The organism is Arthrobacter sp. B1I2, from assembly GCF_030816485.1.
Taxonomy (GTDB): domain Bacteria; phylum Actinomycetota; class Actinomycetes; order Actinomycetales; family Micrococcaceae; genus Arthrobacter.
Genome location: NZ_JAUSYC010000002.1, coordinates 171,854 through 229,524, shown reverse-complemented (window position 1 = coordinate 229,524; position 57,671 = coordinate 171,854). Strand labels below are relative to the sequence as shown.

The 57,671-nt window shown below is 61.0% G+C and carries 42 protein-coding genes and 3 pseudogenes (2 of these 45 running past the window's edge); 24 read left to right on the top strand and 21 right to left on the bottom strand.

What is annotated here, in order from left to right:
• On the top strand, positions 1–2,429 hold the 3' portion of the coding sequence (locus QFZ57_RS20950) for a hypothetical protein (protein ID WP_306901834.1). The gene continues 1,525 nt to the left of window position 1, outside the view; only the last 2,429 of its 3,954 coding nucleotides appear in the window; its start codon lies beyond the left edge, outside the window; its stop codon occupies positions 2,427–2,429.
• A gap of 148 nt (positions 2,430–2,577) precedes the next feature.
• Here QFZ57_RS20950 and QFZ57_RS20945 read toward each other — a convergent pair whose 3' ends face one another.
• From QFZ57_RS20945 to QFZ57_RS20935, 3 genes are all read right to left on the bottom strand, one after another.
• Complete coding sequence (locus tag QFZ57_RS20945) at positions 2,578–5,829, bottom strand: heparinase II/III domain-containing protein (protein WP_306901832.1); 3,252 nt, start codon at positions 5,827–5,829, stop codon at positions 2,578–2,580.
• A gap of 1,975 nt (positions 5,830–7,804) precedes the next feature.
• Positions 7,805–9,184, bottom strand: a complete 1,380-nt coding sequence (locus QFZ57_RS20940) for an MFS transporter (RefSeq protein WP_306901831.1) — start codon at positions 9,182–9,184, stop codon at positions 7,805–7,807.
• A 638-nt stretch (positions 9,185–9,822) separates the two neighbouring features.
• Positions 9,823–10,368 (bottom strand): hypothetical protein, encoded by a 546-nt coding sequence (locus tag QFZ57_RS20935; RefSeq protein WP_306901830.1) that lies wholly within the window; start codon positions 10,366–10,368, stop codon positions 9,823–9,825.
• Between the two features lie 332 nt (positions 10,369–10,700).
• Here QFZ57_RS20935 and QFZ57_RS20930 point away from each other — a divergent pair, with 332 nt between their 5' ends.
• Both QFZ57_RS20930 and QFZ57_RS20925 read left to right on the top strand, forming a co-directional pair.
• The gene (locus QFZ57_RS20930) at positions 10,701–11,909 is read left to right on the top strand and encodes an aspartate transaminase (protein WP_306901829.1); all 1,209 of its coding nucleotides are present in this window, start codon (positions 10,701–10,703) and stop codon (positions 11,907–11,909) included.
• A gap of 42 nt (positions 11,910–11,951) precedes the next feature.
• Positions 11,952–12,647 (top strand): 4-carboxy-4-hydroxy-2-oxoadipate aldolase/oxaloacetate decarboxylase, encoded by a 696-nt coding sequence (locus tag QFZ57_RS20925; protein ID WP_306901828.1) that lies wholly within the window; start codon positions 11,952–11,954, stop codon positions 12,645–12,647.
• A 154-nt stretch (positions 12,648–12,801) separates the two neighbouring features.
• Here QFZ57_RS20925 and QFZ57_RS20920 read toward each other — a convergent pair whose 3' ends face one another.
• Together QFZ57_RS20920 and nac are read right to left on the bottom strand one after the other, a co-directional pair.
• On the bottom strand, positions 12,802–13,044 hold the full coding sequence (locus tag QFZ57_RS20920; protein ID WP_306901827.1) for a hypothetical protein: 243 nt from the start codon (positions 13,042–13,044) through the stop codon (positions 12,802–12,804).
• A 123-nt stretch (positions 13,045–13,167) separates the two neighbouring features.
• Positions 13,168–14,118 (bottom strand): nitrogen assimilation transcriptional regulator NAC, encoded by a 951-nt coding sequence (nac, locus tag QFZ57_RS20915; protein ID WP_306901826.1) that lies wholly within the window; start codon positions 14,116–14,118, stop codon positions 13,168–13,170.
• A 367-nt stretch (positions 14,119–14,485) separates the two neighbouring features.
• Here nac and QFZ57_RS20910 point away from each other — a divergent pair, with 367 nt between their 5' ends.
• From QFZ57_RS20910 to QFZ57_RS21680, 9 genes and pseudogenes are all read left to right on the top strand, one after another.
• Positions 14,486–15,277 carry a LamB/YcsF family protein gene (locus QFZ57_RS20910; protein ID WP_306901825.1) on the top strand — a complete coding sequence of 264 codons (792 nt, stop codon included), beginning with the start codon at positions 14,486–14,488 and terminating at the stop codon, positions 15,275–15,277.
• Positions 15,274–15,999: a 5-oxoprolinase subunit B family protein gene (locus QFZ57_RS20905; RefSeq protein WP_306901824.1), complete on the top strand. Its 726-nt coding sequence runs from the start codon at positions 15,274–15,276 to the stop codon at positions 15,997–15,999. Before QFZ57_RS20910 ends, QFZ57_RS20905 begins: the two co-directional genes overlap by 4 nt.
• Complete coding sequence (locus tag QFZ57_RS20900; protein WP_306901823.1) at positions 15,996–17,009, top strand: biotin-dependent carboxyltransferase family protein; 1,014 nt, start codon at positions 15,996–15,998, stop codon at positions 17,007–17,009. Before QFZ57_RS20905 ends, QFZ57_RS20900 begins: the two co-directional genes overlap by 4 nt.
• A 143-nt stretch (positions 17,010–17,152) precedes the next feature.
• Positions 17,153–17,914 carry an SDR family oxidoreductase gene (locus QFZ57_RS20895; protein ID WP_306901822.1) on the top strand — a complete coding sequence of 254 codons (762 nt, stop codon included), beginning with the start codon at positions 17,153–17,155 and terminating at the stop codon, positions 17,912–17,914.
• A 65-nt stretch (positions 17,915–17,979) separates the two neighbouring features.
• Positions 17,980–18,918, top strand: coding sequence for a 2-hydroxyacid dehydrogenase (locus QFZ57_RS20890; protein WP_306901821.1), 939 nt, complete (start codon positions 17,980–17,982; stop codon positions 18,916–18,918).
• Between the two features lie 63 nt (positions 18,919–18,981).
• Entirely contained in the window at positions 18,982–19,752 is a 771-nt protein-coding gene (locus QFZ57_RS20885; protein ID WP_306901820.1) for an SDR family oxidoreductase, read from the top strand.
• Entirely contained in the window at positions 19,752–20,843 is a 1,092-nt protein-coding gene (locus QFZ57_RS20880; protein ID WP_306901819.1) for an L-idonate 5-dehydrogenase, read from the top strand. Before QFZ57_RS20885 ends, QFZ57_RS20880 begins: the two co-directional genes overlap by 1 nt.
• A complete protein-coding gene (locus tag QFZ57_RS20875) occupies positions 20,840–21,412 on the top strand; it encodes a gluconokinase (protein ID WP_306901818.1) in 573 nt (190 codons plus the stop codon). The genes QFZ57_RS20880 and QFZ57_RS20875 overlap by 4 nt, the downstream gene beginning before the upstream one ends.
• A gap of 423 nt (positions 21,413–21,835) precedes the next feature.
• Positions 21,836–21,949: pseudogene (locus QFZ57_RS21680) on the top strand (IS110 family transposase); the annotation flags it as partial.
• Between the two features lie 1,106 nt (positions 21,950–23,055).
• Here QFZ57_RS21680 and QFZ57_RS20865 read toward each other — a convergent pair.
• The 4 genes from QFZ57_RS20865 to QFZ57_RS20850 all read right to left on the bottom strand — a co-directional run bounded on the left by QFZ57_RS20865 (position 23,056) and on the right by QFZ57_RS20850 (position 27,964).
• The gene (locus QFZ57_RS20865) at positions 23,056–23,475 is read right to left on the bottom strand and encodes a hypothetical protein (RefSeq protein WP_306901816.1); all 420 of its coding nucleotides are present in this window, start codon (positions 23,473–23,475) and stop codon (positions 23,056–23,058) included.
• Positions 23,472–25,328 (bottom strand): flavin-containing monooxygenase, encoded by a 1,857-nt coding sequence (locus QFZ57_RS20860; RefSeq protein WP_306901814.1) that lies wholly within the window; start codon positions 25,326–25,328, stop codon positions 23,472–23,474. Before QFZ57_RS20860 ends, QFZ57_RS20865 begins: the two co-directional genes overlap by 4 nt.
• A 66-nt stretch (positions 25,329–25,394) precedes the next feature.
• A complete protein-coding gene (locus tag QFZ57_RS20855) occupies positions 25,395–26,399 on the bottom strand; it encodes an SDR family NAD(P)-dependent oxidoreductase (protein WP_306901813.1) in 1,005 nt (334 codons plus the stop codon).
• Positions 26,400–26,506: 107 nt separating this feature from the next.
• The gene (locus QFZ57_RS20850; protein WP_306901812.1) at positions 26,507–27,964 is read right to left on the bottom strand and encodes an MFS transporter; all 1,458 of its coding nucleotides are present in this window, start codon (positions 27,962–27,964) and stop codon (positions 26,507–26,509) included.
• A gap of 84 nt (positions 27,965–28,048) precedes the next feature.
• Between QFZ57_RS20850 and QFZ57_RS20845 the strand changes: the two genes are divergently transcribed.
• Entirely contained in the window at positions 28,049–28,636 is a 588-nt protein-coding gene (locus QFZ57_RS20845; protein WP_306901912.1) for a TetR family transcriptional regulator, read from the top strand.
• Positions 28,637–28,690: 54 nt separating this feature from the next.
• Positions 28,691–28,981, top strand: a complete 291-nt coding sequence (locus QFZ57_RS20840; RefSeq protein ID WP_306901811.1) for a hypothetical protein — start codon at positions 28,691–28,693, stop codon at positions 28,979–28,981.
• A 300-nt stretch (positions 28,982–29,281) separates the two neighbouring features.
• Here QFZ57_RS20840 and QFZ57_RS20835 read toward each other — a convergent pair whose 3' ends face one another.
• Positions 29,282–30,124 (bottom strand): LacI family DNA-binding transcriptional regulator, encoded by an 843-nt coding sequence (locus QFZ57_RS20835; RefSeq protein ID WP_306901810.1) that lies wholly within the window; start codon positions 30,122–30,124, stop codon positions 29,282–29,284.
• 21 nt (positions 30,125–30,145) lie between these two features.
• Positions 30,146–30,316 (bottom strand): annotated as a pseudogene (locus QFZ57_RS21665) (LacI family DNA-binding transcriptional regulator); the annotation flags it as partial.
• A 354-nt stretch (positions 30,317–30,670) separates the two neighbouring features.
• Here QFZ57_RS21665 and QFZ57_RS20830 point away from each other — a divergent pair.
• On the top strand, positions 30,671–31,648 hold the full coding sequence (locus QFZ57_RS20830; protein WP_306901809.1) for a LacI family DNA-binding transcriptional regulator: 978 nt from the start codon (positions 30,671–30,673) through the stop codon (positions 31,646–31,648).
• A gap of 246 nt (positions 31,649–31,894) precedes the next feature.
• Here QFZ57_RS20830 and QFZ57_RS20825 read toward each other — a convergent pair whose 3' ends face one another.
• The 8 genes from QFZ57_RS20825 to QFZ57_RS20790 all read right to left on the bottom strand — a co-directional run bounded on the left by QFZ57_RS20825 (position 31,895) and on the right by QFZ57_RS20790 (position 43,801).
• A complete protein-coding gene (locus QFZ57_RS20825; protein ID WP_306901808.1) occupies positions 31,895–32,338 on the bottom strand; it encodes a GlcG/HbpS family heme-binding protein in 444 nt (147 codons plus the stop codon).
• Between the two features lies 1 nt (position 32,339).
• Positions 32,340–34,547: a malate synthase G gene (locus tag QFZ57_RS20820; protein WP_306901807.1), complete on the bottom strand. Its 2,208-nt coding sequence runs from the start codon at positions 34,545–34,547 to the stop codon at positions 32,340–32,342.
• Positions 34,544–36,025 (bottom strand): FAD-binding oxidoreductase, encoded by a 1,482-nt coding sequence (locus QFZ57_RS20815; RefSeq protein WP_306901806.1) that lies wholly within the window; start codon positions 36,023–36,025, stop codon positions 34,544–34,546. Before QFZ57_RS20815 ends, QFZ57_RS20820 begins: the two co-directional genes overlap by 4 nt.
• A gap of 80 nt (positions 36,026–36,105) precedes the next feature.
• On the bottom strand, positions 36,106–38,181 hold the full coding sequence (locus QFZ57_RS20810) for an alpha-amylase family protein (RefSeq protein WP_306901805.1): 2,076 nt from the start codon (positions 38,179–38,181) through the stop codon (positions 36,106–36,108).
• Between the two features lie 36 nt (positions 38,182–38,217).
• Positions 38,218–39,078 (bottom strand): ATP-binding cassette domain-containing protein, encoded by an 861-nt coding sequence (locus QFZ57_RS20805; protein WP_306901803.1) that lies wholly within the window; start codon positions 39,076–39,078, stop codon positions 38,218–38,220.
• Positions 39,075–40,787: a dipeptide/oligopeptide/nickel ABC transporter permease/ATP-binding protein gene (locus QFZ57_RS20800; protein WP_306901801.1), complete on the bottom strand. Its 1,713-nt coding sequence runs from the start codon at positions 40,785–40,787 to the stop codon at positions 39,075–39,077. The genes QFZ57_RS20805 and QFZ57_RS20800 overlap by 4 nt, the downstream gene beginning before the upstream one ends.
• Positions 40,788–40,858: 71 nt before the next feature.
• Positions 40,859–41,800, bottom strand: a complete 942-nt coding sequence (locus QFZ57_RS20795; RefSeq protein ID WP_306637129.1) for an ABC transporter permease — start codon at positions 41,798–41,800, stop codon at positions 40,859–40,861.
• Positions 41,801–42,709: 909 nt separating this feature from the next.
• Positions 42,710–43,801, bottom strand: a complete 1,092-nt coding sequence (locus tag QFZ57_RS20790; RefSeq protein WP_306637131.1) for a mandelate racemase/muconate lactonizing enzyme family protein — start codon at positions 43,799–43,801, stop codon at positions 42,710–42,712.
• 244 nt (positions 43,802–44,045) lie between these two features.
• Here QFZ57_RS20790 and QFZ57_RS20785 point away from each other — a divergent pair, with 244 nt between their 5' ends.
• Positions 44,046–45,611, top strand: a complete 1,566-nt coding sequence (locus QFZ57_RS20785) for an ABC transporter substrate-binding protein (RefSeq protein WP_306901800.1) — start codon at positions 44,046–44,048, stop codon at positions 45,609–45,611.
• A gap of 1,109 nt (positions 45,612–46,720) precedes the next feature.
• Here the strand turns inward: QFZ57_RS20785 and QFZ57_RS20780 are convergent.
• A complete protein-coding gene (locus tag QFZ57_RS20780) occupies positions 46,721–49,354 on the bottom strand; it encodes a hypothetical protein (RefSeq protein WP_306901799.1) in 2,634 nt (877 codons plus the stop codon).
• Between the two features lie 300 nt (positions 49,355–49,654).
• On the opposite strand from QFZ57_RS20780, the gene QFZ57_RS20775 reads away from it, so the two are divergent.
• The 5 genes from QFZ57_RS20775 to QFZ57_RS20755 all read left to right on the top strand — a co-directional run bounded on the left by QFZ57_RS20775 (position 49,655) and on the right by QFZ57_RS20755 (position 55,096).
• On the top strand, positions 49,655–51,034 hold the full coding sequence (locus tag QFZ57_RS20775) for an MFS transporter (RefSeq protein WP_306901798.1): 1,380 nt from the start codon (positions 49,655–49,657) through the stop codon (positions 51,032–51,034).
• Positions 51,035–51,304: 270 nt separating this feature from the next.
• On the top strand, positions 51,305–52,330 hold the full coding sequence (locus tag QFZ57_RS20770; protein ID WP_306637144.1) for a D-2-hydroxyacid dehydrogenase: 1,026 nt from the start codon (positions 51,305–51,307) through the stop codon (positions 52,328–52,330).
• Between the two features lie 39 nt (positions 52,331–52,369).
• Positions 52,370–53,902, top strand: coding sequence for an ABC transporter substrate-binding protein (locus tag QFZ57_RS20765; RefSeq protein ID WP_306901797.1), 1,533 nt, complete (start codon positions 52,370–52,372; stop codon positions 53,900–53,902).
• A 158-nt stretch (positions 53,903–54,060) separates the two neighbouring features.
• Entirely contained in the window at positions 54,061–54,840 is a 780-nt protein-coding gene (locus tag QFZ57_RS20760) for an alpha/beta fold hydrolase (protein WP_306901796.1), read from the top strand.
• Positions 54,841–54,853: 13 nt separating this feature from the next.
• Complete coding sequence (locus tag QFZ57_RS20755; protein ID WP_306901795.1) at positions 54,854–55,096, top strand: hypothetical protein; 243 nt, start codon at positions 54,854–54,856, stop codon at positions 55,094–55,096.
• Here QFZ57_RS20755 and QFZ57_RS20750 read toward each other — a convergent pair.
• Positions 55,081–55,524: a transposase gene (locus QFZ57_RS20750; protein WP_306637160.1), complete on the bottom strand. Its 444-nt coding sequence runs from the start codon at positions 55,522–55,524 to the stop codon at positions 55,081–55,083. The two genes, QFZ57_RS20755 and QFZ57_RS20750, sit on opposite strands and share 16 nt — an antisense overlap.
• A gap of 169 nt (positions 55,525–55,693) precedes the next feature.
• Between QFZ57_RS20750 and QFZ57_RS20745 the strand changes: the two genes are divergently transcribed.
• The 3 genes and pseudogenes from QFZ57_RS20745 to istB form a co-directional block, all read left to right on the top strand.
• Positions 55,694–55,822, top strand: a complete 129-nt coding sequence (locus tag QFZ57_RS20745) for a hypothetical protein (protein ID WP_306637164.1) — start codon at positions 55,694–55,696, stop codon at positions 55,820–55,822.
• Positions 55,823–56,109: 287 nt separating this feature from the next.
• Positions 56,110–57,327: pseudogene (gene istA / locus QFZ57_RS20740) on the top strand (IS21 family transposase).
• Positions 57,327–57,671 carry the start of an IS21-like element helper ATPase IstB gene (gene istB / locus QFZ57_RS20735; protein WP_306901794.1) on the top strand. It continues 444 nt past the right edge of the window, so the window shows 345 of its 789 coding nt (coding positions 1–345); the start codon lies at positions 57,327–57,329; the stop codon falls past the right edge of the window. Before istA ends, istB begins: the two are co-directional and overlap by 1 nt.

Genomic DNA, 57,671 nt, shown 5'->3' with positions numbered 1-57,671 from the left:
GCAATCAGGTCCGCAGGATGCCGTACGGGCCGCACTACTACGGACTGACCCTGGCCGGGCTTACCCGTGAAAACGGCTACGTCGGAGTGTACGGCGAATCAACAAACTACTTCCCCTGCTGGTTCTTTCGGACTCTCGGACACGCAGGCGACGAAGAACTGAACGACGACATCCTGAAAGTGGCCTTGAAGAACCTGCACGCGCGGGGATTCACCCGGTATCAGGGACAAACAGCGGCCGGACAGCGGGCCATGTTCATGCAGCAGGTGGTCGATGACCGGAACAGCGACTACCCGGGCCGCCCGGCCTACGGCACCGACGAGGAATCCGGCGCCGCCCTGCGCTACGCGGCGCTGGAAGAATTCATGGCACGGAACCCGGACCGGTACTCCGCGCCGGAATGGGAAGAGTACCGCGAGTATGCAAGGGAAGCGACCGGTTACGCCCAACAGCAGTTGCTGGACGCGCAATTCTTTGACTCATTCCAGCGGCGCTGGCTCGACCGTAAGCTCAAATACGATCTCCGGGTCCAGGAAACCTTCCACTACCTCACCGGAGGCAGGGAAGCCGTTATCGGGTCTGCCGGTGCCGGCCGCATCCTGCCCCACGCGCATCTGGACGCCTTCTCGGCGCAGGAGTTGAAGGAACTCGGCGTCGAAGCGGGCTGGGACAACACATCCTTCGCGTGGGTCGACATCGACAATTTGCTGGTTTCTGTGCGTGACGGCGACACCCATCTCTTTGCAAACCTGCTGGAGCGAAACACTGGAGTGTCGGGCGCAAGCAGGGCCCACCTGCAGTACGGAAGTACCGAACAGCTCCTCCATTTCCAGGCCGACGTCGACATGACCAACAGCTACGTGGCGATCCGGGGCACAACCCGTGAGGAATACCGGCAAAAGGCCCTGGACGAAGTTATAGAAGGCCGGCCTTTCGCCCTTACGGGGGAACTCCTTCCCGTGGCCGCGCAGCCCGGTGTCGGGGAGATCAGGCGTGACAACTTCGTCGAGGACAACCCCTATTCGGCCTATCCTGAGCTTGCCACCGCCTGTCTGGGTGAGTACTTCATTGCGATCAACACCACCCGGACCAGCTATGGAAACAGGCGCTCCGTTGCTGTCACGTTGCCCTTTGACCACGACCACGCTGGCATTCAGGATCTGGTCAGCGGGGCGTGGCTTCCCGTGGCGGATGGGCAACTGACGCTGGAGCCGTTGTCCGCTGTCGTCTTCAAAACAGGAATGTCGCCATGCGGCACGCTGATCGCGCCTGCCCGCGTCCCGGCGGTCATCGCCACGCCCGGGCACGGGAAAGTCGGCTTGAGCTGGAAGCCAGTTGCAGGAGCGACAAGCTACACCGTTGCAAAGACGGAGGCACACTCCGAACCGGAAATTGTGGCCGAAGGAATCCGGGGTACGTCGGCAGTTCTTGACGCCGACGACCAGACCCCGGCCGACTATACCGTCACCGCAAACGGCACCGCTGGAACTGGGCTGCCTTCCCGGCCGGTGCGGTGTTCGGCCCTGCCGAGCACCGGGGGCTCAGGCCTTCAGCCGGCCCTGATAGGGCGGGGGACTGCTGCCTTGATCGGAGCCTCGACAGACAGGTATGAGTTCAGGGGAGTGCAGGCGGCCGGTTTTGCCGGTGGCGATGACGCGAACCTTTATCTGCGCGAAGGAGCCGACGCTGTGGCGGCCGCAACGGCTCTGGCAGAAGGATCGTTCCAGGTCACGGCCCGTCTAACCGATGGTGCACCCGCGGCAGGGGTGTGGCTGCGGGAGAACCTGACAGGGCGTGCCCGCTACGTGTTCTTCGGACTCGATCACGGCTCCCTGGTGCTGCGCACACGCACCCTGGATAGCCGCGAAGACTTCGGCGCGGGAAACCCTGGCGATGACGCAGGCGGGGGGCAGACGCGAAGCCCCTACACCTGGCAGGTCCGCGGCCTGCCGGTTCCGGCCCGGCCATGGCTCCGGCTGCAGCGCGACGCTGAGGGCCACCAAATCACCGCACTTATTTCTGCTGATGGCAGTTTGTGGCAGCGGGTCGCTCGGGACACCGTGCCGATGGCGGAAGTCGTGCACGCCGGCGTGTGTGTAGCCGGTGAGGCCGTGTTTGAGGCCGTGGGCATCTCGACCCTTCCGCGTGGCATCCCGGTGCTGACAGCTGCGTATGGGGAATCGACCGTTCAGTTGGCCTGGAACAAGCCCAAGGCGGTTACCGTCTTCGATATTTATCGTGTTGATGAGGATGGCCTGTCACTGGCTGGCGAGAATTTGTGGCAGACCTCCGTTGTCTTGCCCGCACCCTCAAGGCCTTGCAGGTACAAGGTTGTGGGTAAAGGGCCCGGTGGCCGGACGGTCGGTAGCCGTGAGCTCCTGCTGGGAATCCCGGACGGCTCAGACTTAGGCGAACGCCAAGGGACGTGATCTTCTCGGAATGCCGGAAGGCCGGTGGAGATGGCTGATAATGCCATTTCCACCGGCCTTTTGTGCGCCGTGCCAGCTTTCAGCTTCGAAGGTTAGCTGAGGCGGAACCTTCTCGCGCCGCCTCAGCTAACCTTGAGCCTTCGTGGCCCTACGAGGCCTTCATGAGGACCAGAGCCTGATGAGCGCTGACGCTCACGCTGGTGCCGTTGATGGAGCCGTTTGCCTCGGGGGTAGCGCTCGTCCAGCCTCCCGTCAGTCCGAGCTCGGTGGTAGCGGTGGTGTCCCCGCTGTTGAGGACAACCAGGGCGCGCTCTCCGTTTGCAGCGACAAGCTCGAACGCTTTGAGGGTCCCGGAGCCGGTTGGGCGTTCGATGGTTTCGATTGGCTTTGCATCCTTCGCCCGTGGCTGGAGCAAGACCGTGTGGTCTGTTCCGGCAGGCTGGCCAAGCTGCAGCCACTGCTGGTTCTCTTGCGGCCAGTCACCGGAGACTTTGCCCTTGTCGAGGCCGACCGAGGGCTGCGCCGATCCGAGGAGGTGGACATCCAGATCCACTCCCTGATAACCGTGGGCCGTAAGCAACCCGGGGGCCTGGTCTATTGACGTGGTCAGCGTGTGCAGGTTGAACCGGCTCGGTGAGGAGGACTTGATGCGGTCCCAGACGAGGAAGGCGCCGAATCCGCCCTTGAGCTGGATCATGTTCCGTTGGTAGTCGGTTGCACCCGGCGTGGCACCGCCGGTTTGGACCAGGTCGAGCTTGTCCGAGTAGTAGCGGACAGGTGTTTCCACAGACGGGGCCGTACCCTGCCAGGCGCCGGCGGCTTGGAACTGGACAACGTTGTGGGCCGCTGCACTGTTGAACCAGACGTTGTCGCCGTTGAAGTAGCCTCCAACGCCCGAGTCCAGGGCAAGCGGTACGGACTTGCCCCAGAGGGAGAAGCCGGTGCGGTCATCGTGGTTGTGGCCCAGGGGCCGGGGGGTGTTGGACATGATCAGGTAGCTCTCGTCGGCTGTTCCTACCTTGTCGCGCAGGATGTCGTACCCGACGCTCTTGATCGCGGACGAGGACAGGGCCGGGTCTTTGGAGGGCAGGGCGGGGTCGGTGTTGAGCAGTGGCGGCAGTGCCCAGGGGTTGGCGCCGGTGTCGGCCATCGGTGACCCTGCCCGGTTCCAGGTCCACTGCATGGCGGCGGAAAGCTCCGGGTCGGAATCCTTGTACAGGGCAGCGTTCCAGCCGAGGATCCGGTAGGGCTTTTCGTTGTAGTCAGCGTCGCCGATCGCGGGCATCAGGACGGTTCCCGGGGCCTTGGTGTTGGTCGAATCGATGGGAGTCTGGATGTTCACGAGGAAGGAGAACATCTTTTTCAGCTTGTCGTTGTTGACCAGGTCTACTCCGCCGGCCCGTTTGAGGGCCTGCGCAAACGGCACGAGCCTCACCAGCGGGGCGGCGTGGTAGCGGATGGTTTCGGGGAAGGCCCCGTCCTCCCCGACGACTGTCTCCAGGGTCCATTCAACTTCGCCCTGGGCGTGGGCCCGGTACGTGGCCGATGAGGTCAGGTTCGGGAGGGCCATGCTGACAAGACCGACGCCGATGGCCCGGTCAAGATTCCAGTTCGAGATCCTGCCTGCTTCGGTGGAGCGGTCATAGTAGGTCAGGTTCATCTGGGTGTCCTGCATCCAGCCGAGCCGGTCAGTTAGCCAGGCGCGGTCGGTGGCGCTCATGGATTTGGAGTTGATGACGAGGTCCAGGGCCTGGGCAAAACCTCCCATGGCGCGGCCGAAGTGTACGGCCCCGTAGCCATCCTCACCGTTGGGCTTGCCCCCGGTGGTGAGGGCGTAGTTCATACCCCAAATGGATTCACCAATGAGGTACTTGAGTCCAAGGATCGCCTTTTGGGCAGCTTCTTCGTCCCCGGTTACGAGGTACACGTTGGCGCTTGCCTGCGTTGCCTCAAACAGTGGTGAATCCCACCGGGTGTGCGTGTCCCAGTTGTAGGCAGGTGCCTTGTAGGCTGGCCCGACTGGTGCCCCGGCGTCATTCGTGTATGAGACGCTCCACGTGAGCCCGGCACCTTCAATGAGTCCACGCTGGCTGATCGTGGCACCAAGGGAGTAGCGCGCCCCTGCTGTTGCCGGAAGGTCCTGGTTCAAGGACACAGTGGCCTTGTCCGCGGGGGAAGCCCCGGTGTATTTGAGGGATGCGGCTCCGGCTGCGGCCCAATCGCTGGTCTTGCTGACCTCAGCACCCGCCGTTGTCGCAGTCCAGGGGCTGACGCCTGAGCCGAATTCCTCGAAACTGTTGTCCGGAATTGTCACGGGCTGACCGTTGGCCAAGGACGTGAGGGTGATGGCATCGACCATGGTCGATCCTTTACCCTCAACGTTGAAGGACAAGCGCATCTTGGTGGCGCCGGCCGGGACCGTGTAGATGTTGCTTTGACCCCTGTGTGGGTTGGCCAAGTACGCCGGGTCCTTCAGCTGTTCAACAGTCCATTTTTGGGACAACGCGAGCTGGCGCTGGTACTCCTCGCCAACGACGCCTGTTTTGACGCGGTCCTGCAGAGCCTTGACCCCAGACTTGTCCAGCAGCAGTGACGGTCGGGCAATTGTCTGGGCGTCCTGGTTGACGACGGTGCTACGGATAAGAGAGATGTCATCGAACCAGGCCTGGCCTTTGCCCGTGAGCCGAACGAATGCGCGCGCCTCGGTTGCTGCCGCGGGAGGAAAGCCCTGCAGGCCGCTGGCATGCCATCCCGTAGCGCCACTCACGGGTTGTGTCAGCTGTTCGCTGAGCGTGACGCCGTTGGCGTCCAGGTACTTCAGCCCGGCGGTGGCCGTGCCGTTGGCCAAGTCCGTCTTCACTCCGGCGGAGAAGTCATAACCGGCAAGCCGCTCGATCGGGATGGGCGAGGACTCCAGAACCGACTGGTCGCCTTCCGACTTATTGATGAGAGTCAGGGAATTTTGCCCGGTCTGGGCAGTTCCCGAATCCGTACCGGCTGTATTTCCCTCGGCAACGCCAGATACCGTCGTTTGCTTCGCGATGGTGATGTCATCAAACCACGCGGTCCCGCCGTTGTAGAGCCGGTAGTCGATGCGGACCGAGGCGGCACCGGCCGGTGCTGCCAATACTGACTCAACATAGGTCCAGTCCGAGGAGGACACAGTGTTCTGGATGATCCGGTCGCCACCGACCGTTTGGCCGTTGGCGTTACGGAAAATCACCAAGGGCCGGATGTCACCAGGGGCCGCGTCCTGTCCTTTGATCCAGAATCCGAACTTGTAAGTGCCTGGAGAGATCGGGACATAGTTGACCTGCTGCCAGTCACCGATGCCCCCTGGGACGCCATCAATGCGCAGTGATTTTGTGCCAGTGTGGGCTACCGCTTTGTCCCAAACCATCGTGGCTTTGGCTGCGGAGTAATTAAACGTCTTCCAGTTTTCCGGGCTAGTTGTCCCTGATTCTGCTGACGGGTTCGGGACTGATACAGGGGTCCATTGAACTGATGCCGGGGACCAACCGGCCGGCGCCGTCTGGCCACTATCGGTAGCAGTTTCTGCCCCTCCATCAGGCACCAGTTCCCGCTGCTGACGGACGTCGGGGGAAATGTCATCGACATCCACGGCGGCGGCTCCCAAGACGTGAATCGAGACCTGCACGTCCTTCGCGTCAGCTGGGGTGGCGGCTGTCAGGGATATCTCGGACCAGGCTCCTGGCTTCATCGCCGTAGGGGCGGAAACCTGCTGGCCTACTTCATCACCATTCGCCGCTGTGAACCGGACCCGAAGTTCAACCCTCGGTGACCCTTCCCCTGGCCGCACCAGCGCACGGTAGTAAACAACGTCAGAAGTCTTCTTCAGCTTCACGGCGGGGGAGGTGAGCACCGTCGCGTCAGTTTCAGAGACAGAGTTGATTCTGGCACCTGATTTTCCCGTGCGTGCCGAAGTCGTGCCAGTAGAGGCCGTCCCCGGTCCGCTCTGGCTCCAGCCCCCGGGCAGAGACGGCGACGTTCCTTCCTCAAAGGTTGCTCCTGGGAACGTAAACCCTTGCGAGGTGTCGGTTGAAGGTGCCTGAGGAAATGCTGCGGCTGCGCCCCCGGCAGTCGCAGTCGCGACAAGCAGGGAAAGTGCGAGGGCAGCCCCGACCGGGCGGCAAATTGCTGGGTCTTTCAAAGGTGAACCCCTTCGTTCGTCATATTCGAAGCAGTAATAGGGCAGGGGAAAGGCAGCAGCCAATACGAGACCTGCATCACTGATATCGATATCAGAGTAAGGTAACCTGGCCCTTCCCGCAATAGATGCTCAGCAGCGAGGTACGAGTATTGGGCAGGGACGAACTTCTAGCGTTGGAATTGGATAACGAACCAACGCCAAGAGAAGACGTTCGCTAGGGGAGTCTTCGCCAAAAGGCCAAGTAGGTATGCACTCTTGGTTCTAAGCCGGCGCGGCCATGCTTGGCTTGGTTTCGGGCGGCCGGTTCATGCAGGCGACAGGGCGCATTGAAAAGGGGCCGTACACTGTGGTGAAATCGATATCAAAAGTCGGGCACCAGCACTTTGCCGAAAACCAATAGACACAGCCGGCCAAGTGAGGCCGGGCAGGAGGCAGACATGACCCAGGCATTTCAAAACATCCGACGCGTATCTGCCACCGACGTGACGTCGCGTGACAATCTGCTGGGCTCAGCAGTTGAAAGTCTCATCCCGGGTGCACTCGAACTCAAGCACGGCATCAAGGTAACCAGGATTCAACCAGGCGACTACATCGTAGAAACCACCCCTGAAGTCCCGTGTGGTTACACAGTCTGTGCGCCCGACGCTAGCAGAGCATGACGCTACCCTTCAGATGCGCGTTTCCCGGGGAATAGGAGCGATAGCGGCCCTCATGCCTTGGCGTCAGAATAGTGCGCAACACAGTTTTACTGACAGTGGCTCATGATGTTCTTAGATCCCACCCTGACAGTCGGGGGAAGGAAACAGGGCTGCGGAAGCTTGGAATGGTCGATATAGCCCAATGAATTTGGACCTGTTGACGGCGGTTAGGACGCAACGGGTGGCTATGTCAGGTGTTGTGACTGGGTCGCGGCATAGGAGAACAAGGAGAAGCCACGTCTGCAGAACAAGGACGCCCACGTCAGCCGGTTCTGGCGTCAGGTTTGGGTGTACCTCTGGCTTACGCACTTCCACCCCCCGGACGTGGAGGCCCCTATGCCAAGCGGGCATTATGGGCGGGACGGGAAGACCTCTTAGTCGTTGGCTGTGTGGTAGCCACCAAACTAAGAGGTCTTCACTTATTCACTATGAAACGAACGTCCTGACCCGTACAGCTAGTGCGCGATCAGCTCAGGGGTGATTACCCCTCACTTCTGCATTCCAGGCTAACCAGCGAGACCGTGCGCAGCCGTGCTTGGGGACACGGTCGCGGCCGTGAGGACGGCCGTCTCCCGCTCACTCTGCTGCACCTCGTCGAGTTCCTTGAGCGTGTACTTTTTGGTTTCCTTGGCGGTGAGGGCTGAGATTCCTGCCAGGACCATGAACCCGAGCGCAACCATGGACGGCCCAACCCAATCCTTCAGATCGGGCCCAGCGAGTGCTGTTGAGAGAACGGGGCCGATGACGCCCGAGATGGCGAAGCCGATCTGGGTCCCAAGGGCGAGTCCGGAGACGCGCAGCCGGCCGGGGAACATCTCGGCGAAGAACGCGGGCCAGGACGCGTTGACCATTGAGTAGAAGAGGGAGTAGTTGATGATGCCGAACAGGAAGATCAGCGACCAGTTGCCGGTCGTGATTGACCACAGGTAGGGCACCATCGTGAGACCTGCGCCGCCCGTTGCGATGAGGAACATCGTTTTGCGGCCGATCTTGTCCACAAGGAATCCTGCCAGGGGCGTGATTCCGAGGGCGATCACTGCCGAGACGGTGGTCGTCAGGAGCATGGTCGGCTTATCCAGCTTGTACCCGGCGGTCCCGAAGGCTACCGAGAAGGTTTGCATCATGTAGCTCGTGCCCGCGATGAGCGCACAGAATACGATCCGCAGCACCGCGCGCCAGTGGAAGCGCAGAAGGTGCCTGAGGGGGGCGACGTTCACCCTGGCGGCCTGGACCTTTACGAACTCGGGTGGCTCCTGGATGTGGCGGCGGATCAGGTATGCAGCGACGACTACGACGGCTGAGGCCCAGAACGGAAGCCGCCAACCCCAGCTCAGCAACTGCTCCGAGGGCATAGCGGCGATCGGGATGAAGACCAGCAGGGTGAGCAGCGTGCCGGAGGAGGAGCCCAACGTGGTGAAGCTCGCGAGGAACCCGCGTCGGCCCTCGGAAGCATGCTCCAGGCTCATGGTGATGGCACTGGGCTGCTCGCCGGAAAGGCACAGTCCTTGGATGACGCGGATCAGCACGAGCAGGATCGGAGCAAGAGGACCGATTTGGGCGTACGTGGGCAGGCAGCCGATCAGGAAGGTGCAGCCGCCGATGCCGAACAGTGTGATCATCATGACGAATTTGCGGCCGTGGCGGTCACCCATCGGCCCCAGGATAAGAGAGCCGAGGGGGCGTACCGCGTAGCCGACCGCAAAGGTGATCATGGCGAGCAGCACGCTGATGCCCTGGGGTAGCTCGGGCGAGAAGAAGAGGACATTAAGAACCAGCGCCGACGAGGTGCCATACACCGCGAAGTCGTAATACTCCAACGTCGTGCCGATCCAGGCCGCGATTGCGGCCCTGACCGGGGTCTTCCTGGGAAGTGTGGTTTCTGTCATTTCGTCTCCATTGGCGATGGGTGAACGGTGCCTAGCGGTACACGTGGGCTGGGATGGAGATCTCGAGTGAGAGCATCCTATTGGTCCTGTTGCGGGCTCTCAGGTGCGAAATCGTGTCTTTGTACGGCTTTGCGGATTGGCCCCAGACATCACGTTAACGTTTGCGGCGCGGGTCACACAAAGACAGCTTTTCTGTCCCTACATAGCGATTTCCTATGGAGGATTTCGAAAGTTGGGAGACGTTGGACAACCGGAAGCTCGACGCGGAACGGGGACGCGGCGGACGTGTCCCTCTAACCCGGGGGGTAAGTGGCCTGCACACCCGGGTGCGGTGGCGGGCGAGCACCTCAGTGCTCGGGCCCCATGAGGGCCAAGACTCTACTGGCATTCAGCGGCCATTTGGGCAGCCCTCCCGTGAGGACTGCGTTGGCCTTGGATTGGCTCGCGCCCTCGGTCACGTACTCGCCTGACGCGAAGGGCAACCGGCTGTGCCAGGAGTTCCGCTGTGATCCGGTTGATGGCGGGGAATTGTTCGTCAGCGCCGATGAGGACGATGCCTAGGCTGGCCGAGGCACACAGTCCTCTATCCCAGGGTGGAAGGCGACTGGCAGCGGATCGGCCGTGATGGATCATCCTGGCTAGGCCACACGCAATCCCACGCCCCTGGTCATCTTGCGGATCTCGTCGGACTTCAGACCGCTTGCCCCGGCAAGTTGGTAGTCGTCCAGCAGCCGGGATTTCCTGGCCATGGCCAGTACCTGCGTACGTTCCACTTCCGCGGCGCTCCGGGCGCCTTCGGCCACCGCCAGCTCCGAGGCTAATCCTGCAATGAGGTGAAGATGACTGCTCCGGCTTTGGTCTGACGGATACAGGTCCCCGCGGGCAACTGCGATCGACCGGATATTGGCGGCAGGCAGGCCGGCGGCCTGTGCGAGGGCGGCAACCTTCACGCCGTCACACATTGCCTGGGCAACGCAGTCACCCAGCTCGGCGGTGAGGGCACGCACCCGGCTGGACCGGAGCGCGATGGTCGTCCGCAGCTGGGCCAGCGTGGCCAGGGCTTGTTGGGCGCGGGCAGTGGCGGGGTCTGCCTTTGGCGCGCCCCGGTACCGGTAGGCGGTCCTGCCCGTCCCGGTGTCGGCTGTACGCGGAAGTATCCGTTCCTGAATCTCTCTACCGGGCACCTCTGCTCCTTGTCTCCGTGGTGTATCAATGTCAGCGGGCTTACGGACGGTAGGGCACCTTTCCCGCGGTTCGCCCCGCAGGCCTGAAACGAACGTCGCGGGGGCTGGCGCTGTGCAGGCTTTGGGTCCGGTGTCCACCCTGCAGGTTACGCCGCCGGCAAGCCGGGAAGGCCATACCGAAAGTGCGTGGAGCAATACGCGGAAGCTCTGCCTGCTCCTGTCATAAGGGCTGCTTATCCGTCCACGCACTTTAGGTCTTATCCAAGAGGGCCGCTCCTTCCCTAGGCTCGAATGAACCACCCCTCGTACGCTCCGGAACCCTGGAAGAGACCATGCCTGAATTCGTGCCAGCATCACGCGTAACCCGTATCAAGTCCTCACCCAGCGTTGCCGCGGCGGCCCGTGTCCGGGAGCTCAAGACCGAGGGCCGCCGGATCCTGGACCTGACGGTCGGAGAGCCGGATTTTGATACACCTCAGCACATCAAGGACGCTGCCATCGCAGCCATCGCCCGGGGTGAAACCAAGTACACGTCGGTGACCGGGACGCCCGAATTGCAAAAGGCCATCCTGCATACGCTGCAGCGCAAAACCGGCCAGCAGTACAAGCCGGGTGAGATCACCATCGGCGGAGGCGGCAAGCAGGTCATCTTCACCGCATTCATGGCAACCCTGAACCAGGGCGACGAGGTTGTCATCCCCGCCCCTTACTGGGTCTCCTACCCGGATATGGTGCTCGCCAACGAAGGAACCCCCGTCATTGTCTCCTGCGGCGAGGATACTGGCTTCAAACTCACCCCTGGTGCCCTAGCTGGGGCACTGACGGAGCGCACCAAGTGGGTCATCCTCAACACGCCCTCCAACCCCACAGGAGCTGTGTACTCCCGTGAGGAACTGGCCGGCCTGGCCGCCGTCCTCAAGGACCACCCTGCCGTCTACGTCCTCACTGATGAGATCTACGACGAGATCCACTTCGGCGAAGAGCACATCACCAGCCTGGTGGCCGTTGCCCCTGAGCTCAAGGAGCGTGTGCTGGTCACCAATGGCGTTTCGAAGGCCTACGCCATGACCGGATGGCGGCTGGGCTATGCCGGTGGGCCACGGCCCCTGGTGGCTGCCATCAACAAGCTGCAGTCCCAGATGTCCTCCTGCCCGTCCTCCATCAGTCAGGCTGCCGCTGCCGCGGCTCTCACCGGAGACCAGGGATTTGTCCGAGACAGCGTGGAGGTTTACCGGGAGCGACGCGACGCTGCAGTTGCTGGCTTGAACGCAATCGAAGGTCTGCGGTGCGCGACGCCGGAAGGCGCCTTTTACGCGTACGTCAACTGCGCCGGGGTCATCGGCAAAACGGCGCCCGGAGGCCAGCAGATCACCAACGACGAAGACTTCACCCTCTACTTGCTGGAAGCCGCCTCGGTGGCCGTCATCCAGGGCTCTGCCTACGGCGTGGGCCCCTACTTCCGGATCTCCTACGCCACCGGCCTGCCGGTGATCGAGGAATCCATCACTGCCATCGAAAAGGCCGTCCAGGCATTGTCCTGATTCCCGACCAAGCCCACCCCTTCTTAACATCAGGAGCACCCCATGATCCATGTCAAAACGAAATTCGACCGGCCCTCAGCGGACGCCATCCAGCGCCTCTCCAAGTTCTCCTCGGCCACAGTGCACGAAGCACAGGGGCGCAAAGGTGCCCTGAGCTCGAAGATCAAGCCTATCGACCGCAGCATGTCCTTCTGCGGCCCCGCCGTCACCGTGGTCTGTGCGCCACGGGACAACCTGATGCTCCAGGTGGCCATCCATTACGCCCAGAAGGGGGACGTTGTCCTGGTAGCAGCCGGCGAGTACGAGGAAGCCGGGACGTTCGGTGACGTGCTCGGCAACGCCATGAAGGCGAAAGGCCTGGCCGGTATGGTCACGGATTCCGGTGTCCGCGACACCAAGGACCTGATCGAACTCGGCCTGCCCGTGTTCTCCGGCAACGTCTGCATCAAGGGAACCGTGAAGGAAACCATTGGCCCCATCAACCATCCCCTGGTGTTCGGTGATGAGATTGTCTACCCCGGCGATGTCCTGCTGGGTGACGCCGACGGGGTGGTTGTCGTCCGCAAGGACGAGATCGAGGAAGTCATCCAACTGTCCCAAGCCCGCGTGGACGCGGAGGACGACCTCATCCGCCGCTACAAGGACGGTGGCACCACCATCGAGTTGTGCAAACTGACGGACGTGCTCAAGGCCAAGGGCCTGCTGGTGGAGGACGCCGAACTGGAGCCAGCCCTGTAGTCACCCCTCGCATTGATTGCTTGGTACTTGTCGTTTTGACCCCTTCCTTATAACGGTGCAAGCACTCAGCATTCGACACGGTTAAGCCAAGAGGCCCGGCGTTCCTTTCGGAACTCCGGGCCTTGCCTCTTGCCGCTTAAAGTCGATGAGCCGATCAGTTCATGCCGGGGAGCAGGTGCGCGGGCGGTCCCACCTGCGCGTCGTCCAAGTACCACATGGTGGAGCCGCGCCTGCCCGGGGGCATCATGCTTCCCTCGAACACGAAGACGGGCTCGGTGGCCGGCCCGTCCTCGGGACGCCAAAAACCGTTGGTGGGGCAGTGTGATCCGGTGCTGGCTTTCAGCTGGATTCTTCTTTCAGCTGTCTTCCGGTACTGCGGGCTGGTGATCTTCTTCATGGCTGGGCTCCAGGGGAATGTGTTGCCGCGGTATCGCCTTCGGCGAAACCTTTATGGCTTTTATCCTAGAACTTACGCAATTCCCTGAATAAGACTAAAGCGGCGTGACCTGATAAGCCCTGCTTATGATGCCTCGAGCGGTTCCGTGGAGAGCGGGGAATATTTACTCCGGAGCATTTCCCGCAGCATTTCCTTGAGTACCAGCAGGACGGCGGACGCGGCTTCCGACAAAGGCTCGTGGTCGGGCGTGCACAACGCAATCCTGCACTGCAGTGCAGGCTCGATGATCCTCAGGACCCGGAAGTCCTCCTCGTGGAACAGGGCATCCGCCGCTGACTTGGGCAGGATGGTCGCACCGAGATCCGTGCGCAGCAGCCGGGTGAGGGAGGGGACCGATTCCACCTCGCCCACCAGCTTCAGCTTCAGGCCCCTGCTGTCAATGCCCGCCTGAACCACCTGCCGAAGGGTGTGGATCTGTTCCGGCAGGAAGAGTCCTACAGCTGCCACCCCGTCCAGGGTGATGGTGTCCGCGTCCGCTGCTACCGGGAGCTCCCGCCGGGAGTTCACAATCAGGTACAGGTCCTCGACGATGAGGGTGGTGAACTGCACCCCCCGGATGGGCCCTGGTTCATAGATAAGTGCCATGTCCAACCGGCCGTTCTTAATGGCCTCACTGAGCACGCCGCCGTAAATCTCGGTCAAATGCAGCACGATGTCCGGGTAGCGCCGTCCCACTTCACGGATAATCCGCGGAGCGAGGCTTGAGGCCATGCTGTAGGGGGCGATCGCTATGGACACGCGGCCCGAAGGCGCCGCTCCTGAAGCTGCCACATCGATCCTGGCCTGCTCCACGAGCCGCAGGATGGTCTGCGCGTGCCGGTACAGGGTATGACCGGCCGCTGTGGGCTCCACCCCTTGCTTGCTCCGGATCAGGAGCCGCTGTTTCAGCTCCGTCTCCAGGGCGGACACCTGCTGGCTCAGCGCGGGCTGGGCCACGTGGAGGGCGGCTGCCGCCTTGGTGATGCTTCCTGAGTCGACGATCTTGACGAAGTACGCCAGCTTCCGGGTGTCCATAGAGCTCCTCTTTCAGCGGGGACGGCACAGCAGGCGGGTCATACGTTGGCGCTATGGCGGGACAGGCATTACGTCTTTGTGTGATCCGAGTCTCGGGCATAGGTTAGTTGCAGATGACTTTCCAATGACCAGAACATTCTATCCCCGCCTGGCCATCGCCAATTTTGATGGCGGTATATGTTTTTTGCATAAGCAGGGAAAGAGTTTATTGGGTTTTACAATTACGAAATTCTTTGGGCCAGCGTCAATAGCGCCGGCGAAGGTCATAACTGTTCCCTATAGGGAGATACCGCATTCGTCTTTGTGTGGCTCAAATTCCGATGCCACACTGATTTAACCCCGCAGTACCAGCAGAGGAAGGCCCGTAATGCCCACAGTCGATCTCGTAGCGGATCTTGGTGAAGGTTTTGGCGCCTACTCGATCGGTGACGACAATGCCCTGCTGGAGATCGTGTCCAGCGCCAACATCGCCTGCGGCTTCCACGCAGGGGACCCTGACATCATGGACGCCACGGTGGCTGAATGTGTCAGGACGGGAGTCAGTATCGGCGCCCATCCGAGCTTCCCGGATCTCCGCGGCTTCGGCCGCCGGGCCATGGACCTCACAGCTGACGAAGTCCGCACCGACGTCATCTACCAGCTGGGAGCCCTGTCAGCGTTTGCCGCCTACCATGGCGGTTCCGTCTCCCACCTTGCCCCGCATGGCCGCTTGGGCAACCTGGTGGCAACGCGGGCCGATTATGCGGGAGCCGTAGCGGATGCCGCCGCCCGGGTGGATCCCGCCCTGATCATCCTGGCCCAGGATGGTGAACTCGCCATCGCTGCGGCAGAGCGCGGCCTGCGGGTGGCGATCGTCGGCATCGCGGACCGCGCCTACCAGGATGACGGCACACTGGTGCCGCGCAGCCAGCCCGGCGCCGTGATCCATGACCCCGCCGTCATCATCGAGCGCACTGTGCGGATGGTCTGTGAAGGACTCATCGAAGCAGTCTCTGGCAGGGACATCGCCATCCAGGCAGACACGGTGCTGCTGCATGGTGACAACCCTGGCGCCGTCGACCTGGCCCGCCTGATTCGCAGCGAACTCATTGCCGTGGGCGTCACCATCGCCCCGTTGGCAGAGGTGCTCGACGCAAAGCAGAAGGTGTCCAAACAATGACAGCGACGACAACGCCAACAGCGCTGGATATTTTCGAATCCGGAGACGCCGCCCTGCGGGTGGTGGCACGGTCCGGTGATGCGGAAGCGAACTGGGCCACGGTCCACTCTCTGGCTGGCTGGCTGGCCACGGCCGGCGTCGACGGCATTTACGGCGCCGTTCCCACCTACGACTCGGTCCTGGTGGAATTCGACCCCTACGTCACCTCAGCGCGGCAGGTCCGGGCATTCGTCCTCCTGGGAATGCGCCAGCTGGACTTCACCGGCCCCGCTACGCGGGAACCGCGCCGCTTCGAAGTTCCCGTGGTTTACGGCGGGGAATACGGGCCCGACCTGGAACGCGTGGCGGACCACCAGGGCCTGGATGTTGAGGACGTGATTGCCAGGCACACCGCAAAGACCTACGTCATCCGTTGCCTCGGGGCGCCGGCAGGTTCTCCGATGATGGATGGGCCGGACTTCCCGGTCCCGGTGCCGCGTCTCAAGGACCCGCGGCTGTCCGTTCCCGCGGGCGCGGTGTCAGTTGCCGGCCGCCAGGCAGTGATCGCGCCCGCAGTGGCTCCGGGTGGCTGGTGCGTCATCGGGCAGACCCCTTTAACAGTCCTGGACGCGGCACGCGAACCTCTGGTGCCCTATGTTCCGGGTGACGAACTGCGCTTCTATAGGATCCCTGCAGGGGACTTCGAAAACTTCACGGGGAAGTTCCTGGAGGCCCGGCCATGACCGGTTCACTGATCATCCTGCAGCCTGGCCACTCCGTGGTCACCGACCTCGGCCGGACGAAGGGCCCCGCCTACGGCCTCCCGGTCAACGGCGCCCTGGACCAATTCTCGGCCAAGGCCGCGAACATCCTTGCCGGCAACGAAGACAACGACCCCCTGCTGGAACTCACTGCCCTGGACTTCCGGATGCGCGCCACCACCGACCTGCTGATCGCCGTCACCGGGGCGCCCATGGACCTCACGGTGGGTGGACGCGACTGCCCCCAGTGGGAACCGGTATCCGTCCGGGCCGGCGAAGTCGTGGCCGTACGGGGAATCCGGACCGGACTGCGCACCTACATCGCCGTCCACGGATCCTTCACAGTCCCCAGCTTGCTGGGCAGCTGCGCCCCTGACACCGTGGTGGCCTTCGGGTTGAAGCTCGTGGAGGGCTTCCGCCTGGAAACACGGAAGACCACCGCGCCCATCACCCAGCCACACTTTGGCCTGCCGCTGTTCCGGCTCGGCCTCACCAAACCCGCCTTCACCACCAACCCGGTCATCGATGTCACCGACGGGCCTGACGTGGCGGAATTCGGGGACACGGCCGACCTGCTGTTCACCACGCAGTACACAGTGAGCCCCCGCAGCAACCACATCGGGCTCCGGCTCGGTGGTGCTCTGCCCGAGCGCCAGCTCACCTCCGAAGTGCTCTCCCGGGGCGTTCCGGTCGGGGCCATCGAGGTCCCGTCCCGGGAGGAGCTGCTGGTGCTGCACCGGGGACGAGGCGTGACGGCCGGTTATCCGGTCCTGGCGGTAGTCACGAGCCGCTCCCTGGACGTCCTGGCGCAAGCCAGGCCCGGACACACCGTCACCTTCAGAAAGACAACCGTGGCTGAAGCAACAGCCATGCACCGGAGGGCCTGCCTGGAACTGGACAGGCTCCGGAGCACCATCCAAACGGTCTTTGGTCTGCTCGGGATTGGCGCCGGCCAGCGCTGGTACGAACTCAGCCCAGCGTCAGGAGCCTGAACATCATGAATGCTTTTCCCGCCGCCAAGGACCGCGCGCACGAACCGCTGCGCGATCCCTAACCCCTGCCAACCCAGGGCTCCTACGTCCAGCCCATTGCCGGACGCAAGAGTCCGCCCGAATTCCACCACTTTGGAGTACCAATGCCTTTTTCCGACTACACCACCGCCCTCGTCACCGGTGCATCCACCGGCATGGGCGCCGCCATCGCCGAGCGGCTGGCCAAGCGCGGCCTCACCGTCCACGCGGTGGCCCGCAATGAGGAACGCCTCGCTGAACTGGCGGACCGTACGGGAGTAGTCCCGCACGTGGTGGACCTGACCGATACCGCCGCCCTGGCCGCCGTCGTCAATGACCTGAAAGTGGACGTCCTGGTCAATTGCGCGGGCGTCTCCCGGCCCGGCAACATCCTGGATTCCTCCGAGCAGGACATCGACGAACTTATTGACGTGAACCTCCGCGGGCTGCTGCAGCTCACCCGGCTGGTCCTGCCCGGCATGGTGGAACGGGACCTCGGCCACGTGGTCAACATCAGCTCCATCGCCGGTATCTACAACTTCTACGGCCACACCGTCTACCACGCCACTAAGGCCGCGGTGCACCAGATCTCCCGGCAGCTCCGAAACGACACCGTGGGCAAGCGCATCCGCGTTACCGAAATCTGCCCGGGCCGGGTGGAAACCGAGATCTTCGGCCGCAACATGGGCGGCAGCCCCGAGGCCATGAAAGAAGCCTGGCAAACGTACTACGAAGGCTACGAGTCGCTCACCACCGACGACATCGTCAACGCCCTGGACTACGCCATCGAAACCCCGCGCCACGTCAACGTGGGCATGCTGGAACTCATGCCCACCTTCCAGGTCCCCGGCGGCCTCACCTTCGACCGCCGCGGGGACTCCGACTAAAGCCGCCCCGCGACGCCCAAACCCGAGCAACTACCTTCCCACCGCCCAACCGATAGGCAGTCCAGATGCAATTAGTACGAACCGTTAGTTTCCCCGAACCCCAGCTCCTGGTTGACCTCTCGCCACTCCCCGAAGGACTACGGGGCGTGGTGTGGGACATGAAGGACGAACCGGGGGAGGAGCTGGGTGGCATCGACGGCGTCATCCTGCCGTACATCGACGCCGGAGCAGTGCTGGGTTCGCTGGGCAAGGTCCCGGACCTTAAATTCGTGCAGACGCAGTCAACAGGGTACGACGGCGTCTGCGAGGCCGCCGGTCCGGCCGCCGCAGTGGCAAACGCCTCGGGCGTCCATGCAGCTGCCACCGCTGAGCTGGCCGTGGGCCTCATCCTTGCCAAGCTGCGGGGCATCGACCAGGCCGTCAAGGACCAGCAGATTGAAAGCTGGAAACCGCAGCGCCGCCAGTCCCTGGCCGACCGCAAGGTCCTGCTGCTGGGCATCGGCGGGATCGGCAAGGAACTCGCCCGCCGGCTCGAGCCTTTCGAAGTTACGCTGACCCGGGTGGGAAGCGCGGCCCGCACGGACGCGGATGGTCAGGTCCACGGCCCGGAGGATCTGGTGGCCCTCGCCGCGGACCACGACATCCTGGTCTCCGTCCTGCCCCTGAACGAGAACACTCACCACCTGGTGGGCCGGGAAGTCCTGGCCGCCCTGCCCGACGGAGCCCTGGTGGTGAATGTGGGCCGCGGTGCTGTCATCAGCACCGAGGCCCTGACCCGGGAAGTGGTGTCTGGCCGCCTCCAGTGCGCCATCGACGTGGTCGATCCTGAGCCGCTGCCCGCCGGCCACCCGCTGTGGTCCGCGGAGAACGCCCTCATCACCCCGCACGTGGGCGGCAACGCCTCGGCCTTTGAGCCCCGGATCCTGAAACTCCTGAAGCAGCAGCTCGAGGCGCTGGCCGCCGGCCAAACCCCGGCCAACCTTGTCCAGCAGGGCCCGTTCTAAGGGCGGCCGCTACCTGATGCAGGCCGCCACACGAAACGACAAGATAGAGGAAGTAACCAGGACATGACAGGGCTTTTTGATCTCACGGGGCGCGTAGCCTTGGTCACCGGTTCGAGCAGGGGCATCGGTTCTGCGCTTGCCAAGGCACTGGCCGACGCCGGAGCAACCGTAGTGCTCAACGGCGTCAACGAGGAACGGCTCAAGGACGCAGCCGCTGCCATGGCGGCGGATTTCCCGCCTGGCCGGATCCACAGCATTGCCTTCGACGTGACCGACGACGGCGCTGCCGCCCGCAGCATCCGCTGGATTGAAGAGAACGTCGGCCCGCTGGAGATCCTGGTCAACAACGCCGGGATCCAGCACCGCGTCCCGATGCTGGACCTGGACGTGGCGGACTGGGAACGCGTCCTCTCCACGGACCTGACCAGCGCCTTCCTGGTGGGCCGCGAAGCTGCCCGGCACATGATCGAACGGGGCAGGGGCAAGATCATCAACATCTGCTCTGTCCAGACCGACCTGGCTCGGCCCACTATCGCCCCCTACATCGCGGCAAAGGGAGGCCTGCGGAACCTTACCCGCGCCATGACCGCCGAATGGGCGGCCTCAGGGCTGCAGATCAACGCCGTTGCGCCGGGCTACATCCACACCGAAATGACCCAGAACCTGGTCGATGATGAGGAATTCAACGCCTGGATCCTCGGCAGGACCCCTGCCCACCGCTGGGGCACCGTGGAGGACCTGGCCGGACCGGTGGTGTGGCTGGCCTCGGACGGCTCCAACTTCGTGAACGGACAGACCATTTTCATCGATGGCGGAATGACGGTGGTGGTCTGATGGCCCTGATTACAGACCTGGCAACCGATCCGGACACGCTGCCGGCCACGGGTCCGGCGCTGGTCGCCCACGGCGCCGGTGACCTGCGGATCGACGAGGTCCCGCTGCCCCGACCCGCATCCGATGAAGCTGTAGTGGAGGTGGTGTACGGGGGGATCTGCGGGTCGGACCTTCATAATTGGCTGCATGGCGCGGCGGGGGAGTCCATTCTGAAGGCGCCGCTGGTCCTGGGCCACGAAATTTCCGGGACCGTGGTCCGGGCCGCAGTCAATGGTGCGGGCCCGCCGGTGGGGACCGCCGTCGCGGTGCATCCGGCCACTCCGGGTCCGGGCTCGGCCCGGTATCCGGCGGACCGGCCCAACCTCTCACCAGGCTGCACGTACCTGGGCAGTGCTGCCCGTTATCCGCACACGGACGGGGCGTTCAGCAGGTACGTGAACCTGCCGGTGCGGATGCTGCGGCGCCTGCCGGAGGGCATGGACCTGCGCACCGCGGCCCTGATCGAGCCGGCCTCCGTGGCCTGGCATGCTGTCTCCCGGGCCGGCGATGTCCGTGGGAAGACCGCGCTGGTGGTCGGTTCCGGACCCATCGGCGCCCTCGCCGTCGCCGTCCTGAAACGCGCAGGCGCCGCCCGGATCACGGCCGTGGACCTGCATGCCAAGCCCCTGGACATCGCCACTGCCGTCGGCGCGGACCAGGTAATCAACGCCGCGGACACCGCAGCGATCGCCGCCGTGGAGGCCGACGTCGTGATTGAGTCCTCCGGGAACCACCATGGTCTCGCTTCCGCCATCAACGGCGCGGTACGCGGCGGAACAGTGGTGATGGTCGGGCTGCTGCCGACCGGCATGCAGCCGGTGCCCATCTCACTGGCCATCACCCGCGAACTGGACCTCAAAGGCTCATTCCGGTTCAACGACGAAATAGACCAGGTGATCTCCGCCCTCGCCGACGGCTCCCTCCACATCGACCCCGTCATCACCCACCAATTCCCACTCACCGAAGCCCTGCACGCCTTCGAGGTCGCCAAAGACTCCACAACCTCCGGCAAAGTCCTCCTCAGCTTCGGCAGACCGCGGGATGCCCAGTGAGCGGGCATCTGCCTCCCCTGGTAGTGATGGGAGTGTCCGGCTGCGGAAAGTCCACCGTCGGCGCCCTCCTGGGCCAGCGACTGGGCATGCCGTTCTTTGACGGGGATGATTTCCACCCTGCAGCCAACAAGCAAAAGATGGCCGCCGGGGTTCCGCTGACGGACACGGACCGGGAGCCGTGGCTTGCCCGGCTAGGGCAGTTGCTTGCAGGGAAGGACGACGGCGGCACCGGAGTCCCGCCGATTGTTGCCTGCTCCGCGCTGAAGCGCCGGTACAGAGATCTGTTGCGCGGCTATGCACCGGATGTTGTCTTCGTCCACCTCGCGGGCACTGCGGCAACAATCGGCGCACGGATGGACGCCCGTTCCCACGAGTTCATGCCGCGCGCACTGCTGGACTCCCAATTCGCCGCACTGGAGGACTTGGAGGCAGACGAGGCCCATGTGCTGGGCGATATCACCCAGCCCCTGGACGTCCTGGCCGAGATGCTCGAGCTGAACCTGAAGCCCGCGGATGCAGTCACGACTGGGGCCGAAGGTGACGCTTCCGGAAGTCCTCTAACTGCGTGAAGTAGGAGAGGGTTCCTCCCGGGCTCAAGCCGCGGAACCCGCGCCACAGGAGGGCTCTTCTAAAGCAGCCAGGGGTTCTGGGGTCTGAAGGACTCCAGTTGAGGTCCGCCAAGCCGCTGTCCGACCTCTAGACGATATGTAGCAGGAGGTGCCGGGGCCCCGGGCGAGCCCTCTCGGGTGCCTGGTCCTTCTGATGGCCATTGTCGCCGGACCATTTCCGGAGCGTCCAGCTTTTGTGCGTCCGTCCCGAGGGTGGTGGATGGTGGGACGCTCCGGAGCCTGTCCCGGCGTTGATGGCCTCTGTCTGAAGGCCCAGGAAGTGTGGCTTCGTGGGCTGAAAACTCCTTTTCAAAGCAAGGCGTAGGTTGCCTGCCGCACTTGGCGGACAGGTAGAGCCACATTTGAAATTTGGAGGTTCCAGCTATGTTCGAGCGTACAAGTGTCGGCTTGGATGAGCATGCCCGCACCGTTGTCTCATGCGCGTTGGACGCCCAGACCGGCGAAATCATTCCGCACCGAATGACACCGGATTATGGCCTTGCCCGGACCGGGGTAGTAGGCGAGGTGGTCAAGTGTCAGGTCGCCGTCCGCGTCGAGTGCCTCGCCGTGTGTGAGCACGATGCGAGTGCCGTCGGGACCGAGCCTCCGCAGTCGGACGGCCGTTGAGGATTTTCCCGAAATCCACGACCTGTCGTCCCGAGGGAAGTCAGCGCACGGAGACGGGCCGGTATTCCTCCTTTGCCCGAACCGGTGGGGCAGGTGACCAGCTCAAGCGTGCGACGTCCGTAGTGAGCGGGTCGTTCGAGGCGGCCACCGCCAGCCAAACCTCTTGCCCGATCCGACGCGGGTCGGTGTGCTGTCCGTCCATGAGGTCAGCGGTGACGATACATCCGGTTGCGACCTCCCACTGCAAGTCAGTTGTGATGCGTTCGCGTCCCGCTTGTCCATCGAGCTCCAGGGAGGCCACGAGTGCGATCTGCGTGCTGAAGTTGTCCGGGACGCGGCTCGTGCGTGGAACTGGCTGGGCCGCTTCATTCTCTTCATTGGAATCTCATTCACCACGTCGTGCACGTCCTTCTTCTACGCCCAGCGCCTGGGCCTTCCGGTCGCCCAGGTAGTGACAGTGGTGGCGACCGTTTCAGGTCTCAGCGTGCTCGGTGCAATGGGCGGTTCCCTGACCGGCGGATGGCCTTCGGACCGGTTCCGGCGCCGGCGCCCGTTCATTTTCCTTGGCGGCCGTGTATGCCGCAGCCGCTGTAGTGCTCGCCCTGTCGTGAAGCATGCCAATGCTCCTCGTTGGCGGCTTTCTCAACACGTGCGGGATCGCAATGTTCTCAGCAGTGAACGAGGCAATGGTTCTGGACATATTGCCGGACCGTGAGAATCAAGCGGGACGGTTCATGGCGATCAACACCTTTTCCCAGAAAATCCCCAGCGCCCTGGGACCGGTCGGCGCGCCACTGATCCTGGCCGCAGACCAACAGGCTAACTACGCAGCACTGTATCCATCAGCCGCAGGACTGCACTGGCAGGAGGGTTGCTTATCGCGACAAAGGTCAGAGGAGTGCGGTAAACCTCGCGGAACTGTCGCGCCACCAGGCCGTGGGCGCGGGAATACCGTGCCGGGGATTCCGCGCAGGCGGTCAAAATTGGGAGATCAACTCGTCGAGCCTCGGCTTGGCCTCCATGCTGCGTTGACCACTCAAGCGGCGGAAGGCTTCCGAAACCTCATTAACGAGGTTGAAGGACGGGTCCACGAGCCACTGCCCCTGCAAGCCGCTCCATACCGCGAGCAATTGGCGCCCTACGGACCGTGGATGGACGTCGGGGCGGGCCAGCCCCGCTTCCTGCCAGCGCTGAACCAGGCGTGAGAATCCAGAGATCGCCCTCTCGTTGTGCTTCAACACCTGCATAACGCGTTCGGCTTCCTGAACTAAGGTCTTGTCCTTGCTTGACGCCGCTTCCGTTGGTGGGTGAGTTGTGCCGCAGCCGGCGAGCGTAACGCTCAGGAGAAAGGCAGCCGCCAGGGCCAAAACGCGTGGTTTAGGCGAGAAACGGCTCATCGCGATGCACCAGCCGTTTTGCTGAGCAGCAGGTCCTCATCCAGTCCTAGGGTCAGGAGGTCAGCCATGTCGCCTTGACGCCATTCCTTGAGGAGGCGGTGGAAGGCGACGGGGCCGGGACTGTAGGAGGCGCCGGCGATGGAGCGGGTTCCTTCGCCGTTGTAGTAGCCGGGGGTGCATTCGGCCTGGAAGGCCCGGTTGTCGATGGCGGTTTCGTGGACGGTACGCACCCAGGTTTCCTCGGCTTCGGCGGTAGCTTCGATGAAGCGTGCCCCGACGGCCCGGCCGCGTCCGATCACGGCTGCGATGTGTTCTGCCTGTTCGAGGAGGATGTGCGCAAAGTTGACCGAGTTTGCGTTCTGGATGCCGCTGAGGTGGAACAGGTTGGGGAAGCCGTGGGAGGAGAAACCGTGCAGTGTGCGCGGGCCACGGGACCAGGCTTCGCGCAAAGTTCGTCCGTCTCGGCCGGTGACCGGCAGGGTGCCGGACATGACCCCGGAGATGCCGACCTCGAATCCGGTGGCGAAGATGACGCAGTCCACCTCGTATTCGGTGTCGCCAACGACGATAGACGTCTCGGTCATCCGGGTGATGCCGCCGGTGTCCGCGGTGTCGACGAGCGTGACTTTGGGTCGGTTGAAGGTTTGCAGGTAGGTGTCGCTGAAACCGGGGCGTTTGCACATGTAGCGGTACCAGGGCTTGAGCGCTTCCGCCGTTGCGGAATCCTCAACGATCTCGTCAACCCGGGCGCGTAGGCGGTTCATCGTTAGGAAGTCGTCGATCTCGTCAAGCCGTTCCCGTTCCTCGGGCGGGAGCGTGGTGTCCACGGCGCCGGAGAGTATTTTCCGCTGCAGGTTGGTGGTGGCGGTCCAGCCGTCTTGGACCAGGCTTTCAGTGACAGGTTCGCCGGCGAGGACGGCGAGGAAGTTCTCCATCCGTTCACGCTGCCACCCGGGCTTCAGGCTCGCGGCCCATTCCGGATCGGTGGGAAGGTTGTCCCGAACGTCGACGGTGGAGGGTGTGCGCTGGAAGACGATGAGTTCCTGTGCGTCGGCGCCCACGTGGGGGACTACCTGCAGGCCTGTGGCCCCGGTCCCGACGACGGCGACTCGTTTGTCGGCGAGTCCGGTGAGGTCGCCGTCGGGGGTTCCGCCGGTGTAGTTGTAGTCCCAGCGGCTGGTGTGGAAGGTGTGGCCCCGGAAGGTTTCGATGCCGGGGATGCCGGGAAGTTTCGCTTGGGTCAGCGTCCCGGAGGAGGTCACCACGAACCGGGCTCGGAAGCGGTCCGCACGGTCGGTTTCCACAACCCACTCGTTCGCTTCCTCATCCCAGTCCAGCCGCGTGGCGCGGGTCTGGAAGAGTGCGTCCTGGTAGAGGTCGAAACGCTTGGCAATGGCGATGGCGTGCTGGCGGATTTCCTCGCCGGGTGCGTAACGCCACTTCGGGACGTAACCGACCTCTTCAAGCAGCGGCAAGTAGACGTAGGATTCGATGTCGCAGTGAATACCGGGGTAGCGGTTCCAGTACCAGGTCCCCCCGACGTCACCCGCTTCGTCCATCAACCGGACCGAGTCCAGGCCTTGTTCGCGGAGGCGGGATGCGGTCAGCAGGCCGCCGAAGCCGGCGCCGATGACCAAGACTTCGACCCGGTCGGCTTTGGGCTCCCGCTCGGTCCGCGGCGTGTAGGGGTCCTTGGCGTAGTAGCCGAACTCGCCTGCGGTACGCCGGTACTGTCGTGTGCCATCCGGACGGATGCGGCGGTCGCGCTCGTGGCGGTACTTTGCGCGCAGGGCTTCGATGTCCAGGTCCTTCTCAGAGCGCCTGGATGAGGTTGGCTGGCTATGTGAGGTCATAGTGGTCTGTTCCTGTGCAGGTAAGGGGTCGGAAGGTGGGTGCCGTGGTGCGGAACGGATGGTCGGCTACTGGACGGACCAACCGCCGTCGGAGGCGAGGACGATGCCGTTGACGTTCGTGGAGTCGTCACTGAGCAGCCAGGTGATCGAGGCGGCCATCTGGTCGGCGTCGACGACGGGCGGGATGAGGGCCATGAAGGGGCTGAGGCGGTCGCGGGCGAAGGGCGAGGACATCGTGCCCTCGATCCCGGTGGCGGTGGGGCCGGGGGCGACGGCGTTCGTGCGGATGCCGGAAGGCCCGTAAAGGAAGGCGGAGCTCTTGGTGATGCCGACGACGGCGTGCTTTGACGCGGTGTATGCGGTGCCTGCGGCGTTGCCCCGGAGGGACGCTTCAGAGGCGACGTTGACGATGGAGCCGCGGCCTTGGGCGAGCATGGCAGGGAGCACTGCGCGGCTGAGGGCGAAGGTGCCGTCAACATTGACAGAGAAGACCCGCCGCCAGAGTTCATCCTCTGTTTCGTGCAGCGGCATCATGCCGTCCATGATTCCGGCGACATTGGCCAGGCCGTGTACGGTCCCGTCCACGGCGGCGAGGATGGCCTCCCGTCCTTCAGCGGAGGTAATGTCTGCTGGGACGGCGACAACTGTCCCGTCTACAGAACTGGTGGTGAGGTCGTCGAGCCGGTCGGCAGCGAGGTCCACGGCGATGACGCGGCCGCCTTCACTGAGGATTCGACGGGCCGTTGCGCGGCCGATGCCGGAGCCGGCACCGGTGACGATCACGGTTTTCCCCGTAAAGCGGGCGTTCGCTGCCGGCGCGACGGACTCATCGGTTTCCTCGGCGGGTATCACACCGCCATTGGCCTGCTTCACGAGGGTGTCCACCAGCTTCTGGGGAAACCGTCCCTGCCCGAGCTCGACCAGGGCGCGGAGACTGAGTTGGCGGGCAGGGCGCAGGTCTTCTTCAGTCTGTCCTCCATGGGCGAGAACGCCGCGGAGGATGGGCCCGCCGACGATGTCATCCAGCCATTCCTGAACGGTGTTTTTGGAAGTGAGGGGTGTTGTGCCCATGGTGCGTAACTCCTTTGTTGGTTGGTGGCTTATATTCAGCTTTGCCGTTTCCGTGCTGCCGGTCGTCCGGCAGGGGTTGGAGATTTCGTCTACTTCATTTGCCGTAGTTACGAAGGCGGGAGGACGCCTTCTGGAAGTGCGGGTTCCTCGGCGACAGCGGGTTTTGGTTTGGGGATGAGGCCGGCCAAGATGGCACACAGGAGGGCCGCCCCAAGTCCAAAGAGCAAGGCAAGTTCGAAACCCGATTCGGAGGGAACCGAACCCGTTGCCGTTTTGTTTGCGGAGTTCGCCAGGACGGCAGCGATTACTGCTGCCGCGATACTGGTCCCGAGCGCGCGCATCAGGGTGTTAAGGCCGTTCGCAGCGCCTGTCTCATTAAGTGGAACCGCCTGAATGATGAGGGTGGGCATCGCCGCGTAGCCAAGCCCGATGCCGACACCGATGACCGCGTTGATAACGAGGACCAGCCACATGTTCAGGTCAAGCAGGACGGCCGCGAGATAAGCGGCCGAGATGATGACGGCCCCGGCGACCAGCAGCGGTTTTGGTCCGACCTGACGCTCAATCCGCCCGGCAACGGGCGACATCGCGAGCATGGCAAGGCCGGACGGCATGAGGATCAAACTAGCGTTAAGCAGAGTAAGACCAAGTCCGCCGGCCCCTTCCGGCATCTGGAGAAGTTGCGGAAAGACAATGCTGGAGGAGAAAAGGGCGAAGCCCATGGCGATCGAGGCGAGATTGGTCATCAAGACTGCCCCTCGGGCACTAACCCGCAAATCAACAAGGGGGTTGCTTTGGTGCAGCTCGTACCAGCCCCACGCGATAAGCCCGATAACGCCTACACCGAGCCACGTGAGGGTCGGTATGCTGGTCCACCCCCATTCGTTGCCTTGTGACACGGCCAGCAGCAACCCGGCCAGGCCAATGGCGAGTCCGATCGCGCCGAAGAAATCAAAACGGCCATGAAGGCTACCGTTGCCTGCAGGAACGACAAGCAGGTAGGCGGTCAGGGCAACAGCTCCCAGGCCCGCTGCGACCCAGAAGAGGACGTGCCAGTCAAAGTTTTCGGTGACCAGGGCACTGATCGGTAGTCCAAGCGCTCCGCCAACCCCGAGAGTTGCGCTCACCAGGGCGATCGCCGAACCAAGGCGCTCCCTGGGCAGGGTGTCCCGGAGGATCGCGATGCCAAGCGGGACCACACCCATCCCAGTGCCCTGCAGGCCGCGGCCGATAATCAGCGGTACGACCGTGGGGGAGAGCGCGGAGATGACGGATCCCGTGATGAGCAGGGAGAGCAGCACGACGGCGACAAGCCGTTTGCCGTACATGTCGCCGAGTTTTCCGGACACAGGGGTGCAGATCGCGGACACCAGAAGCGTGACCGTGATGACCCAGGCAGTGTCATCCCGGCCGGCATTCAGCAGTTCGGGAAGCTTCGCCTGGATAGGAATAAGGATGGTCTGCATGAACGAAGCACTCATGCCCGCGAACGCCAGCACAGCAATGACAAGGTTCGGACGGGCAGATGTACGGGCGGCAGGCGGTTCGATAGTAGCTGTGGCCATGGGGATCCCTAAGGTGACGAAAGAAACTGAGATGTAGACTCTTTAGTGATACTGCGTCTCGCACTTTATACTAGGACCGTGAAGATGGGAATACGGGAGAGAACCCGCGAGCTGGTCAAGGCGGAACTGGCGACGGCCATACTCGCGGTGTTCATCGAACGCGGGTATGCGGCAGTGACGGTCGATGATGCCGCCCGGGCGGTAGGGATCTCGCGTGCTACGTTCTTCCGTTACTTCGGCAGCAAGGAAGATGTGGTTGTCGCATCGGTCGAAAGCGCCAAGATTGACTATCTGGCAGGCATCGAGGCGATGCCGGCGGGGCAGCGTTCCAGCGGTTGGGGACTCCTACGCGCCGCGATCGAACCTGTCGTGCAGGCTGCCACTCAAGAGCCTGAAAGCCTACGCGCTAGGCTCCGGCTGATTGCCAGTGAACCCGCTCTGAAATCGCGGCTTCGGGAGCGACGGGCAGCGAATACGGACGCCCTTTCCGCCGCCCTTTCTAAACACATGGACGATGACCTTTCGGCCCGCGTGCTGGCCACTGCCGGCCTCGCCGCCGTCGATATCGCCTGGGAGGAATGGACGCCCCGGGAAGACGCTGACTTCCGCACGATCGTCAACGACATCTTCGAGCGGCTTGAAACGGCCTGCCAGGACCATGAAAAGCGCTAAACGGGCTGGAGCAAGCTGTCACTGATCAGGCCGTCGTTCGCTTCCTTCACAAGGGTGTCGACGAGTTCCGGGGAAACTTACAAGAACGACGGGGCCCACGTGGAGCAGAAGAACTGGCACATCGTCCGCCAGACCGTCGGCTACCACCGTTATGACACCGCTGGCGAGTTGGAGCTGCTGAACCGGAGCTGGGCACTACAGTGGCTGCTGACGAACCACTTCGGGGCGCAGCAGAAACTCGTTGCGAAAGTCCGGACCGGGGCGAAGATCAGCAAGACTTACGACCGGCCCGCGACCCCGTTCCAACGCGTGCTGGCCGACACCGGCACCGTAGCCCGGGAGTAAAGGCCCCGGCTGAAACAGGAAAACTAACCCCTGAATCCGGCCGCCATCCAGCGCCAGGTTCAGGCCCTGTGTGCGGAGCTCCTGGCCGTGACGACAGCCAAACAAGGTCCGAAAGCCCAGCCAACTATCCGGGCAAAATCAAATGATTCCACGAGTCAGCCCAGGCGGGCATCTTGACATGATTCCCCGGGGCCCATGTCGGCGAAGACCCGTCCAGTTCTTGGCCTTCAAGTTGGCGCTTTTACGTTCTGGTCCAGCATGGTGCACGACTGAGACATGAATAGGGGAGTTTTGGTGCCTTCAGCTCTGGGCTGCTTGAGGAGATGGACCGCTAGATTTGCGAAGTACGAACTCGGTTTGGAGCATTCCGCTGGGGAGCGTGATCTCTTCAGAATTTTCCGCGGTCAATCGCCGAACTGCTTCTTCACCCATCAGGGCGAGGGGTGTGCGTATCGTGGTGAGAGGTGGCGATGTGAAGCGTGAACCAAAAACGTCATCGAAGCCTATGATGCTTAGCTTGCCGGGGACGGGAATCTTCTCGTCTTTGCAGGCAAGTAGGAGACCGATCGCCATGAGGTCGGTGTAGGCGATGACTGCAGTTGCGCCCGTATCCAGGACTTCAGCGAGTGCTTTGCGGCCGCCTTCCATGGTTGGTTCTGCAGGGCTTGTGGCCACGAGGGACATTCCGACCCGGGCTACTTCCTCCTGTAGCAGTTTTAACCGCTGGCGACTCATCCAAATGGCGGTGGGTCCCGGGAGAAAGGCCAAGGATGTATGACCGAGTCCGGCGAGGTGATTCACAGCTTCGCGAATTCCGGGCTGCAGTTGTGGTAGGACACAGGGTACGGCGTCCACATTTCGATTTACGAGGACTATGTTCTTCTGTTCACTCAGGTTACGAATTTGATCCTTATCCAACCTGGAGGACGCGAGGATGATGCCATCGACTGTGGGCAGTAATCTGTCAACTGTTTCCTGCTCAATAACGCTTGATCCTTGCGTCTCAGCCACGACCAGCGTTTGCCCTTCTAGGGCAGTTGTCCGTTCCGCTCCTCGCACCAGGTCAAAGAACACAGGATTGGTGATGTCGGACAATACGAGAGCAACCGTCCCGGTTCGGCCGGTCGTGACAAAACGAGCCATAGGGTTGATTTGATAGCCCAGGGATTCGGCTGCAGCGCGGACGGCCTTTTCTGTCGTTGGCCCCACACGGCCGGGTTTGTGAAGGGCGCGGGAGACTGTGGAAGGGCTGAACCCCGTCGTGCGGGCAATGTCGTAAATTGTCGCAGCTGGTCTGGCAGCTGTGGTGGAGGCAGGCTCTTGCTCCGGGGACATGGCTTCACGTATCCCGAGGGTGGTGGGCGTAGAACATACCCTCATGATTCCACAAGAGAAGCTGCCCACGGCCACGTCGAGTCAGGAATGGCGGCAACCGGTATCAGACCAGCCGGGTTCCCGGGGCAATCCGGGTCCGCTCGCTGACAGCTCGGAAAGCAAACTTGGGTTGGTGTCTGTTATGGCAATGACGCCCCACGCGCGGGCAAGCTGTAATTTTGAGATATTGCAACCGGTTGAAACGATGTTTTCTTGCCCACGGCCTTAGTCTGGCTAGGGGATGACGAAGGGAAAGAAGTGAGCCAAGAGGACACGGGCGTAGAAGTCCTTCAGCCCGGTAGTCGAAAGCACCCGGTGACTATCTACGACATCGCCAAGGAGGCCGGTGTCAGCCCTTCGACTGTATCCCGGGTGTTTAGCAGGCCCGAACGGGTCAGCGCGGCAACAGCAAAGCGCATACGCGATGCTGCTGCAGCATTGAATTTCCGTATCAATCCGCTGGCTCGGGCACTGCCGACTGGACGAACAGGGACCTTGGGACTCCTTTTGTCGGACATCACAAATCCGGTCTACTTTAATCTGGTCCGGGGAGCCGGGAGAGTTGCCTCGGCGGAGGGATATACCCTCGTCCTGGCAGAGTCGCAGGAAGTACCGGGTCTGGAGGCCCAGGCAGTTGAACGACTTCTAAGCCTCGTTGACGGTCTTGTGCTGGTTGGAGCGCGGTTGAAGGACGAAGATATTCTCCGGTTCGCCGAACGCAAACCTGTGGTGCTGGTCAACCGGACCATCGCATCGGTTCCTCATGTTGTCCCGGATATCACCCCAGGCATCAAAGCTGCCATCAACCATCTCGTCAGCTACGGTCACAGGTCCGTCGCTTTTCTTTCGGGTCCAGCAACATCCTGGATGAGTAAGTGGCGATGGGAAACCATTATGGACGAAGCGCTGCAGTGCGGGATGAGCGTCGTCGAGATCGGACCAAGCAGCCCGACTTTTGAAGGTGGGGCGGAGGGGCTCAGACGGGTTCGGGCCTCCGGCGTTACGGCAGTGCTTACCTTCAATGATGTGATGGCGATTGGTTTGCTGACAGCATGTGAGGATGCCGGCATCGCCGTGCCAGAGGAGCTTAGCATCGTCGGCTTCGATGATATTTTTGTCTCGGAGTTCACTGCGCCGTCCCTGACCTCAATTCGGACTCCACTGGGAGAGGCAGGGGAGAATGCCTTCCGGCGCCTCGTATCAACCTTGAAGGGGATCGATGAGGAGGTCCCGTCTGATCTTGCCACTGGCCTCATTATTCGAAAGTCCACGGGCCCTTCTCGGCGGAATTAGAGGGCAACGTCAAAGGTGGTGCAGGGGCCCACTCAAAGCAAATTTCGGGACCCGTGATCGACCGGGTCAGGGCCCCAAACGGCAGTGGTCAGGTGTGACATTCGAAGGAGCGCCACAACCAACTACCTCCCCTGATGTGGGAGTGAGTTTTCTCCGCTCTAACGCTCGTCTGGATCCTCTGGCCGAAAGCCGTCCGCCGAAGCCAAGGAGTGGTTGGCGTCAGCGTCTCCCCCCGCATCAGGAGAACTAGACCGCTTGCACCTCACTGCGAAGTGCTTTCAAGACTGCGAGGCCGATCTCGGCGTCCTGGTCTGGGGTTCCTCCGGCGACGCCCAGACCTCCCAGATGACGCCCGTCGAATGTTATGGGAAAGCCACCGCGGATATTTGTGAGCAGGTTGTCCGTGCCCATGGGAAGGGTGAGTGCAAAGTCTCCTTGCATCCATCCGCTGGGCCTCCTGGAGGATGCCGCGGTGTTCGCCTTGCGCCGGGAAGTTTCGACACTGTGGGGCATGGAACCGTCTGCTCGACCGAAGGCGACAAGGCCCATCGTGGGATCAACGACGGTCACTGCGACCAGGACGCCCTGACGTTGCCCTTCTTCCAAGGCGAGGGAAACAGCGCGGGCGGCTGCTGGATAGCTCACTGCGAATGATTCAACGTAGTCTTGCATGGTGTTCTCCTTGGCCAAATTAGTAGTTTCGCGGCAGGGGTAGTCTTGCCCCGTTGAGCTTCGCTTTGGCTTCCCTTCGCCGCTCATGCAGGAGAGGTTCCGTATAGCCGTTGGGTTGCTGACTCCCTTCAAACACGAGGTCGGCAGCGCATCGGAAAGCGATGCTGTCGTCGGTGTTGGGGAGCATGGGGCGGTACAGTGGGTCCGCGGCGTTTTGGGCGTCCACGACGGCGGCCATCCGCTGAAGGCTTCCGTTTACGTCCTCGTCGCTAATGACTCCATGGCGGAGCCAGTTAGCGATGTGCTGGCTCGATATGCGCAGGGTCGCCCGGTCCTCCATGAGCGCCACGTCATGGATGTCCGGCACCTTGGAACATCCCACTCCTTGGTCGATCCAGCGGACAACGTATCCCAACAACGATTGCATGTTGTTATCCAGTTCCTCCTGGCGTTCGGCCTGCGACCACGCTGGGTTGACCACGATCGGGAGTGTCAGAAGAATCGGCACGGCGCTCCGCCGACCGCCTGCGGTAACTTCGCGTTGCCGCGCAGCAACATCCACACGGTGGTAGTGGATGGCATGAAGTGTCGCTGCAGTGGGGGACGGTACCCACGCCGTGGTGGCGCCCGCAAGGGGGTGGGCGACTTTCTGTTCCAGCATCGCCGCCATGAGGTCGGGCATCGCCCACATGCCCTTGCCGATTTGGCCGCGTCCGGGCATGCCGGCCTCTACCCCGATGTCGACGTTTTGGTCCTCATAGGCCTCAATCCAGGCCTGATTCCGCAACTCCGCTTTGCGGACGATCGGCCCGGCGTGCATTGATGTGTGTATTTCATCGCCGGATCGGTCAAGGAAACCGGTGTTGATAAAGACCAGGCGTTCCCTGGCCTCCGCTATGCAAGCCTTCAAGTTAATGCTGGTTCGCCGTTCCTCATCCATGAGGCCGAGCTTAAGGGTGTTTGCGGGCAGTCCAAAGAGCTCCTCGACCCGCCTGAAGAGTTCGACCGTGAACGCCACCTCTTCGGGGCCGTGCATTTTCGGTTTGACGATGTAGATGGATCCTTCGGACCCGTTCCGCAGGGGATTGGAGGAATCCCGCCCGGGCAGTGCGGTCAGCGTAGTGAGTACCGCGTCCATGATGCCTTCGCCAATCTCGTCGCCCCTGGCATCGAGCACAGCGTCCGTACTCATGAGGTGTCCGACATTACGGACGAAAAGAAGCGCGCGTCCCGGAACAGTAATCTCTCCGGCACCGTTTGCTGCCGTGTACACCCGGTCCGCTTCAAGACGGCGTACAACAACGTTGCCGCGTTTTTCGAAAGTATCCGTCAAGTCACCGCGATTTAGCCCCAGCCAATTCCGGTAACACAGGACCTTATCCTCAGCGTCCACAGCGGATACTGAATCCTCGAAGTCGATGATCGTCGTGAGGGCCGATTCCAGAAGGACGTCGGAGATGCCTGCCGCATCCGCCCGTCCCACTTCTGTGGAGGGGTCGATGACAATCTCAAGGTGAAGCCCATGATGGCGTAGAAGGATTGCCGAGGGGGAGCTGGCCTCGCCCCGGTAACCTACGAAAAGTTCAGGCCGGACTAGACCGCTGAATGCCCCATCTGGCAGCTCTACCGTCAATGCCCCGTCCTGCACACTGTATCCCGCCGAATGGGTGTGACTACCCGTGGTCAAGGGGAAAAATTCGTCCAGCAGACGACGGACGTGGGACACCACCGTCTGGCCGCGTGCTGGGTCGAATCCCTTGGATTCTGTGACGGGAGCTAATGCGTCGGTGCCGTATAGGGCATCGTAAAGAGAGCCCCAGCGGGCGTTTGCGGCATTGAGGGCGTAGCGGGCGTTGGAGACGGGGACAACCAGCTGAGGGCCTGCAACGATGGCCACTTCCGGCTCTACTCCCGCAGTTACCACATGCACGTCCTCTGGCTCCGGCAGGATGTAGCCGATGGTTTCAAGGAAGGCCGTGTATGCGTTCGTATCGAACGGGGCGGGGTTTCTCACATGCCATTGGTCTATCTGCGCCTGCAGCTCGTCACGCCGGGCAAGTAGTTCGCGGTTTTTCGGTGTCAGATCACTGACGATCTGAGAAAAACCTGTCCAGAACTGCTCTGCTTCAATACCCGAGTCGGGAAGGACTTCCTCTTCAACGAAACGATGCAGTTCCGCATCTACGAAAAGCCCTCCTGCTTGAACGCGTTCTTTCCGTTCCATCATGGCCGGCCTTTCCCTGCATTGGTGGTATTGCCTGAGGCCGCGAATATGGTACCCGGGTTCAGGATTCCTGCCGGGTCGAGGGCCTTTTTTACGTTATGGGAGATCTCGAGCAGGTCCTCTCCGATCTGGTCGACAAGCCAAGGCTGCTTGAGCCTTCCGACGCCGTGTTCGCCCGTAATCGTCCCGCCGAGTTGAATGGCCAGGTCCATGACTTCGCCGTACGCGAGGTAGGCGCGCTCCTTCATGTCATCGTCGTCCGGGTTGAAGACAATCAGTGGATGGGTGTTGCCGTCTCCGGCATGGGCAATGAATGCAATGACTACATCACGGGACTTCGCGATTTTCTCCACCCCAAGAGTGAGTTCTGCAAGCCGGGGGATGGAGACTCCCACGTCTTCAAGCAGCAGAGTCCCCATTCGTTCAACTGCGGGGATGGCGATTCGGCGGGCGTTGGCGAAGCGTTCACCTTCCTGCCGGTCGGCCACTTCGAAGGCATCGAACGCGCCGTGACGATGGAACGCATTGAGCATGGTGGCTATTTCGGCGCCGCTTGGACTTTGGTCGTCTGAGCGTGCCACGACAAGCGCAGACGCATGCCGATGCAATCCCATTTCAAGGACGTCTTCGACTGCGTTGATGGATGTGGCGTCCATGTACTCGAGCATTGAGGGACGGATGCTTGAGGCGATGCCCAGGATCGCGGCTGCAGCTTCCCGGCTGCTGGAAAACCAGCCGACTACTGTCCGTTCAGGCGGTGCTGGGGGCAGGAGCCGCAAGGTGAGCTCGGTGATGATGCCGAGGGTTCCCTCGCTGCCGACAAAAAGTTTGAGCATGGACAGCCCTGCTACGTCTTTCAGGCGAGGACCACCAATGCGCACGACACGCCCATCAGCCATGACGACTTCCATGCCCAGGATGTAGTCAGACGTAACGCCGTACTTGACGCAGCACAGGCCACCGGCATTGGTGGCTGCGTTTCCTCCGATGGTGCAGATCTCGTACGAAGCAGGGTCCGGCGGGTACCACAGGCCCTCAGCGGCGGCAGCGGCCTTCACTTCAACGTTGAGAAGGCCTGGCTGCACTACTGCGGTGCGGGTAACCGGATCGACAGTGATGCTCCGCATCCGTTCGGTACTGAGAACTATCCCGCCAGTGATAGCGGTGGCGCCTCCTGAAAGCCCGGTGCCTGCGCCTCTTGGAACCACGGGAACGTTGCGCTCGGCCGCCCACTGAACGGCTACTTGGACGTGCTCAGTGGTGAGTGGGAGCACAACGGCCACTGGCATGCCCGCGTTGGGGTCGACAGCTCGGTCCTGCTGATAGGCCCCCATGGCCCCTGGATCAGTAATGATAGCTTCGGCCGGCAGCATCGAGGCGAGTTCGTCGATGATCCGTCGGCCACGGGCATCAAGTTGTTGGGCTGCTACGGATGCGAGACCCGGCAGGTCAGCATCGTGTAGATCGGTAGCGTGTGACACGTGGTCGCGCTCCTTCTGCTTATGTTCCTAGGGCAAGAATTGAAGTTGCTCATCCCGGGCGGGGCGGCCAAAGGAAGTTGTCATCGTTTGGTGAATTGGAGAACTTCGAAGAGTTCGACCGTAGGCAGCTCGATCAGCACATCTTCTCCGTCGACGCGGTTTCTCAGAGGAGTGCCGGCCACGAGGGCCGTAACCGTCGGCTTTGCTGCTGCGGCCCCGTGCAGTCGCAGGAGTCCGCCGCTGTAGGGGAGGTGCGGGCCGTAGACGCGTCTGCGGATGCCGGAGTGGTTGATCAGATGAACGACCCTGCCATGATCGTTGGTCCCCGTGATCATTTCGATGCTGTCATGCAGCTCCGCCGTCAATTCGGGTTTGACCAACGTCTTCACCAAGGTGATGAAGTGATCCCTGACATCCGTTTTACCGAATTCCCGGTAAGTGCGTCCGATGGTCCAGGGTACGTGAAGAACTTCACCCTTGCCGTGCGGTCCTCTGACGTAGGCCGGGTCACTGCTGCCTTGGTGTCCATACGCCAGTTCGGGCGGACCAAAGGGTGCCTGCGGCAGGACGAATCCTGAGGATATGCTTCCCGGCTTCCAAATGCATCGTTGGTAACGGCCGAAGAGCGGCAGCAGAGGGCCGTTGTAGTGGTAGTCCGCAATCCTGGGTTGTGGCTTATCGGTCACGTAGGTTGAGCGAAGCTCATTCCCCGTGAGGGCGGGGGTCAACGCCTGGAGCGCCAGGCTGCTGGCCAGCTCGAGGTTCCCGTCGCGGCCGATTCCGGCCGAACCGGTGGACATGAGGTTGCCGCCGCCCGCGACGTATTCGTCGATTGCAGTTGCGGCTGAGCCCAGATTTCCCATGTCCGGGACGACCAGGAGGCTGTACCTCGTGAGTCCTTCCCTGGCCGCCAGATTGGCCAAGTCACCGACCGGCAGCACATCGAAGGGGAGATTGGCTTCCAGCAGGGAGAGGTAAAGGCCCCTGAATTCCTCCACGAGTTCCCAATAGTTGCCCTGAGTCACGGACGAGTAGCTTGGCCGGACCAGCGCGATTTCGGCAGCAGGGTGAAGTCCTTCGTACACCTTTGAATTCTGCTGGCGGAACCTCATGATCTCCCTGGCGTGCGAGGTAGTCCATTGCGTTGGCAGCCGCCCGGGGGAGCCAAAGTAGTAGACCGACGGGTTTCCTCCACGCGCTATCGTCTGGATTACATACTGCGCGAAGTGCTCAGGCTGTTCGGAGCCGAGTCGGTGCGAGGAATCGGTGAACGCTACGCAGTTCACCATGACAGCGGCGTTTGGCCGCGAGGTGACGTGGGCGCTGACAGCTTCGGCGGTCGCGTGCGGCCAAAGCTCCTTACCGGGCATGGACTTGAAGGCGCTGTTGCCTTCCAGATAGACCATGGGGGCTCCCTCGCGTAGGAGAACGCCCGTGTGCTGGCCGCGTGCAGCGAGGTGGTCCACAATCCTTGCCGTCAGCTGTTTGAGTGTCTGTTCCGTGTAGCGCCGCCATAAACCGAAGGTTTCCGAGGCCGCATCGGCCGGCAGTTCACCCCCTCCGCTATAAAGGGCGAAACCCTTACGGCATGCTTCACAATGGCAGGGACCATGGACTACTTCGTCATAGTCGCGGACATTGAAGTTGAACCAGTTGAAAAATACTCCGTCAACGTCGTAACGGTCGAGGACTTCGTCCAGAACGTCAAAAGTACGCGATTGATAGTAGTCCCCCGAGGGGCACACGCTGTACAGCGTGTTGTAGATCTGAGGTTTCCCTTCTGCGGAACGGTAAAGCCATTCGGGGTTTTCACGGGCCAGTCGCGGAGAGACCTTGGACATATCGAAGCGGGCAATTACTTTCAGTCCCCGCGCCTTGCCGGCCTTGACCGCGTCGCCAAAGAGGTCCCCTGAAGGGCGCTGCGCCAACAATGGGTTCCGGGTTTGGAACGGGAGGTTCGTCGGATAGAAGGACATGATTCCACCGGCATTTACAACCCAGGTATCGGCTCCATAGTCGACAACAGCATCTGCTGCTGCCGCAGCATCCATGGCTGCATCTATTTCCTGCAGATTGGTTTGGAGAGCGTTGAAGGGCTTACGCCAGCTGCTGTCCGTGGGCAGGTCACGCTCATAGGTGTTCAATTCTTCTAGCATCGTGCCCTTACTGGAAAGCTCGGTTGCGGTGGTTGTTCAAGACACTGCTACTGGCTTGAGGGCACTTTGCTCTGCTGCCAGCCGCAGTCTTTCAAGCCGGCGTCGTTTCTGTTCCACGGGATCGGCGATGGGGGCCGCGAGCAACAGACTCTTTGTGTACGGGTGCGCCGGAGACGATGTGACCTGCCCTGCAGGGCCAGTTTCCACGATGTCACCCTTGTAGATCACGGAAACTCGATGGCTTACGTACCGAACCACCGCCAGGTCGTGTGAAACGAACAGGCAGGCAACACCTGTCTGCTGCTGGATTTCGAGGAGCAGGCGAAGAACCGTTGCCTGGGTCGACAGATCCAACGCCGAAACCGGCTCATCGCAAATGATGAGCTTTGGTTCCGGTGCGAGGGCCCGGGCTATGGCAATGCGTTGACGCTGCCCACCGCTGAATTCGCGGGGCAGTCGCTCAGCCGCATCCGCTGGCAGTTCAACCTGGTTCAGCAACCCGCGCACTCTACTTCGGGCTTCAGTGCGGGTGGCCCCCTGAACGACCAAGGGTTCCGTGAGGATGTCGCCGATGGTCAGTGCAGGATTCAGGGAGGAATAGGGATCCTGAAATACCACCTGAATGTCCCGGGCGAGGGCGCGCCTGCGGCTGGGGCTGGCGTATGTGATGTCCTCACCCTGAAAGGTGATGGTCCCACCGGACGGCTTAACGAGCCCAAGTACGGCGCGGCCGATAGTGGTCTTGCCTGAACCTGATTCGCCGACGAGTCCCAGAACTTCGCCCGGGGCGATGGAAAGTGAGACGCCGTGAAGGACTTCGTGCAGCTTCCTGCGCAGGCCATGACCTGGGAATGCAACCCGAAGCTCGTTCACTTCAAGGAGTGTGTCTGCGGTCATTTCTGCTCCTTACTGGTAGTCACCAAAGACGTAAGGTCTTCACGCAGATGGCTTTCATCGAGAATCGAGTTGAGAAGCTTCTGTGTGTACGGGTGGTTGGGGTGGTGGAAGACCTGCATGACGTCGCCTTCCTCTACGATGAGGCCCTCGCGCATTACGGCAATGCGGTCACAAATATCTGCAACGACGCCGAAGTTGTGGGTCACGAGGAGGATTGCCATTCCCATCTCCTGCTGCAGGTCACGGAGAAGGTCCAGGATCTCAGCCTGGATGGTTACGTCCAGGGCCGTTGTAGGTTCATCGGCAATCAGCAGCCTGGGCTTGCAGGCCACGGCTCCAGCGATAAGTACACGTTGGGCCATCCCGCCCGAAATCTGGTGTGGGTAGAGGCCAAACGTCCGCTGACTATTAGGAATACCTACTCGCTCCATGAGTTCAAGGGCTCGCTTCTTCGCTTCCGCTCTGGTCATGCCGGAGGCAACCCGAATGCCCTCAACTAGTTGGGCGCCGACAGTGAATGAAGGATCGAGGTTGGACATGGGCTCCTGCGGGATGTAGGCGATATCTTTGCCTCGGATCTCCCGGAGCTCCCGTTCACGAAGGCCTAACAGTTCTCGTCCATCCAGCAGCACTGACCCTGCGGTTATGACCCCCTCGGGAGGGAGGACGCCGAGGGCAGAAAAGGCGGTCTGGGTCTTGCCTGAACCTGACTCGCCGACCAGACCCAAAGTCTCTCCGGCCTTCAGTTTCAGCGATACCCCCTTCAGCACCTGCTTCGGCTTCCCGTTCGGGGTTGGGTACTCCATCTGGAGGTCTTTTATGTGGAGCAGGTTGGACTCGTCGCTGTTCCCCTCGCTGAGGTCGACGCCACGGGAACGAACTCTTGCACTGTCCAGCTTTGCAGCTTTTGGTCTTGCACCTTCAAGTGCATCTCGCAGGGAATTTCCGAGGAGGACCAGGGACGCAGTTATCGCTCCAAGCAGCAGGGCTGGCCAAAGGAACTGTGTGGGGTGGACATAGAAGTTCAGAAAGCCGGCCGAGATCATGGACCCAAAGCTGGGAACCTCTGTGGAACCCACACCGAGAAAAGCCAACCCGGACTGAAGATTGATGGAAGAGCCCATGAGGAATGCGGCCGAAATGATGACCGGCCCACGTACGACCGGCATTACATGCCGGCCGAGAATCCTAAGGGTCGACAGGCCGGCAACACGTGCGGCGTCTACATAGAGCTCATTCTTGACGCCAGCAGTGACGTTCCGGACTATGCGGTAGATCGAGGGCGCAAGAAGGGCACCGAAGATCAACATTGTCGCGCGGAAGTCACCCTTGGTCAGTGGCATTAGCACGATGAGAAGCAGCAGGCCGGGGAAGGTCATGATCAGGTTGAAGACCCACTCGATCGCGGTCCGAATCCGTCCGCCGAAGTACCCGCCGACCAGCCCGAATGTCAGGCCAACAAGGCATGCCATGCTCGTGCCGATGAGTGCTGAGATGGTGCCGGTGTTGATGGAATGGACCAGGCGGGAAAAGATGTCTCGTCCACTCTGGTCACCTCCCAAAAGATATCCCGGCGTTCCGATATCGGCGTTGACAGCGTTGAGGGATGAATCGTTGGGACCGTGCTGGGTGATAAACGGCGCGAGCAACCCCAATGTAAGAACGATGAACAGGAAAGCAGCTGTAATAATCGCCTGCGGGTCCCTCACCAGCCTTCGAAAAGGGGAACGGTGTGAGGCGGCCTCTGTCACGTCCGTCTCGAGGAGGGCTACTTCGGTGCTCAAAAGAGCCTCGCTTTCGGGTTGAGCCAACCGTTAGCGATGTCGGTCAGCAGATTGACGGATACGACGAGCATGACGCTGAAGACAGTGACTCCCATGATCACTGGGATGTCCCCTTGGAGCGAGGAATTGAAGGCGAATGAGCCGAAACCGGGCAGAGCGAAGACATTCTCAATGATCAAAGCGCCGCCAAACATCGAGATGAACTCCAGGGAGAGGACAACAAGAGCGGGCGCAGCAGCGTTGCGCAAGGCGTGGCGATAAACGATTGACCATGCCGGAATTCCCCTGGTGCGGAGCGTTCGGACGTAATCCTTTTGAAGTTCACCGATCATGGTTCCGCGAATTTGCGCCGACATGTTTGCCACCCCGTTGATGACCAGCACTATGACCGGAATGGTGATGGATGCAGCCCAGCGTCTGGGATCCTCAGAAAAGGCAGTGAACCCAGTGGCGGGAAGCCAGCGCAAGTTGAGCGCAAACACCACGACCAGCCCGATCGCGATCAGGAGGGTTGGCAACAGGTTTCCCAGGAGCGACGTACCCTGGGCGAGTCGGTCGACAGCGCCAGCCCGAGAAGCAGCCAGGACGCCAAGAAAAACGCTGACGACGACTGTTAGGGCAAGAGCCACCAGCACGATGGAAAGTGTCACGCCCAGCCGGACCGAAACAGCCTTCTGTACCGACTCACTGGTGAAGTACGAGACGCCAAAATCACCCCGTAGCACGCCCCAAAGCCATTCAAAGTACTGAATCAGCAGTGGGCGGTCCAACCCGAGTTCACTCTTAAGTGCGTGAACTGCGTCGACAGACGACGCGGGTCCAAGAATATTGGCCACGACGCCATCAAATGAAAAGCTCAGCAACCAGAACGTAATCAAAGTCACGAGGACCGCGAGAATAATGCCGGTTGCCAACCTGCGAAGAATATAGGAAGTCATTGGAACCTTAATCAGATAGAACGGGAAAGTCCGGACGTACGCCCGACCCGTGTTCAGCTAAAGGCAGCAGTGCCTTGGGCAGCCGAAAAATCACCAGGGATGTGGGTGCCCATCGGCCAGTAAGTAGAGACACGCAGGCCCGGACAACGACCAATTCAAGCCCTGTGAAGGGCGCAGATCCCGAACGGCGACGTTGCGGCGACCAAAATCCTCCGGACATCCTGACCCCTATGTCGATTGCCTCTACTATTCCCGCTTACCGAGTACCGGCGGTGTCCGGCCTCACGGTACGAGGTAATCCTCGTCACTCGAGTAAAGCATGCCAGCAGGAGGATGACAACCGCTTGCCGTCATCGATCCAGGCGCCACTGAAATATCTCTTCGGCGCCGAACTGCGGCTCTTTACTGGATTTACAGGCGACTAGCGCCGGGGCCGGCAGAGTGGGACGCGGCGCTCCCCGAACAGGTTTGGCAACCGGTTGAAATGCGCGCAGTATGCTATTGAGCCCCTATTACTGGCTTGTTCGACCGCTTTTGCTTGCATGAGCGTCAAGAGCCCGACGGCCGGCGTCCTCAAAGGTCTAGCACCAGGCCGGTACCTGTGGTGAGTCCCCTGCTATACGGCAGCTGAAATCTCGACGGCGGAGATCAGGCGTGGATTAGTTGACTTGGAGGGATGTGACCGAGAGCTCCGCAGACCTTCATTGACTCCCTACGGGCTCCCGGGTTCTTTGAGCAGGCAGCCGCACCGGGGTCCCAATCCCCGCGCGGCTGGTCTTAGTCAATCGGGTGGGTCTGCCCTTCCTGTCACCATGTGATAACTCATGCAGAGACCGGCATGAAGCGTGCCACCAACGGAAACCATAGGGGGGCCTTCACCCGGGGACGCGTAGTGTCGGACCGCCTAAGTCAGGTGGTAAGCGACCTCTCTGCCGACTTTATGAAGTCGGGCAAGATGTCGACCCCCCATCCAGGCTCGTCGCCAAGAATGACTGCACCGTCCTGTACGGCGGGAAGCGGGCTGAAAATATCCTCGAAGTAGGGAATTGTCTCTATGCTCCACTCCTGAAATGCTGTCGCCGACGGCTGGGAGGCCGCTAAGTGAAGTGAGAACAGCTGAATCATGGACTGGTTGGCGCAGTGCGGGGTAGTCACAACCCCTGCTGCTTCAGCCATCTGTGCTATTTTCTTGGTCCGCGCCATACCTCCCACGTAACCGACGTCCGGCTGGACGATATCCACTGCGCGACCCTCGATCATGCGGTGAAACTGGGGCAAAACACTGTCCTGCTCACCTGCGGCGACGGGTATGTCCAGGACTCGTGCCACTTCAGCCGTTGATTCGAGTTCGTAGTAGGGGCATGGTTCTTCAAAGTGCCCGAAGTCAAGGTCTTCCAGGAGCCGACCCATTCGAATTGCCTCGGGAACGCTGTACCCTCCGTTGGCATCGGCGTGCAGTACAACGTCGGGTCCAAGGACATTCCGCACGGTGTGAACGAGCTTCTTGCTTCTCCCAGGCCATGCGTCCCGGTCTTGTCCCATCACGTCTGCAATCCGGACCTTGAAGGCCTTAAACCCATGTGATTCTGTGAGGGCGAGCATTCTGTCGGCCTCCTCTTCCGGGGTCGTCTTTCTGCTCATCGACGAGCCATACACTGGCAATGTGGTCCGGACTCCCCCACCCAAGAGTTGGTATACGGGGCGGTTCGTCACTTTGCCCAGCAAGTCATAGACAGCCGTATCGATCCCGCACAGTGCACGCCACAGGGTGCTCCCGTGGTGCTTGTAGCTCTTACGGGTAAACATGTCAACCAGTGCTTCCCAGTCCCAAGGGTCCCGCCCAATGAAGAACGGGGCTACGTACGAATGGAGAAGCTGAACGGTGGCATCCGCTGAGTACGGGGATGTCTGCCCCCACCCCTCTGCGCCATCGTCCGTCCTTACTCGGACGACTGCTAGCAGTGGCCCACGACTGAATGTCTCGATGCTGGTGATCTTCACGAAAGCGCTCCTTCATTGCAGTAAACCCGACACGCGTAAGGGTCAAGTCGATCAAGACTACTTCCCATGCCACCGGTTGCCAATAAAGGCGCGCAATTGAGCTAAGGCGACACACTAGCGCGGAAAATATCTGTGGCAAGCGGTTGGCAAAGGCCCGTCTGGGATGGTTCACTTTTCTTTACCAGTCGGAACGAGCCGGAGGCGCTCTCGAGACATCTCGCCGGCATTGACATAGGAGTCACCTTTGAAAAATCTGCTTACTAGGGGTGGCGGGCGACGATCTGGTCGCATCGCCACCACCGCGGTAGTCCTGGCGGCAGCCATGGCATTCACCGGATGCGGTGCCGACGGAGGGGGATCCGGCGGCCAGGACCAGCCCGCGGAAAAAATTATCAGGATTGCCGTGACGTCGGCGCCCCGGTCGCTTGATCCGGTGCAGCTTGATGCCGGACAGCAGTCCTACATATGGGCATCGATTTACGACACGCTGGTCTACATCGACAACGAAGGCGAGCTCCAGCCGAATGCGGCTGAAAGTTGGAAGTATAGCGACGACGGCCTTACTTTGACCCTCAATCTTCGGCCCGGGATGACGTTTAGTACCGGCGCTCCTGTCACCGCCGAGGCAGTCAAAAAAACCATGGACCGCAACAAGGAAACACCCGGCCAGCAGCAAGACAAGTTTGTTGCGGTGAAGTCAGTCGACGCTATCGACGAGGTGACCGTACGCGTCAATTTCAGCAAACACGATGCCGCTTTCCTGTACAACATGGGAATGGATGGAGGTGTGATTGGCGACCCCGCCACTCTGACCACCGACCGAACGGCGACGGATCCTGTAACCTCAGGGCCCTACGTTCTTGACAAAGGCAAGAGCGTTCAGGGCTCGACTTACGTCATGAACCGCCGCGATGACTACTGGAACAAAGAAGCCTATCCGTTCAAGACGGTGACTGTCCGCGTACTGGCAGACCAAACGGCAGCTCTGAATGCGTTGAGGTCCAAGGAAGTTGATGTGTCGGGAGTTCCCGGGAACCAACTCGAGTCAGTTAAAGCAGGAGGAAACTTCAACGTTTTCCACAATCCTACAAGCTCCATAGGTTTCATTAACCTTGCTGACCGTAACGGGAAGGTCCTCAAGCCACTGGCTGACGTCCGCGTCAGGCAGGCTATCAATTTCGCCCTTGACCGCAAGGGCTTTGTAGACAAGCTACTATCCGGTGCAGGAACGCCCAGCGTTCAGCAGTTCAACCTCAACGGCGCAGCTTATGACCAGAAGCTGGAGGACAAGTACCCGTTTGATGTTGAACGCGCAAAGAAGCTGCTCAAAGAGGCGGGTTATCCCAACGGTTTTGATGTGAGCATGCCGAGTACCGTGTTGTCACAGACCTACGAACCGTCTATCAGCCAGGCGCTGGGCGACATTGGCATTAAAGTGAACTGGGAACCTGTTCCGCCCCAGAACTCCACGGCTGCAGTGGTATCAGGGAAGTACCCTATGTACTTCTTCATCTCCAGCGCGACTGTCACCCAGAGGGAAATCCCCCGTCAGCTTGGCAGCGCAACGATGAATCCCTTTAAGTGGAGCACTCCCGAACTTGATGGGCTCGTAGAAAAAGCGAACAGTGAACTCAACGAGGAAAAGCAAGCCGAGATCTATAAGGAGATCAACCGATACGTGGTCGAGAACGCCCTTTTCGCTCCTCTTTCCTTCATTGGGGCGAACACTGTTACGTCCCCTGAGATTAAGTACCTGAACAAAGGAGCGAACAACTTCTCTACCATCCGGCTCTTCGACGTTGCTAAATGACTTAGGAAGCCGGCATCAGCAGCAAACGGTTTAACCTTGGCAGGTACCAGGTTCCTAACATGGTCAACCCTGTGGTTTGAAGGAAGTTTCCAGCGCTGATCAAAATTATCCGCCCCCGGGACGCAAGCCTGATAGCTTTGGCTCAAGTCGCGGGGGCGGCTTTTTGACGGCTCGCCCGAGCCGAGGCCAGGAGCCGTCGGAATGGGTCACAGCCCAAGTTCAGCCATGAATCTTCGGCGCTCTACCAAATTTGAGGACTTACCTTACCAGCGGCGCTCCAAAGTGATACTGGGTCAATGGAGAACTCACGCGGGTTGCCGCTCCGGGTCACGGCAGGAGCAGCTCTAATCGGCTTTCACTGGTAAGGCTGGCGTTGGATCAGCCCACACCCTATGACAGCAACAACTCATCTTCAGAAAGAGCTGGGCTGAGCGGCGCAGGAATAATCGCCGACCTACACACTCTGCTGTAACGCGCTAGCGTCAAAGGCAGCCATGGCAGAGGTAGGAGAAAATTCCGCAGCTGCATCGCATGACTGTCCCCTTGGACGCCACTTCAGCTACGCAAGCGATGCGCTGCCCACAGAGGGTTTAGGCGCTGGCAATCAACACTCGGCTGGCGAAGTAAAACGGCGCGCTTTCTTTCCCGGCTCCTACCTTAGGGACTGGAGGCGCGACCCTTGCAGGCTGGGTTAGCAAAAACGCGGCCAGTTGAGGACGGATGATTCAATACGCCAATATGGCCTCTGCTGCAACAAAGACCCGCTGAAACCGCCGGCGAACACGACCCGCGGCCCTGGCGAAGACCCGGCCGCCGATACTAGGGCGCGGCAGCCATCTTTCCACCCTGCCTGCCAGCGCACAAAGGTGGAGTCTCCCAGCCGTGACTTTACGGGAGAGCGCGGCCTGGGGGAATTGTTAGTAGTTCCCCCGGCACGCCGAAGCAACGCGAAGTCCCGTTCCGGCCAGCGGCAGCCCCATTACTGGTATAAGACCATGGCTTGCCCGTTGGCGGCCACTGAAGAACCTGCGGAGGAAGAAGCCAAACGGCGCAGCGCTGCTGGGAGAGCAGCGCCGCGCCGTGAGAAGCTACCAGTGGGCCCTACAGCTTTACAAAACTATGTCGCTGAGTTGGGTTTTGGAACTGTGCACCACAACATAGGGCTGGTTTGAGAAAGTATTGTTCAATGCCGGGATGAAAACAGGCGGCTCACCGTCTCTACGAACTTCGGCAAAGAACATGATTGGGTACGAAGAGGACGTATATTCACCGGGGATAACAGCTACGAATCCGTCGCCTGCCCGCTCCATCTCTAGACAATCGAAGTCCTCTGCGTGATTGACATGACGATAACGTAAGACAGAACCGGATATTGACGGGTCCGATGAATGGAGAATTACCGTGAGCGGGTCCCCTCGCATGAAGGGAGGACAAGGGACGAAACTGGCCTCTGCTTGCCACCGTTCCATTCGATGTGTGACTTGACTGGCAGGCTTAGTGCCCGAATTGTTCCGTGCTTCGGTCAGCTCCATGTTGAGCAGGTGAAGATCTTCCCGCATTGCCATGATCCGGTCTGACCAGCTCCCACGGTCGGAGAGACCAACCCCAAAAGCGATGTCCTCCTGGTATATGCCGTTAGCTAGGGTCGGTATCGAGGCGTACGCTGCATGTGCGTTCTTCAGCAGGCGAGCGGACTCCTGAAGGTAGTCAACACTTCCGGTCCGCCTGAAGAATGCATACTCAACAGCCGCGCGGAATTTTGAAGAGAAGAACCGTCCCAGCTGGACAATTATCTGCAGGTCGATGATTGTACGTTGGGCCTGTGGGTTATCTGCGAGCCTGCATTTCTCGATTTCAGCAAGCGCGGTTACGCCCTCGCTGACCATCCCATCTATCCATGATGCGACCTCAAGCGGCGTGTATTTGGGCTGCAGTTTGCCGCTAAGAGCTGCATCCACGTATTCTCCGATGCCGTAGAACAATTCGGGGTCGAAGGGGCTGACGCCCTCCCAGGTCCCCGGCTGCGGAGTGTCCCACGCATAATGCATGGACAACTTCCATGCAGAAATCGGCAGGTCCACATACATTTCGGGGGAATAGAAGTTGTTTGCGCCGCTGACTCCGTGCACGACGGTAACGAGCGGCAACACGCGGCTCAAATGGGCCAGCGCCACTTCGAAATGGGGGTAGGCGTCACCATAGTCTTCCCGGAGCACCCTTTGCCACACTGCGGTATCGCACTCCGGATTGTAAAGGTGCTGGCCCCACAAGGCATATGTGTAGCGGTATTTCTTCCAGTCATGCACTCCCAACCGTAGGTCGTCCCGCACGTAGGGGTCTCGTCTTCCCGGCTCACCTGTTCCGCGCCTTCCCTTGAATGTGAGAGGCTCGCAAAACTCGAGACCACGTGATCCACCGAAAGTCGCAAATTGTCCGAATCCGCGTGCCAAGGCTGGGTCGCCCCATAGAAGAAGCTTTTGGGTCCCGGGCCACATCCTGTAGATGACGTCAGTAGCACGGTCTTCGCTCAGATAGTCGGCGTACCCGTAGCGGGTGAATCTCCGGGCACCATCTGTAACTCCCGTCACGGACGCATCCTTGCCCGCGAAGTTCAGCGGGTTGCGCTCGTGCTGGCGAATTGATAGCTGGTGGTAGGCCAGACCCATATGTTCCGCCCAGTACTTGGCGGAGATCATTGTGCGGATGTTTGGTTTAGCAGCGGCGTCCACCAAGGCCTGGTCAACACCTTTGGCATGCATGTCCACCTCTATGGGACGACCCACGCTCGAAATAGCGTCAAAGACCTTGCCCCAAAAGACTTCGTGCCCCTCTTCGTGCACACCACCTTCATGGTGGACACGGAAGGTTATACCCTCGATTTCAGGCACTCGTTCGAGTAGCAGTTTGACAGCTGCCGCCGAGTAGCCGGCATGTATCTCAGGGCTGATGCCCAGGATGGGGTACCAATGCTTCGAGTCATAGCCGAAATCGTAGGCGTGATTCCACAGGCCAAGTTGAAAACTCATGCCACGGCGCTTTGTCTCCCGGGCTATGAAGGCCAAGGCCTCCATATTGCGGTCACGCTCTTCCTTGGAAACTCCTTCTGCCCGTACCTGATACCCGGGAACATCGAGAAGGAACGGGTATGCGAAGACAAGGTAGTTATCAGTGGCAGTCCGGCTTTCCCAGCCGGTGCCGTAGTTGTACTGCATTCCCAGTGCAAGGTGGAACCGGTTGAAACGCTGGGCGGCAAGATGGTCAAGGTACTCCGCCCAGAACTGCCGATCATGAAACCACAGGCCATCCTCATGGATGCTTGAAAAGTTGCGCTGAATGCCTCGAAGCGGCACGGCAGGCTTTTGAGAATCCTCGAAACCAGGAACGAGGCCCTCGAATCCATCGGAATGAACGCGCCCTTCGATATCACCGATAGCGTAGGCATAACCGCGGTCATCAGTGGCCGCGATTGTGATCCGTCGACCGCCGTGTTCTTTGGCGTCAATTCTCAGCGAGTAGGATTCGCTGGCAGATGCCGGGGCACGTAGCCCTGCTAAGTTCAGCGCCGCTAGGTCAGCCGGCTCGACCAACACGAGTTCAATCTCCTGTCCCGATTGCCCGTTAACAGAAAGCAGCCCCGCTTCTCGCAACGTGCTGTTCAGACGGCAGAGCATCCACTTCACGGGCTCGCACTCAAAGAGCTCAGGGGTACCACCGGCCGCTATTCCAGAAAAAGTCTTTGACATAGTTGAGTCCTGTTTCTACTGCTGCTTGACCGGAGCGCACATATGGCAACCGGTTGTACGAGTATACTGTGGAAGGTATATCGGGGGAAGCCGCCATGGACTGCGCTCCTCCTTGCGACCCTCACTCTTCACGCAGCTGCCGCGCGAAAGATTAAGGCAACCGCTTTCAGCAGTCTTCGACGACGCTTTAGACAAAACCAACCGGCACTGCCGTGTTCCTGAAGATGAGAGTGGAGGCCCTGGCTAGGCGAGATAAGTGAACTCCCTCACACAACAAAGACTCATCCTGTTGGAGGTTCAGTGAAGGAATCGATTCCACACGAAAAGGCGCCAAGGATGGAGAGATTCGAGGCTGACATTGCGCGCATCCCCACTTCGAATCTCTCACTTCCGTTCCTCCCGGCCCCTGATACCGCCCGACCTTCCGTTGAGCGAACACATTTGCAGAAGCACTTAGGTCGCAGGACAGTGGTGCTTCTGGTCCTGGCCACCTTCGGTGGCAGCATGGCAACGATAGTTCCAATGTCATTTACCCTGGCCCTGCGGCTTGACCAGATCGCACCTGGACACGAGCAGTATTTGGGCTACATGCTGGGAGCAGGCTCCGCATTTTCTCTTTTGGCCGCGCCGCTGACCGGAATTTTTAGCGATCGGACACGCTCCCGGTGGGGCCGGCGACGGCCTTATACCGTTGCCGGGGTGACAGTAGGAGTGGCCGCAATCCCGCTGATGGCATCTGCGCCGAATGTTCTTCTGCTCGGGGTTGGATGGGTTCTGTCAACAGTTGGGTGGCAGACAGCCATGGGCTCGATCAACAATTATCAGGCGGACAACCTGCCGAAATTTCAGCGTGGTCGAGTGGCCGGCTTGACCAGCCTGGCCCGACAGATTGCTCCTGTCGCCGGTATAGTTCTCGCCGGCCAAGTCGTCGTGGACCCACTGTGGGTCTTCCTACTGCCAGCTACCGTCGGCGTCTTACTCGTTTTGGGCTTCGTCGCTTTTGCTCCGGAAAGGCATTCACTGCGGCTGGAGTCGACAATTCCGCTTTCGCCCAAAAACGTCTTACGCAGCTTTATGTTCAACCCCCGCCAGCATCCCGCCTTCGCGTGGACGTGGGGAGGGCGCTTCATGTTCTTCCTGGGACTCGCCCTAACCACGAGCTATTCGACGTTTTTCTACGCACAACGGCTGGACATGAGTGTTGCTGAAGTTTCGACAGTGATCGCGGCGATTTCAGCCGGCGGCATCATCACCTCGACCGTCGGTGCCATAGGAGGCGGATGGCTGTCTGACCGCGCCGCCCGCCGTCAGCCCTTTATCCTCACAGCCACCGTCATCTATGCAGCTGGAGCCCTTGTGTCGGCTTTCTCCTACAGCTTCGTCTCACTCCTGACAGGTTCACTCATTACTTCCCTGGGTATTGCTGTTTTCGTGGCGGTGGGACAGGCGCTCGTCCTGGACGTGCTTCCCCATCGCGAAACACAGGCGGGACGATTCACGGCAATAACAAGCTCTTCACAGAAGATTCCAAGTGCTCTGGCCCCAGCGCTAGCTCCCCTCTTACTTTCGATCGCTACCGTAGACAACTCAAGGAACTACACCGCGCTGTACGTGGCGGCCGGAATGCTTGCCGTGCTTGGGGGCATCATCACCCTTCTTGGCTCACGGGCGGAAACATAAAACGCATGGAGAACTGATTCGCCGTTGACGACAACCGCTTGCAAGGATAACGCGGAGAGCTGAAACGCGCCTTTGGCTCGAATGTGGCCGCCAAATCTAAAGGAATTTGCTCTTCTGCTGTAAGCAGTTGGTGACTATAGCGAAGTATAAAGAAGCACTTTCGGCGGCCTGTGGCAACCGGTTGACACTCTTGCGGGCTCTTGTGATACTTGCCTAACGGGCCGTTCTCTCAGTGCCCGCGCCCTGCAGCGAACAAGGGAGTTTCGTAGATTGAAAACAGGAGCTGAAGCACAGGAAATCCGCAGTGTGCTATCCACATTGCTGTACTACCCAGAGGAGATAGAGCAGCTTCGGCAGGCTTTCTCCCCAGCTGAGTTCATTCATGTGCACCCCCGCGAAACGGAGGCTATCCAGGCCGCGCTTGAGCACGTAGACGTGGCTGTACTTCAAACAGATCTTGACGACAGGTTCCTCAACGCCCCAAACCTGAAGTGGGTTCACTGCGACCACTCGGGACTTACGCGTTCTGCCCGCGCCGAGGTCTTCGAAAAAGGCCTGATTGTTACGGGATCGGCTGGAAGGTCTGCCCCTGCGCTTGCCCAGCATGCCTTTTATTTCGCACTGACACTGACTTTTGATGCCAAGAAGCACTTTGAGCAGCAGGCCGCACACCTATGGCGTCCTGTTCCAGGATATGAGAACCGACGGGCGCTCTGGGGTAAGACCCTAGGTATCGTCGGGTTTGGTCATACGGGGCAGGCCATGGCCCAACTTGGCAAAGCTTTTGGCATGCGGGTCATCGCCTACCGGCGAAGTGCCAGTGAGACCCCGGCCAACGTCGATGTCATGCTTTCATCAGATGGCGGTGATAGTTTGCAGCCGCTGGTTGAGCAGGCCGATGTCATTATGCTGGCCGCACCGTTGAACGATGAGACGCACCATCTGTTTTCGACTCGCGAGTTTAGCCAAATGAAGAATGACGCCTTCATTATCAATATGGCCCGCGGGGGAGTGATCGACCATGATGCCCTCATCGTCGCGTTACGAACAGGCCAAATTGCCGGAGCCGGTCTCGATGTGACCGATCCGGAACCGCTCCCCGAAGACTCGCTATTGTGGGACATGGGCAATGTGGTCATCACTCCTCATGTCACACCCAAATTGCCAGACCGGACGCAACGATCAATTGACATGATTGTTGAAAACATCGGCCGGTTCCGCCGAGGCGAGGGCATGCTCAATGCGCTGACACCACGCGATGTCTACACCCGCCTGCAGCCGTCCGCGCTTATTTAGCGCACCTATTCTGGCCACTTCCAGTCAAAGGAACCGTCCATGCCAACACTTCACCCACGCAGAGCGGCGGTAGGCAGCGCCGCCGTTGTCATCGCTGCAAGCCTGGCTCTTACCGCCTGCGGGGGAGAACCGTCTCCCACATCGGAAGTCGCCCCGACCACATTGACCTTCGGGGTTCAGGCAGCACCAAACTCGCTTGATCCTGCCCAACTTCATGACGGGCAACAGCGGTATGTCTGGGGCGCCGTCTACGACACCCTGATTTACAGCGACAATGAGGGAGTCCTCAAACCCGGCGCAGCAAAGAGCTGGGAGTACTCCGCGGACGCAAAATCGCTCACGCTCAAGCTTCGCGACGACATGGAATTCAGTGACGGCGACCCTGTCACCTCAGCAGCAGTCAAGACAAGTCTTGAACGCACCCGGACCACTGCTGGACCTCAGCAGAGCAACCTTTCGGCCGTTGCATCCATCGATACACCCGACGAACACACCGCGGTGCTCAACCTCAAACGACAGGATCCTGACCTGCTCGTTTCATTGTCTTACGGCGCTGGAGCGATTGGAGATCCCGGAACGATCAATGAGGCACGCACGGCCCTGGATCCGGTTGGTTCGGGGCCATATACCCTCGACCGCACAGCGACCGTCGACGGCACAAAATACGTTCTCAACAGGCGCGACGATTACTGGAACGCAAAAGCCTACCCGTTCAAGACGGTTACCGTGAGGGTCATTCCGGACCGGACAGCACTCTTCAATGCACTGCTGACGAACGAACTCGACGCCGGCACGGTCGACGCCGCCCAAGCCAAGCAAATCGAGGCGAACGGGTTCAGTCTCACACCGGTGGAAGATGTGTCGACGGCTGCAATTGTCATTGCCGACCGGGCTGGCCAGGTAGCTCCACCGCTCGCAGACGTTCGAGTCCGGCAGGCCATCAACTATGCATTCGATCGCAAAAAGATGCTCAACGCTCTGGTCGGCGGCAATGGCCGACCCACCGAACAAGTCTTCAACAAGCTGTCCCCGGCATACAGCGAAGAGTTGGACAACGCCTACAGCTTCGATCCCGGGAAAGCCCGCACCCTTCTGAAGGAGGCCGGCTACCCCAGCGGGTTCACCCTCGCCATGCCTGCGAATGCTATCGTCCAGCAGTTCCAAGCCAGCATCACCCAGGCACTCGCCGACATCGGCATCAAGGTTGATTGGGAACCAGTGCCGGCACAAAGTTCCAGCCAAACGACCAAATGGGGAATGTACTTCAACCTGGGCACCACCGCAGCCCCCTCACGCACAACCTCCCTATACTTCGGCAAAAATGGATCACAAAATCCCTTCCGATACGAAGATCCCAAGATGAACGACCTTCTGGCTAAGTTGGCGGGCGAAGCAGATCCCACGCGTGCAGGGGAAATTTACAAAGAGATCAACAAATACGCAACGGACAACGCATGGATCGCACCCTTGTTCTCGCTGAAGTCAACTTGGGCTATGAAGAAGGGCCTCGAGTATAGGGGAACGGGCAGTGCAGTACCCGATCTTCGAGTCTTCGGAGTGACAGGCAAGTAATCGGGTTATCGGACCGACGACATCCGCTGGCCGGCAGGAGGACTCGACGATTCCTGGCTGCCGGCCAGGGGAATTCGGCCTGGCCTACGTCGCGCTAGTGACGCTTGCTGGCACACGCTTTAACGTCAGCCTCGTGACTTATTTTGATAGGAGAAGCAATGAGTGGCGGTGGTTACAACGTTTCGGTCGAACGGACAAGTGGGCCCCACCCGGCATCTGGAACGATCGTGTTCGTCAACTCTCTGGCAACGACCAGCAGCATGTGGGATGGAGTCGTTACCCGACTCCCGAAAGATTTTGACGTGGTACGGTTCGACCAGAGGGACCGTGGAGGACCGCTGGGACATAGCCCCTTCAGCCTGGACGATCTCGTAAGTGACCTTTTCGCTGTTCTTGACGACGAAAACATTGAAGAAGCGCACATTGCCGGGGTCTCTTTGGGTGGCCTTGTTGCGCTCCGCTCCGCAGCCGTCATCCCGCACCGAACAAAATCTGCGGTGGCAATGTGCTGTGCCGCACGATTCTCGAAGGACGTATGGCTCCAGCGCGCCCAGCAGGTGCGCGCCCACGGTGTTACACCCCTGGTCCCTCAAGTAATAGATCGCTGGTTCACGCCTGATTTCCAGCAACGGCAACCCATCATCGTGGACCAGCACCGTCAGATGCTGGCGTCAACAGATCCGACAGGCTACGCCTTCGCCTGTGACCTGCTGGCCGAATCCGACGTGACAGAAGACCTACCTGCCATTGAAGTACCACTCCTGGTCGTCAGTGGCGGCGCCGACTCAGCCAACCCGGTCACCGACCAGCAACTCATCGCCCGGAACGTTCCGTCTGCCAGGCATGAGGTACTGAACAATACGGCGCACCTCGCACCGGTGGCCGAACCGGAACTGATAGCCAACTTGGTGTCTGAGCACGCCCGACTGCACAACTAAGGACGGAATGAGGATGGAACCAGGAAACCAATTACGGCTTGGCGACGCCGCCGAACAGCGTAACGGCTCGCGCATCCAGACCTGCGCTCAAGTGTCGCCGGGAGACCGGGTAGAGGCCAAGGTCGGCAGTACCTGCCATATACGTGGAGAAGTCGTTCAGGTGCAGCCCTCGATGGAACTTTTTTGGGTTGTCTCGCAGGACGGAAGCCGACGAATAGTAGAGCTTTCTGAATTCGAAGTCTATTTCATGGCGTAGCCGATTATCATTCCTTCGGTGAGGTGTTCGGCGCCGATCTGCAGGGTCCGGCGGATCCCGTAGAGCGGATCTCCCTTCCGTCCCCGGCGCCCGAGCGTGTCCTGCTGGACCCGGCGCCGGACCTCGTCGACCATGGCCGAGCCAAGCTTCACGACATGGAATGCATCCAGGATGGTGATGGCTTCGGGCAGTTCGTAGCGGATCGCGTTGGCGTAGCCACGGAACGGATCCAGCGCTGCCGTTTTGATTCGGGCGGTGAACTCGGTTCCCCGGTCTTTGAGCCAGTCGGCGTAGGCCTTCGCGGACCGGCCCGGGACGAGGTCCAGCAACGTGGCGTGCAGCACGCCGCGGGCGTCGCGGGTGTGGTCCACGATCCCGGTGACCGTCCCCGTGCCGGGCCGGCCGGTAGTGGGACCAGAGGTGCTCATGGACGCCGAGCGCATTCACGCCTGTCAGCTGACCAGCCGTTGCGATCCGCCGGGCGGCCTCTGCCTTGATGGCGTCCCAGACCGTGTGCCAGGAGATACCGAGCAGGTGGGCCAGGGCAGAGACAGACGTGTCGAAACCCTGCAGCGCATCAGTCGCCCTGGGCAAAGCGTGTCTGAAATTGAGAGGACCCGGACTGTGGAGCCGGACATGGCGGCGTCCGTGGCCCACTGCGACGACGCCGCAGTCAGGGCAACCGGCAAGGTCATCACCGGTCTCGACGTGCAGAACCAGGCCTGAAGCGGTTGTCGTGACGGCACTGACGTGGATGCCCTCCACACCGAGCAGCGCATCGGCGCGCGTGCACCACTGGCCATCGGAATAAGACATAGAGTTAGTCATGTCAGGGTCTCTTTTGGGTTTGGTTGCTTGGTCGCTACCTATTCAAAGAGGCCCTGACCTCTTTCCCGCCGCACTGAAAGCCCCCTGCCCGCCGCGGTATCTTAGGGCCGGCTGTCGGTGACGGTCGAAAAGTGAGCCATTGTGACGGTTGAAAATTGAGCCACCCGTTCCAAACGATTGGGTGGGTGATCACAGTGGAGGATTGGGCGCTTATTCGGCGGTTGCATCTGGCCGAGGGTGAATCGATGAAGTCGATAGCGGCGCGGTTGGGGATTTCCAGGAACACGGTGGCGAAGGCGGTCAGTGCTGAGGGTCCGCCAACATATGTCCGGGCGCCGCGGGACTCCGGGATCAGGGCAGTGGAACCGGCTATTCGTGCGTTGCTGCTGGAGAACCCGCGGATGCCCGCGACGGTGCTCGCGGAGCGGGTGGGCTGGTCCGGGTCACCGGCCTGATTCCGGGAGAACGTGGCCAGGATCCGGCCCGAGTATGCACCAGCTGACCCTGCTGACCGGATCTCTTACGACCCCGGAGATCAGGCGCAGTGCGATCTGTGGTTTCCGGAGGTCCGGATACCCGTCGGTGCCGGCAAAGCCAGGGTGTTGCCGGTGCTGGTGATGGTCTCCTCGCATTCACGGTTCATCATGGCCCGGATGATTCCGTCCCGGATGACCGGAGACCTGCTGGCCGGAATGTGGGAGCTGCTCGGATCCCTGGGCGCTGTTCCACGCCGGCTGATCTGGGACAACGAAACCGGCATCGGCCGGAGGAACAGCTACGCCGCCGGGGTCGCGGCGTTCGCCGGGGTCTTGGCCACCCGGATCGTTCAGGTCAAGCCCTACGATCCGGAGAGCAAGGGCGTGGTGGAGCGGGCCAACCAGTTCCTGGAGACATCCTTCCTGCCCGGCCGGGTCTTCACCTCACCGGAAGACTTCAACAACCAGCTCGGCCAGTGGCTGCCGAAGGCCAACGCCCGGCTGGTCAGGAGGACCGGTGCCAGGCCGGCGGATCTGCTCGCTGCGGACAAGGCGGCCATGCTGGCGCTGCCACCCGTTCCGCCGGTCACCGGGTTCACCGCGCGGGTCCGGCTCCCGAGGGACTACTACGTCCGGATGGGATCCAAGGACTATTCGGTGCACCCGCAAGCCATCGGCCGGTTCGTCGACGTCAGCGCCGACCTCCAATCTGTCACGATCAGCCTGGAGGGCCGGCCCGTCGGCACCCACCACCGTTCCTGGGGCGCCGGTCTGACCATCACCGACCCGGACCATGTTGAAGCGGCAAGGGCACTGCGAAAGGCCTTCCAAACCCCCTCACCGGTGGGCGAAACCACCGGGCTGCGGGACTTGGCGGACTATGACCGGGCGTTCGGTGTTGCCCTCGATGACGGGCAGGTCGCCTGATGCCCGCCGCTAAGGAAACCATTGGCCAGATCGAGTACTACTCCCGGGCGATGAAAGCGCCCCGGATCCGTGAAGCAGCGACCCGTCTCGCGGACCAGGCCCGTGAAGGCGGCTGGACCCACGAGGAATACCTCGCCGCCGTCTTGTCCCGGGAAGTCGCAGCCAGGGAAGCTTCCGGCGCCGAGATCAGGGCCAGGGCCGCCAGTTTCCCGGCCCGGAAATCGCTTGAGGACTTCAACTTCGATCACCAGCCCGGCCTCAAACGCGACATCATCGCGCACCTGGCCACCGGGGCGTTCCTCACCGAAGCGTCCAACATCGTCCTGCTCGGACCGCCCGGGACC

What these genes read in the sequence shown, in the direction of transcription:
- QFZ57_RS20945 (WP_306901832.1), bottom strand. Translation starts at nt 5,829, where the DNA reads ATGGTTTGGGACAAAGCGGTAGCCCACACTGGCACAAAATCACTGCGC.
- QFZ57_RS20940 (WP_306901831.1), bottom strand. Translation starts at nt 9,184, where the DNA reads ATGACAGAAACCACACTTCCCAGGAAGACCCCGGTCAGGGCCGCAATC.
- QFZ57_RS20930 (WP_306901829.1), top strand. Translation starts at nt 10,701, where the DNA reads ATGCCTGAATTCGTGCCAGCATCACGCGTAACCCGTATCAAGTCCTCA.
- QFZ57_RS20925 (WP_306901828.1), top strand. Translation starts at nt 11,952, where the DNA reads ATGATCCATGTCAAAACGAAATTCGACCGGCCCTCAGCGGACGCCATC.
- QFZ57_RS20920 (WP_306901827.1), bottom strand. Translation starts at nt 13,044, where the DNA reads ATGAAGAAGATCACCAGCCCGCAGTACCGGAAGACAGCTGAAAGAAGA.
- nac (WP_306901826.1), bottom strand. Translation starts at nt 14,118, where the DNA reads ATGGACACCCGGAAGCTGGCGTACTTCGTCAAGATCGTCGACTCAGGA.
- QFZ57_RS20910 (WP_306901825.1), top strand. Translation starts at nt 14,486, where the DNA reads ATGCCCACAGTCGATCTCGTAGCGGATCTTGGTGAAGGTTTTGGCGCC.
- QFZ57_RS20905 (WP_306901824.1), top strand. Translation starts at nt 15,274, where the DNA reads ATGACAGCGACGACAACGCCAACAGCGCTGGATATTTTCGAATCCGGA.
- QFZ57_RS20900 (WP_306901823.1), top strand. Translation starts at nt 15,996, where the DNA reads ATGACCGGTTCACTGATCATCCTGCAGCCTGGCCACTCCGTGGTCACC.
- QFZ57_RS20895 (WP_306901822.1), top strand. Translation starts at nt 17,153, where the DNA reads ATGCCTTTTTCCGACTACACCACCGCCCTCGTCACCGGTGCATCCACC.
- QFZ57_RS20890 (WP_306901821.1), top strand. Translation starts at nt 17,980, where the DNA reads ATGCAATTAGTACGAACCGTTAGTTTCCCCGAACCCCAGCTCCTGGTT.
- QFZ57_RS20885 (WP_306901820.1), top strand. Translation starts at nt 18,982, where the DNA reads ATGACAGGGCTTTTTGATCTCACGGGGCGCGTAGCCTTGGTCACCGGT.
- QFZ57_RS20880 (WP_306901819.1), top strand. Translation starts at nt 19,752, where the DNA reads ATGGCCCTGATTACAGACCTGGCAACCGATCCGGACACGCTGCCGGCC.
- QFZ57_RS20865 (WP_306901816.1), bottom strand. Translation starts at nt 23,475, where the DNA reads ATGAGCCGTTTCTCGCCTAAACCACGCGTTTTGGCCCTGGCGGCTGCC.
- QFZ57_RS20860 (WP_306901814.1), bottom strand. Translation starts at nt 25,328, where the DNA reads ATGACCTCACATAGCCAGCCAACCTCATCCAGGCGCTCTGAGAAGGAC.
- QFZ57_RS20855 (WP_306901813.1), bottom strand. Translation starts at nt 26,399, where the DNA reads ATGGGCACAACACCCCTCACTTCCAAAAACACCGTTCAGGAATGGCTG.
- QFZ57_RS20850 (WP_306901812.1), bottom strand. Translation starts at nt 27,964, where the DNA reads ATGGCCACAGCTACTATCGAACCGCCTGCCGCCCGTACATCTGCCCGT.
- QFZ57_RS20845 (WP_306901912.1), top strand. Translation starts at nt 28,049, where the DNA reads ATGGGAATACGGGAGAGAACCCGCGAGCTGGTCAAGGCGGAACTGGCG.
- QFZ57_RS20835 (WP_306901810.1), bottom strand. Translation starts at nt 30,124, where the DNA reads ATGGCTCGTTTTGTCACGACCGGCCGAACCGGGACGGTTGCTCTCGTA.
- QFZ57_RS20820 (WP_306901807.1), bottom strand. Translation starts at nt 34,547, where the DNA reads ATGATGGAACGGAAAGAACGCGTTCAAGCAGGAGGGCTTTTCGTAGAT.
- QFZ57_RS20810 (WP_306901805.1), bottom strand. Translation starts at nt 38,181, where the DNA reads ATGCTAGAAGAATTGAACACCTATGAGCGTGACCTGCCCACGGACAGC.
- QFZ57_RS20805 (WP_306901803.1), bottom strand. Translation starts at nt 39,078, where the DNA reads ATGACCGCAGACACACTCCTTGAAGTGAACGAGCTTCGGGTTGCATTC.
- QFZ57_RS20795 (WP_306637129.1), bottom strand. Translation starts at nt 41,800, where the DNA reads ATGACTTCCTATATTCTTCGCAGGTTGGCAACCGGCATTATTCTCGCG.
- QFZ57_RS20780 (WP_306901799.1), bottom strand. Translation starts at nt 49,354, where the DNA reads ATGTCAAAGACTTTTTCTGGAATAGCGGCCGGTGGTACCCCTGAGCTC.
- QFZ57_RS20765 (WP_306901797.1), top strand. Translation starts at nt 52,370, where the DNA reads ATGCCAACACTTCACCCACGCAGAGCGGCGGTAGGCAGCGCCGCCGTT.
- QFZ57_RS20760 (WP_306901796.1), top strand. Translation starts at nt 54,061, where the DNA reads ATGAGTGGCGGTGGTTACAACGTTTCGGTCGAACGGACAAGTGGGCCC.
- QFZ57_RS20755 (WP_306901795.1), top strand. Translation starts at nt 54,854, where the DNA reads ATGGAACCAGGAAACCAATTACGGCTTGGCGACGCCGCCGAACAGCGT.
- QFZ57_RS20750 (WP_306637160.1), bottom strand. Translation starts at nt 55,524, where the DNA reads ATGAGCACCTCTGGTCCCACTACCGGCCGGCCCGGCACGGGGACGGTC.